We start from the raw sequence: 42,759 nt of genomic DNA on the forward strand, positions 1-42,759 counted from the left end.
ACCGGCCTGGAGTTCGCCTACAGCCAGGCACCGCAGGCCATGAAGGGCGTGGTGATGAGCTTCTGGAACCTGACCACCACCATCGGCAACCTGTGGGTGCTGCTGTCCAACGCGGCCGTGCGCAACGAGGTGGTCACCCACAAGATTGCCAGCACGGGCTTGAGCGAGGCGGCGTTCCTGATGTTCTTCTTCGCCGGCTTCGCCTTCATTGCGGCGTTCGCCTTCGGTTGGTATGCGCGACGCTATCGTATGGTCGACAACTACCGCAGCGCCTGAGCCTGACCTGACATGACCCCCGTCAATCTCCTGTTGATCGCCCTCACCGCCGTGCTGTCCTGGATGGCGTTCAACAACCGCAAGCTGGCTGACCGCCTGATCCTGTGGCCGCCGGCGGTGGACCGCCACCGCCAGTACGACCGCCTGGTGACCTACGGCTTCATCCATGCCGACTGGCCGCACCTGATCTTCAACATGTTCACCCTGTTCTTCTTCGGGGGATACATCGAGAGCGTGATGGTGCAGCTGACCGGCAGCTTCCTGACCTATCCGGCGTTCTACCTGGGGGCATTGCTGGTGTCGATCCTGCCCAGCTACCTGAAGAACCAGAAGAATCCGAACTACCTCAGCCTGGGCGCGTCGGGTGCGGTGTCGGCGGTGCTGTTCGCCTACATCCTGCTCAACCCGTGGAAGATCATCCTGGTGTTCTTCATTCCGGCACCGGCGATCGTGTATGCCGCGTTCTACGTCGGCTACAGCATCTGGATGGACAAGCGCGGCGGCGATCGCATCAACCACAGTGCGCACCTGGCGGGCGCGGCGTTCGGCATCATCTTCATGCTGGCCATGCAGCCGGCCATCTTCAGCCACTTCCTGCGCGAACTGTCCAACCCCACCTTCAGCCTGGGCGGCTGAAGCGTGCCGGGGGTCGGATCCGATGGATCCGACCCCGGTTCACCCGGTTTCAGGCCTGGGTCGTCTGGCCGTAGGTATCCAGCAGCCGCGAGTACACTTCGTCGCCGATGCGCTGGAAGTCCTGCTCTTCGGTCTGCCCTTCCACAGCCAGCTGCAGGAGGCCTTCCAGCAGGGCGCGGTCGGTATCGGATGGGGACGGGTTGGGGTGCATGACGGGCCTCCACGGCAGAGTACGGGGACATCGTTCGCAAGGGCCGTGCCAGCGTGGCCGTACCCCTGCGAAGGGGTTAGCGGCCGCCCGTGCTCCAGCTTGAGGGCAGAAACTGACGCAACCCGGCACTCCTTGCCCCTGTTCAGGCTTCACGCGATCATGGCGCCCGGCTGCGCACCATCCACGCAGTCGCCGCAGGAGACAGTCCCATGGCTTCGGTCACACCCCCCGGTCTGGCCTACGAGGTCGCGCATGACCAGGCCAACCATCGCTTCACCGCCCGTGTGCGCGGGCATGTGGCGGTGCTGGACTACCAGCTCAAGCGCAAGCGCATGGTGATTACCCACACCGAGGTGCCCGAGCCGATTGCCGGCCGCGGTGTTGCCGGTGAGTTGACGCGGGTAGCGCTACGCTTCGCCCGCGAGCACAAGTACAAAGTGGTGCCGGCCTGCGCGTATGCCGAGGCATTCCTGCAACGGCACGAGGAGTTCCACGACCTGCTGGTGGGCTGACGCTGGCGGGCCACGCTTCAGCCACCGCGGGCGATGATGTACGAACATGAACAGGGGATCCCGATGAAGAACGGAAACAACCGGCCGTTGCGCGCAAGCGTGCTGGCCGGGGCAATGGGCGTGCTGTTGCTGGCCGGTTGCCAGCGTGGCGACGATGCGGCACCGGCCACCGATACCGCACCCAGCGCGGATGCCGCCGCGCCGGCCACGGCCGAGGCGCCTGCCGCCGAAGCGCCGCTGGACCTGCGCGATGTGATCGAGAACAACGAGCGCGAGGTGGTGGGAATCAGCTACCCGGCCGGCATCGATCGCTATCCGGGCCTGGCCCGCGCGCTGCAGGACTACGCGACCTCGGCACGCAGCGATCTGCAGCAGGCGCTCGATGGCCTGGGCAATGACAAGCCAACCATGCCTTACGAGCTGTCGCTGAGCTTCGAGAAGGTGCTGGAGACCCCGCAGCTGGTGGTGGTCAGTGCCGATGGCAGCCGCTACACCGGTGGCGCCCACGGAGAGCCGCTGGTGGCCCGCTTTGTGTGGTTGCCGCAGCAGCAGCAGATGCTGAGCGCCGACAAGCTGGTGGCCGACAGCAAAGGCTGGAAGGCGGTCAGTGATTTCGTGGCCGACCAGTTGCGCGAACGCGTGGCCACGCGCCTGAGCGGCGAAGACATGGAACCGGCCGAACTGCAGGAATCGCTGCGCAATGCCTCGCGCATGATTGCCGAAGGCACCGGGCCGCAGGCCGACAATTTCAGCCAGTTCCAGCCGTTGACCGATGACAAGGGCCAGATCACCGCCCTGCGTTTCGTGTTCCCGCCCTACCAGGTGGGGCCGTATTCGGATGGCACGCAGACCGCCGATGTGCCGGCGGCCGTGCTGTTGCCGCACGTGGCCAAGGACTACGTGGAGCTGTTCGCCCGCGGTTGACCGCCCAGCAGGAGGTGTCGTGGATACAGGGTTGCAGGAGCGGGTGGCCGGCCTGCTCCACGAAGCCGGGGTCCGCATCGGCGGCACCCAGCCACAGGACATCCAGGTGCATGACCCGCGCTTCTTCGCGCGGGTCATGGGCCAGGGCTCGCTCGGCCTGGGCGAAAGCTACATGGACGGCGCATGGGACGCCAACGTGCTGGATGAATTCCTGGTGCAGCTGATGCAGGCGCACCTGGATGAGCGCGTGCACGGCTGGCGCGAAGTGGCCGATGCCTTGAAGGCGCGTCTGTTCAACCTGCAGGCCGGGCAGGGCAGTTACGAAGTGGGGCGCCGCCATTACGACCTGGGCAATGATCTTTACCAGGCCATGCTGGGCCAGTACATGGTCTACAGCTGTGGTTACTGGCGCAACGCGGTGGACCTGGATGCGGCGCAGGAGGCCAAGCTGGACCTGGTCTGCCGCAAGCTGGGCCTGCGCCCCGGCCAGCGCGTGCTGGACATCGGCTGTGGTTGGGGCGAAGCACTGAAGTTTGCCGCCGAACGTTACGGCGTCAGCGGCGTGGGCGTGACCATTTCCCAGGAGCAGGCCGCGTTTGCCCGCGAGCGCTGTGCCGGATTGCCGATCGAGATCCGCCTGCAGGATTACCGCGAACTGGACGAACCGTTCGATGCGATCTTTTCGATCGGCATGTTCGAACACGTGGGCGACAAGAACTACGGCAGTTTCTTCGAGGTGGCACGGCGCTGCCTGTCGCCCCGCGGCTTGCTGTTGCTGCACACCATCGGCAGCAACATCTCCCGCCATCGCACCGACCCGTGGATCGCCCGCTACATCTTCCCCAACTCGATGCTGCCCTCGGCGGCGCAGATCAGCCGCGCCTTCGAAGGGCGGTTCGTGCTGGAGGACTGGCACAACTTCGGTACCGACTACGACCTGACCCTGCAGGCGTGGCGACGCAACGTGGAAGCGGCCTGGCCGACGCTGGACGCGCAACGCTACGACGAACGCTTCCGCCGCATGTGGCGGTTCTACCTGGCCGGATCGATGGCGACCTTCCGCTGCCGGCATGCGCAGCTGTGGCAGCTGGTGCTGTCGCCCAATGGCGTGCCGGGCGGGTATGTGGCGCCGCGTTGAAGGCTGGCGTGGGGTCAGAGCCCTTTCCTGCGGAAAGGGATCCGACCCCGGCCAACAAAAAACCGCCCGGTCTCCCGGGCGGTTTTCGTTTCACGCTACCGCACTGGCGATCAGTTGCTGGCGCCGGTCAGGCCACGCTTTTCCAGCAGCGGTTCGATCTGCGGCTCGTGGCCGGCGAAATCGCGGAACAGCTGCATGGCATCCACGCTGCCGCCCTTGGACAGCAGGGTGGCACGGAAGTGGTCGCCGTTCTTGCGGCTCAGGCCGCCGTTGTCGCGGAACCACTTCTGGGTGTTGGCGTCCAGCACTTCCGACCAGATGTAGGCGTAGTAGCCGGCCGAGTAGCCGCCCATGATGTGGCTGAAGTACGGGGTCTTGTAGCGCGGCGGCACCGGCGCGTAGTAGATGCCGTCCTTTTCCAGGGCCGCACGCTCGAAGGCCATCACGTCCTTGGCAGCCGGCACCTGGTCGGCGCCGATCTGGTGCCAGCGCTGGTCCAGCATCGCCGCACCCAGGTACTCGGTGGTGGCAAAGCCCTGGTTGAACTTGGCGGCAGCCAGCACCTTGTCCAGCAGGGCCTGCGGCATGGCCGAACCGTTCTGGTAGTGCTTGGCGTAGTTCTTCAGGATGGCCGGGTTGTCCGACCACATCTCGTTCACCTGCGAGGGGAACTCGACGAAGTCACGCGGCACCGAGGTGCCCGAGAAGTACGGGTACTTCACGTTGGAGAACATGCCGTGCAGGGCGTGGCCGAACTCGTGGAAGGTGGTGGTCACTTCGTCCCAGGTCAGCAGGGTCGGCTGGCCGGCCGGCGGCTTGGGAATGTTCAGGTGGTTGGCCACCACCGGCTTGAAGCCGGTCAGCTTGGACTGCGACACGTAGGAGTTCATCCACGCACCGCCACGCTTGGACGCGCGCGCGTACGGGTCGAAGATGAAGATCGCCAGCTGGCTGCCATCGGCATCGAACACGTCGTAGACGGTCACGTCATCGTGGTAGACCGGCAGGTCGGTGCGCTGCTTGAAGGTCAGGCCGAATTCCTGATTGGCGGCGAAGAACACGCCGTTTTCCAGCACGTTCTTCATTTCGAAGTACGGCTTCAGCTGCGACTCGTCGAAGTTGTACTTGGCCTGGCGCACCTTCTCGCTGTAGAAGGCCCAGTCCCACGGTTCCAGGGCGAAGGTCGGCTTGCCGGCGGCCTTCTGTTCCTTGTCGATCATTGCCTGCAGGTCGGCGGCTTCGCGCTTGGCGTTGGCCACCGCGGCCGGGGCCAGCTTGCCCAGCATGGCGTTGACTGCTTCGGGGGTCTTGGCGGTCTGGTTGGTCAGGTTGTAGGCGGCGAAGTTGGCAAAGCCCATCAGCTTGGCCTTGTCGGCACGCAGCTGCATGATGCGCGAGACCAGCGCGGTGTTGTCGAACTCGCCACCGCGGCTGCCACGGCTGACCGACGCTTCGTAGATCTTCTGGCGCAGGGCGCGGTTGGCCAGGTTGGTCAGCGGCGGCTGGCCGGTGGTGTTGAGCAGGGTGATCACGTACTTGCCGTCCAGGCCACGGGCCTTGGCGGCTTCAGCGGCGGCGGCGATCTGTTCCTGCGACAGCCCGTCCAGTTCCTTCACGTCGTTGACGGTGATCGCCGACGCGTTCACTTCCGACTGCACGTTCTGGCTGAACTTGGTGCCCAGGTTGGCCAGCTCGGCGTTCATCTTCTTCAGCGTGGCCTTGTCGGCCTCGGACAGCTTGGCGCCGGCGCGCACGTAGTTGTCGTAGTACTTCTCGACCAGGCGCACGCCTTCGGCATCCAGGCCCAGCTGGGTGCGGGTGTCATACAGTGCCTGGATGCGGGCGAACAGCTTGCCGTTCAGCGCGATCGCATCGCTGTGCGCGGCGAATTTCGCCGAGTAGTCGGCCTGCAGCTTCTTGCGTGCGTCGTTGGTGTCGGCGCCGACCAGGCTGAAGAACACGGTGGTCGCACGGTCCAGCACGTCGCCGCTCTTTTCCAGGGCGATGATGGTGTTGTCGAAGGTCGGCTTGGCCTTGTTGTTGGCGATGGCCTCCACTTCCTTCAGCTGCTGCGCCATGCCGGCGTCGAAGGCCGGGGCGAAGTCGCTGTCCTTGATCTTGTCGAACTGCGGGAAGTGCAGCGGCAGCGGGCTGTCGGCGAAGAACGGGTTGGCCTGCTGGGCGTTGGCGGCAGCCGCCGGGGTGGCAGCGCTGGCCGAATAGGCGGGCAGGGCAAGGCCGAGGGTCATGGCCACGGCAAGGGCAAGGCGGGTGGTCAAGGCGGAACTCCGGTAAGACAGACAAGGGCCCGAGCGTAACCTGCGCAGTGGGCCGGGCACTTGTGTCGAAAGGCATGGACGCCACCGGCGCGGGCTGGGTCAGTGCGATTACCATGGGGGTTTCCTGCCCGGAACGCTGCCATGGCCACCGCCTTCGATTTCACCTTCGTCGACCTGGACGGCCAGCCGCAGGCCCTGGCCCAGTACGCCGGTCGCCCGCTGCTGCTGGTGAACGTGGCCAGCCGCTGCGGCTTCACCCCGCAGTACACCGGGCTTGAAAAGCTGTGGCAGGACTACCGCGAACGCGGCCTGCTGGTGATCGGCTTCCCGTGCAACCAGTTCGGCGCGCAGGAGCCGGGCGATGCGGCGCAGATCCGCCAGTTCTGTTCGCTCGATTACCCGGTCAGCTTCCCGCTGTCGCAGAAGATCGAGGTCAATGGCGATGGCGCCGATCCGCTGTGGGCGTGGCTGTCGCAGCAGAAGCGCGGGCTGCTGGGCAGCGCCCGCATCAAGTGGAATTTCAGCAAGTTCCTGGTCGATCGCCAGGGCAGCGTGGTGGACCGCTTTGCGCCCACCACCAAGCCCGAGCAGTTGCGCGGGGCGATCGACGCGGTGCTGTGACTGCCCACGCCCGGCGCCGCGCGCGATCGACCCCGCTCAGTTCCCCGCAGCGGTCGCCTGCGATGGGCGATTGCGCACTTCTTCTGGCAGTGCCTCGATGATTTCCTCGAGGATGCCCGGCAGGCTGGCTTCGCTGTAGCCGCGATGGGCATGGGCCACCTGTCCATCGCGGCCGATGATGAACATGTGCGGCACGGCGGTGATGCCGTACTGTTCGGCCAGCGCGCCACGCGGATCGTGCAGGTAGTCCAGCTTCGGCCAGTCGCGATGGCGCACCAGACGGTTCACGTCGTTGCGCGGCTCGCCCCAGTTGATTGCGTAGACCTTCATCGCGTCTTCGCCGACGACCTTCTGCAGGTGCGCCAGAATCGGCAGTTCCTTGCGGCAGGGGCCGCACCAGGACGCCCAGAAGGTGACGATGACCACCTTGCCGCGCTGGTCGGCCAGGTTCACCGGCGTGCCCTGGCGGTCATTGCCCAGGGCCTGCGGCGGCAGTTCGCCGGGGGCGGGCGATGCGGCCAGGGCCGGAACGGCCATGACCGAAAGCACGCCTGCCAACACCCACGCCCGCATCCCCTGCGGATACCGCTTGATCGTCATCCCTGTTTCCCTGGTCGGGCCGGCGGCCCGTGCAGCGCAGACGATGCCGCCATGGCGGCATCCACGCAAGGGGGACTTACTTTTCGACGAAGGCGCGCTCGAACACGTAGTGGCCCGGCTGGCCGATGCGCGGCGAGACCTGGAAGCCGCGTGCATCCAGCACCGCGCGCAGATCGGCCAGCATCTGCGGGCTGCCGCAGATCATCGCGCGGTCGTTTTCCGGGTTCAGTTCCGGCAGGCCCAGGGTGCGCTGCATCTCGCCGCTTTCCATCAGCGAGGTCAGGCGGCCCTGGTTGGCGAACGGTTCGCGGGTGACCGCCGGGTAGTACAGCAGCTTGTCGCCGATCATTTCGCCCAGGAACTCGTGCTCACGCAGTTCCTTTTCGAAATAGTCGCGGTAGGCCAAGTCCTTTTCGTAGCGCACGCCGTGGCACAGGATCACCTTGTCGAAGCGCTCGTAGGTTTCCGGATCCTTGATGACCGACAGCCACGGCGCCATGCCGGTGCCGGTACCCAGCAGGTACAGGTTCTTGCCGGGGTGCAGGTCGCTGATCAGCAGGGTGCCGGTGGGCTTCTTGCCGACCAGCACCTTGTCGCCCGGCTTGATGTGCTGCAGGCGCGAGGTCAGCGGGCCGTCCTGCACCTTGATGCTGAAGAACTCCAGATGCTCTTCCCAGTTGGCGCTGGCAATGGAATACGCGCGCAGCAGCGGCCGCGCCTCGGTTTCCAGGCCGATCATCACGAACTGGCCGTTCTCGAAACGGAAACCGCTGTCGCGGGTCAGGGTGAAGCTGAAGTAGGCATCGGTCCAGTGGCGGACCTCAAGCACCGTTTCGGCGCCGAAAGCAGAAGACATGGGGGTAGTCGGGGCATGGTTTCGTCCCCTCCATTCTACCCCAAATGAGAGAAGTTCTCATTGCCCGGAACGAGAGGCGTTCTCAGCGGGCCCCGGAGTTCAGCGATAGCCTGCCGCCTGCAGTTCGAACAGCTCGGCATAGCGCCCGCCCTGGGCCATCAGTTCGGCATGGGTGCCACTGGCCTCCAGCCGCCCTTCGGCCAGCACCAGGATGCGATCGGCCATGCGCACCGAGGAAAAACGGTGCGAAATGAGCACGGCGGTGCGTTGCTCGGCCAGTTCACGGAAGCGCTGGAACACCTCGAATTCGGCGCGGGCATCGAGGGCCGCGGTGGGTTCGTCCAGGATCATCACCTGCGCATCGCGCATCCACGCGCGGGCGATGGCGATCTTCTGCCACTGACCGCCGGACAGGTCCACGCCCTGTTTGAAGCGCCGCCCGATCAACTGCGCGTAGCCGCCGGGCAGGGCCTCGATCACTTCCTCGGCCATGCCACGCCGTGCCGCATCGGCAATGCGCGCCTGGTCGGCCATCGCCTCCACCTGGCCCACGCCGATGTTCTCGCCGGCGGTCAGGTTGTAGCGCACGAAGTCCTGGAAGATCACGCCCAGGTTCGCCCGCAGGTCGTCCAGGTCGTAGTCGCGCAGGTCGCGGCCGTCCAGCAGGATGCGCCCTTCGTCGGGCTCGTACAGGCGTGCCAGCAGCTTCACCAGGGTGGTCTTGCCGGCGCCGTTCTCGCCCACCAGGGCCAGCACTTCGCCCGCATGCAGCTGGAAATCCAGGTGGCGCACCGCCCATTGCTCGGCATCGGGGTAGCGGAAGCCTACGTTCTCGAACACGAAGCCCTGCGTGATCGGGCGCGGTACGGCCACCGCGTTGTCGCGCGAATGGATTTCCGGCTGGATCTGGAAGAACGAATACAGATCGTCCAGGTACAGCGCCTGGCTGGCCACCTGCGAAAAACCGATCAGCAGGCCTTCCAGCAGCTGGCGCAGGCGCAGGAAACTGCCGGCCAGGAAGGTCAGGTCGCCAATGCTGAAATCGCCGCGCACCGTGCGCCAGGCGATGTACGCGTAGGCGGTGTAGTAGCCCAGCGTGCCCAGCGCCGCCAGCAGCGTGCCCCAGAACGCGCGGCGCCGCGCCAGCGAGCGGTTGGCCAGGAACAGTGCCGCCGACAGCCGCCGGTACCGCTCCACCAGGAAGCGGTGCAGGTTGAAGATCTTCACTTCCTTGGCTGTTTCCACGCTCGCGCCCAGCTGGCGCAGGTAGTCCAGCTGGCGGCGCTCGGGCGTCCATTGGAAGTTGAGGCTGTAGCCGGCCGCATTGAAGTGCGATTCGCCGATGAAGGCTGGCACCAGCGCCAGCGCCAGCAGCACGATCAGCCACGGCGCGTAGACCAGCAGGCCGACGGCCAGGCTGACCACGGTGATCGCATCCTGCACCTGGCCGAACAACTGGCTCATCAGGTTCATGCGGCCCATGGTCTGGCGACGGGCGCGGTCCAGTTTGTCCTGCAGGTCCGGGTCCTCGAAGTCCTCCAGGTCGAGCGTGGCCGCGTGTTCCATCAGCCGCACGCTGGTGGCGTTGGCGAACAGTTCCGACAGCAGCGCATCGGCATAGCTCACCAGCCGCCCCAGCAGGTCCGAGGCGATGGCCAGGCCGAACTCAAGTGCCAACAGCCCCAGCAGTGGATTCAGCAATCCGCTGGACAGCGCTTCGCCCAGCGACGGAAAGCCGGCGCCGTGCTGGCTCAGGTGCAGGGCGGTGTCGATGATCAGCTTGCCCACGTAGAGCATCGCCACCGGCAGCAGCGCACGGATCACGCGCAGGCCGAGGCTGGCCAGGGTCAATGCCGGGCTGGTCTGCCACACCTGGCGCAGGAAGGGCGGCAGGTTGCGCATGGCTTTGAAGCGCTGGCGCAGGCTGGGTTTCTTTTCGGTGGCAGCAGGCATGCCGCCATTGTGCGCGCGCACCGCGTGCAGATGGGGTCAGATCCCTTTGCAGCGCAAAGGGCTCTGACCCCTCGACCCATTACCCCTCGACCCATCGTGTCGACCAAGGTCGACACCTACCAACAGCAGCGGGACATCTGTCGACGGCGGGGCGGGTCAGGTCGCAGGGGCGTGAGCCGCATGGATGCGGCGACCGAGCTTACATGGACGTACTTGCAGCGTCCCCTGCGACCTGACCCACCCCGCCATCCCACAGAGCCCCAGCTGTTGACGTTGCCCTTAGCTCTGGCCGTTGCCTCTGCGGGTGCCGGGCGCAGCCCGGCCAGGCAAGCCCGTTACGGCAGCGGCGGCAGCAGGCCGGCGCCCAGCCGGTTCCAGGCATTGATCACCGCAATGCCCATGCTCAGGTCACTGATGCCCTTTTCATCGAAGTGCGGGGCCAGCGCATCGAACGCCGCCTGCGACGGTGCGCCGTCGGTCAGCCGGGTCAGCGCCTCGGCCCAGCCCAGCGCCGCGCGTTCGCGGGCATCGAAGAAGCGGCTTTCATGCCAGGCGGGCAGGGTGTCCAGCTTGCGCGGCTCGATGCCGCCCTTGCGCAGTGCGGTGCCGTGCATGTCCATGCAGTAACCACAGCCGTTGAGCTGGGACACGCGCAGGAACACCAGTTCCATCAACGTCGGGTCGATCGAGCTGTCATGCACCGCCTTGCTGGTGGCCAGCAGGCCCTTGAAGGCCTCGGCGGCCAGGCGGGTGTAGGGAACGCGGGGTGAGGTGTGGTCGGACATTTTCGGCTCCACGGCAGCCACGATGGCCGCCTTTCACTACCAGGACGCCGTCGCGCCCGCCGTCGTGACAACCGCCGACAGTTTTTCTGGATTCAGCACGCTGAAGACCTCGGCGATGCGCCCGTCCACCACCTGCACCGTGGTGACCGAATGCAGCCGCGGGCCATCGAAGCGCAGGATCGCCGGTTCGCCGTTCACATAGCCCAGCTGCGCGGTGTGGCCCAGGCCGCGCTGGGCAATGGCCCAGAACAGGCGGCCGATGCGCTCGGCGCCCAGCAGCGGCCGAATTGCGGCGGTCACCACGCCGCCGCCATCGGACACCAGGCGTGCGTTGGCGTGCAGCAGGGCCTGCACGGCCTGGCTGTCGCCCTGCTGGGTGGCGTGCATGAAGCGCGCCAGCAGTTCCCGGTGCTGCTGCCCATCGGCGTTGAAACGGGTGCGCCCGGCCTGCAGCCGTTGCCGCGCGCGATGCACCAGCTGGCGGCAGTTGGCCTGGCTCTGGCCGATCAGCCCGGCGATCTCGGCATAGTCGTGGTCGAACACTTCCTTCAGCAGGAAGGCCGCGCGTTCCTCCGGTCCCAGCTGTTCCAGCAGGGTCAGGAAGGCCACCGAGACATCGTCGGCCAGCGCATGCCGCTGCGCCGGGCCGGGGGCCGGGTCGGGCTCCAGGCTGATCGCCAGCGGTTCGGCCAGCCACGGGCCCACGTAGTGCGCGCGCTCGCGCCGGGCGGCGCGCAGGCGGTCCAGGCCCAGCCGGGTGGTGGCGGTGACCAGCCAGGCCTCGGGATCGCGCACGCTGGCCGGGTCGGCGCCGGACCAGCGCAGCCAGGCGTCCTGCACCACGTCTTCGGCATCGGCACGGCTGCCCAGCAGGCGGTAGGCCAGCGCCATCAGGCGTGGGCGGTGGGTCTGGAAGGTCGATTCAGCGTTCATGTTGGCAAGGACGCCAGAGAGGGAGGGGGCGTGACAGAGGGGCGGGATCAGCGCCCTTTCCGCCGGAAAGGGATCTGACCCCTGCGAATCTACGCGCAGTCGGCGGAGGGGGTAAAATGGGCGGATTACCCCCGCCAGCCTTGAGCAAGCGAGCAAGCCGTGACATCGATCAAGCAGGAAGACCTCATCCAGTCCATCGCCGACGCGCTGCAGTACATCTCGTACTACCACCCGGTCGACTACATCAAGAACCTCGCCGCCGCCTACGAGCGCGAAGAGTCGCCGGCCGCGAAGGAAGCGATGGCCCAGATCCTGATCAATTCGCGGATGTGCGCCGAAGGCCACCGTCCGATCTGCCAGGACACCGGCATCGTCACCGTGTTCCTGGAAATCGGCATGGACGTGCGTTGGGACGACGCCACCATGGGCGTGGAAGACATGGCCAATGAAGGCGTGCGCCGCGCCTACCTGCATCCGGACAACAAGCTGCGCGCCTCGGTGCTGGCCGATCCTGCCGGCAAGCGCATCAACACCAAGGACAACACCCCGGGCGTGGTGAACGTGAAGGTGGTGCCGGGCAACACGGTCGACGTCATCGTCGCCGCCAAGGGCGGTGGTTCGGAAGCCAAGACCAAGTTCGCCATGCTCAACCCGTCCGATTCCATCGTCGACTGGGTGCTGAAGACCGTGCCGACCATGGGCGCCGGCTGGTGCCCGCCGGGCATGCTCGGCATCGGCATCGGTGGCACCGCCGAAAAGGCGATGCTGCTGGCCAAGGAAGCGCTGATGGAGCCGATCGACATCACCGAGCTGCAGGCCCGTGGTGCGTCCAACCGCATCGAAGAGCTGCGCCTGGAACTGTACGAAAAGGTCAATGCGCTGGGCATCGGCGCGCAGGGCCTGGGTGGCCTGACCACCGTGCTGGACATCAAGATCAACGACTACCCGACCCACGCGGCCAACCTGCCGGTGGCGATGATCCCGAACTGCGCGGCCACCCGCCATGCGCACTTCACCCTGGATGGCAGCGGCCCGGTGATGCTGGATCCGCCGTCGCTGGAAGACTGGCCGAAGCTGACCTACGACGCGTCCAAGGGCACCCGCGTGGACCTGGACACGATCACCCCGGAAGATGTGGCCAACTGGAAGCCGGGCCAGACCCTGCTGCTCAACGGCAAGCTGCTGACCGGCCGCGACGCTGCGCACAAGCGCATGGTCGACATGCTCAACAAGGGCGAGGAACTGCCGGTCGATCTGAAGGGCCGTTTCATCTACTACGTCGGCCCGGTCGATCCGGTGCGCGACGAAGTGGTGGGCCCGGCCGGCCCGACCACCGCCACGCGCATGGACAAGTTCACCGAACAGGTGCTGGCGCAGACCGGTCTGCTGGGCATGGTCGGCAAGGCCGAGCGCGGCCCGGCCGCCATCGAGGCAATCAAGAAGCACAAGTCGGCCTACCTGATGGCGGTCGGCGGTTCGGCCTACCTGGTGTCCAAGGCGATCAAGGCGGCCAAGGTGGTCGGCTTCGCCGATCTGGGCATGGAAGCGATCTATGAATTCACCGTGCAGGACATGCCGGTGACCGTGGCGGTCGATTCCACCGGCGAATCGGTGCACAAGACCGGCCCGCGCGAATGGCAGGCCCGCATCGGCAAGATTCCGGTGGTGGTGGAGTAATCCGCAACGGAAGCACGGAGAACGGCGCCGCAGGGCGCCGTTTCTCGTTTGACGCCACGGAAAGGTCGGCATTGCTAGGCTGGGCGGGTGTTTTTCCGGTGTATTGAACAGGGAACGTCCAATGTCCTTCATCCGTTGCATTGCCTTGCTTTGTGTTCTTTCGCTCGCCGCCTGCAGCAGTGGTGGTGATCTGTACGACGGTGTGCCCGGTAACAATGCCAGCGCACAGTGCGTGGTGGCTTGCCAGCAGTATCAGCGTGCGTGCCTGGCGCGTTCGGATTCCGACCGCCGCTCGACCTGCGATGCGCAGGCGGCCAGCAAGTGCGATCGCATTGCCGATGACGAACTGCGGCGCTCCTGCCTGTCGCAGGCGCAGGCGTGCATGGACCAGTCGCCGTTGATCAGCTGCAGCCAGAACGCCGACAGCTGCATGGCGTCGTGCGGCGGCGGTTGAGCCAGGCTCCAGCACGGTCGTGCCCTTGGGCGTGCGCGCCACGGGCCCGCGACGGGTAGAGTCGACTGTCAGTCGACTATCGCGCGCAGCGCGGGATTTCCGGGCCCGCGACGGGTAGAGTCGACTGTCAGTCGACTATCGCGCGCAGCGCGGGATTTCCGGGGCCAAGGCGAAGAGCAGTCGACTGACAGTCGACTCTACCGAGCGTGCACGGTCGCCGGATCGGCCGTGCATCATCGCGCGATTGCCCGCTGCTACAGCAGCTCCAGCAGGGTTTCCGGCGGCCGGCACAGGCGCGTGCCCTTGGCCGTGCGCACCACGGGCCGATTGATCAGGCGCGGGTGTTCGGCCATGGCGGCCAACAGCGCGGCGTCATCCGCGCCGGCCAGGCCCAGTTCGGCGAACTGCGCCTCCTTGCTGCGCACCAGGTCACCGGCGGTCAGGCCGGATTCGGCCAGCACCGCACGCAGCGTCGCGATGTCAGGCGGGGTGCCCAGGTAATCCACCACCACCGGTTCAATGCCGGCCTCGCGGATCAAGGCCAGCGCCCCGCGCGAATTGCTGCACGCGGGGTTGTGCCAGATCGTCACCGTCATCAGAACCACTCCAGCAGCGACACGCCCACGCCCACGTAGGTGGCCTTGTGGTTGTAGTCGATCAGGCTTTCGCCATAGCCGTCGAAGATCTGCACGTGGCCGCGCAGCAGGTTGCTGATCGGGAAGCCGTAATCAAGCTGCAGTGCACCGTGCGAGCGGTCGCCGGTACGCAGCGAATGGCGCGCCATCAGCGAGACTTCGTGACCGTTGCGGTTCCAGATGAGGGTGGCATCGCCACGGCCCATGTAGTCTTCGATGTCCGGGTTGTTGTCGTCGCTGCGCGATTCCGGAATGCGGTACCAGGGCCGCAGTACCAGCGCCCAGTTCTCGCGGTCCAGGCCGACGTTGAGCATCACCCGGTTCCAGCTGCGCGACAGCGGGTCGGCGCGGCCGTTGGACTGGTGGTTCAGGCTGATGCCGGTCATGCGCCCGCGCCAGCCGCCGATCGAATAGCCGTTGCGGAACACCATCATCACTTCCGGCTCGTAATTCGTTTCGCGGAAGGGACGCGAGTTCTCGGCGTTGTAGGCCTGCCAGCGCGAGCTCTGGGTGTAGCCGGCCCAGATGTCGCCGTTGTCGCCGAACAGGTTCTCGGCGATCTTGGTCTTGAAACTGATCTGGAACTTCAGCTCGGTGCTGTCCAGCACCTGCGGCGTGGTCACGCTGTTGACCGGGTTCGGCGACTGCGGCATCTGGTTCTTGTCGCTGGTCCAGAACGCGGGCAGCAGGTACACCGGCTTGTAGGCGCGCAGCTGGAACGGGCCCAGCTTGGAGTCTTCGGCCAGTTCCCAGCGGCTGTCCAGCAGCGAGCCGCGGCCGGCGTTGGCCAGCGCGCTGTCGTCGGGGGCGGGACGGAAAATGTCCCCCACGCGGGCGCGCAGATTCTCTTCGCCCTGGCTCAGGCGTGCGGCGCGGCGCTGTTCGCGCAGGGCCTGTGCTGCCTGCTGGGCGGCGGCATCGGCAGCGGCGGTGGCCTCGGCACTGCGGCCGAACAGCCGGTCGTAGCAGGCCAGGCGGGCGGCATCGGTGTCGATGGCGGCGCAGCCGGCCGGTGTGGTGGTGGCGGTCGGCACGATCTCCTGCGCGGCCACGGGGGCGGCGGCCAGGGCCAGCGCCAGCGGAGCAAGGCGGGGGAGCAGAGCGGGGAGGGTCATTGCAGCAGGCCCTTCAAAATGAATACGGTGGATGCACAGTGTGGCGGCTGCCCGCACCTGCGGCCAGCCCCTTCGGTTTATGCCCGGCACCGGCGTGCGTGGGGTGTGAAGACGGGGGCGTCAAAAGAACCAGGCAAACGCGAACAGCCCAAGCATGGCGATCACCAGCGCCAGCTTCAGGGCCAGGCCGAGCAGGATGCCCAGCCACGTGGCCAGTCCCACCTTGGTGGAGCGGCCCAGTTCACGGCTGTGCCAGTACTCGCCCAGCAGGGCGCCGACCAGCGGACCAGCGAACAAGCCGATGGGCATGAAGAACAGCCCCACGATGCTGCCCACGAAGGTGCCCCACAACGCCTTGCGGCTGGCGCCCACCCGTTGCGCACCGACCACGGTGGCCAGCACGTCGACCAGCAGCGACAGCACGGTCAGCACGGCCAGGATGACCAGCGTCGGCCAGCCCACATGGGCGAAGCCGTCAGCCCAGGCCGCCAGCAACAGGCCCAGGAAGACCAGCGGTACACCGGGCAGGGCCGGCAGCACGATGCCGGCCAGTCCAATCAGGACAGAAATGACCGCTAGCAGATACAAGATGAATGAGAGGTCCATGCTGTTCCGTATGGTGGGCTTTTTGGGGTTGACAGTGAAGGATTTTGCCAGTTGCTTTTTCGTTTTGGTCGGGTTAAGTTGCAGTCGCTGAGCTTGGCAAGGTCACCGTGGATCGTGGCCTGATGAAGCAAGATCTTTCCGATCCGCTGCATCGTTGCACCTCGCTTCCCCCTTGCTTGTCAGCCGCCCAACCAGGCGTATCCAACAACAAGAGAGAGTCACCAGGGAGTGAGTGAGATGTCTGATCGCGAGACCGGTACCGTAAAGTGGTTCAACGATGCGAAGGGCTTCGGCTTCATCAGCCGTGAAAACGGCGAAGATGTGTTCGTGCACTTCCGTGCCATCCAGACCCAGGGCTTCAAGAGCCTGAAGGAAGGCCAGAAGGTCACCTTCACCGTCGTGCAGGGCCAGAAGGGCCTGCAGGCCGATGCCGTGCAGCCGGTCTGACCGGAACGCATCGCGTTGAACGAAAAAGGCCCGCGCAAGCGGGCCTTTTTCTTTGTCACGGGCCAGGCGCAGGTCAGCGCAGGATGACCCGGCCGTTGACCACGCGCACGTAGGTGTTTTCGCGGATACCGGCCAGGTCGCGCTGGTTGACCACGACGGTGCGCCCATCATCCATGCGCACGGTGATGTCGTAGGTATCGCTGGTCACGTTCTTCTGGATCTGGTTGCCGGCCAGTGCACCACCGACCGCGCCTGCGGCGGCGGCGATGTTCTTGTTGCCGCGGCTGCCACCGGTGTGGTCGGAAATCTCATGGCCGGCCACGGCGCCGACCAGGCCGCCCAGGATGGCGCCGGTGGCGGCTGGGGCGGTGCGGCCGGAGGCCACGGTGTTGATGCGGGTGACGATGCCGCAGTCCGCGCAACGGCCCTGGTTGTAACCGGAGTTGTTGCCGTAGCCGCCGTTGTTGTAGCCATTGTTGTAACCGCCGCCGCCGTAGCCGGGCGAGGTGGCGCAGCCAGCCAGCGCAAGGGTGGCGATGGTGGCGGCAGCGATGAGCTGGATCTTCATGGGGCGTCTCCTGGCCGTGAAGGCGGGTGCGGGTGGTACTGCGTCATGCAGCAGGGTGGCTGGAATCGTCCGCTTTCACACGTGAACGAGGTGCCAACCGCGACGACCCATTCCGGCTGGAAGATGAATCAGCGGAAATCCTGATGGCATGCGCGGCAGTCGTCCTGCAGGGCCTGCGCCAACTGACCCAATGCGGCGCAGTCGGCGGGCGGCGCGGCCAGCGCGTCGTTGAGCGTGCCGCGGTACGCACTGGCATGGGCCTGGAAGCGCCGGTCGTGCTGCAGTTGCGGGAACGCCAGGTCCAGATCGTTGGACAGCAGGCGCAACGCCTGCAGGCGCGGCATGCTGTCGGCCAGGCTGCAGCGGTTCTGCTGCTGGGCCTGCTGCAACAGCTGCGACTGCCGCTGCATGACCTGCATCAGGCTGTCGGGAAACGGATCGCGACGGGCCTGCAGGGCGCGGCCCACCATCACCGTGGCCACCAGGCCTATGAGCAGGCCCAGGGCCAGCACGAACAGATAGCGGTAGGCCGTGGTGTGGCCGGGGGAGGGGCTGGCAGTCATGCGGGCACTCCGGGCATGCAACGGTGGGTTCGGTTCCGGCGCGCTGCGGCGAGCGTCGCCTGCACGTTAAAATAGCCGGATGAACGAACAGGTCAAAGAACGCTTCGCCGGCATTGAACGGCTGTATGGCGTGGGTGCGCTTGAGCGCCTGCAGGGCAGCCGCGTGGCGGTGGTGGGCATGGGCGGGGTCGGCTCCTGGGTGGTCGAAGCGCTGGCGCGTTCGGCAGTGGGGCACCTGACCCTGATCGATGCCGACGATATCTGCGTGTCCAATACCAACCGCCAGTTGCCGGCCATGGAAGGCAACTATGGGCGCAACAAGTCGGTGGCGATGGCCGAGCGCTGCCGTGCCATCAATCCGCAGATCGACGTGGATGCGGTGGAGGCGTTCCTGACCACCGGCAACATGGCCGAACTGCTGGACCGCGGCTTCGATCTGGTCATCGACGCCTGCGACAGCTTCCGGGTGAAGGTGGAAACCATTGCCTGGTGCCGCCGCCGCAAGCTGCCGCTGCTGACGGTGGGCGCAGCCGGTGGCCGCACCGACCCCACCCTGGTGCGCATCCGCGATGTCTCGCGCACCGAGCATGACGCCATGCTGGCGCTGATCCGCAAGAAGCTGCGCAGCGAGTTCAACTTCCCCAAGAACGCCAAGCGCTACTTCGGCGTGCCGGCGGTGTATTCGCTGGAAAACGTGAAGTACCCGCAGGCCGATGGCAGCGTCTGCGGCCTGCGCCCGAACCTGGGCGCCGATGCGGCGTTGAAGCTGGATTGCGGCGCCGGCCTGGGCGCGGCCACCCACATTACGGGCGCCTTCGCGTTCGCGGCAGTCGGCAAGGCGCTGGAGATGCTGCTGGAGCCGAAGAAGGCGAAGGCCGCAGCAGACGCTGCCTAGCGCCAGAAGCGCCGGGCCATGCCCGGCGGCGGGTCACACCGCGGGCAGGTTGAACAATCGCCGGGCGTTGTCGGCGGTCGCCTGGGCCACTGCATCCACCTCCAGCCCGCGCAGCGCGGCTACGTGGCGGGCAATCACCGCCAACCGCGCCGGCTCGTTGCGCTGCCCGCGAATGCCGGCATCGGGCTGGTCGGGCGCATCGGTTTCCAGCAGCAGCTGTTCCAGCGGCATCTCCCGCACCAGCCGGTGCAGGCGCTGCGCGCGCTCATGGGTCAGCGGCCCGCCCAGCCCCAGCAGAAAGCCCTGCTTGTGCAGCTGCACGGCCTGTTCGGGGCTGCCGGAAAAGCTGTGCACCACCCCGCGCAGCCCACCGATGCGGCGGATCGCGGCGATCACCGCATCCACCGCCTTGCGCGCGTGCACGATCACCGGCAGGTCGAACTCCCGCGCCAGCTGCAGCTGGCCGACGAAATAGTCCTGCTGGGCCTGCACATCCAGATCGCCCACGAAGTAATCCAGGCCGCATTCGCCGATCGCACACGGGCGCTCGCGCTCGATCCAGTCGCGCAGTTGCAGCAGGTGCTCGGGGCGGTGCTGGGCCAGGAACATCGGGTGCAGGCCGTACGCCGGGTACAGCCCGGGCGCCTGCTGGCAGACCTCGCGCAGCTTGGGCCAGCTGGCCGCCGTGACCGCTGGCACGACCTGGGCGCGCACACCGGCGGCCTGCGCGCGTGCGATCACCGCATCGCGGTCGGGGTCGAATTCGCTGGCGTCCAGGTGGCAATGGCTGTCGATCAGCACGCTCAGCCCTGCTGCAACGGCGGTGGCACGGCCGCGCCGCGCTGCTTCCAGTTGGCCAGCAGCAGCGTGCCCAGGCCCAGCAGCAGTTCGTCCACGAACGGAATCGGGTCCGGGATGAAGAAGGTAATGGCGAACAGACCGGCGGTCAGCTTGAACAGGGTGGGGTAGCGCAGCCGGCGGGCCCATTGCAGAACCGGCAGCAGCATCGGGTTGGCCATGACTGGGATCCAGGTGGGGAATGTGCAAACGCTACCACGGGCACAGCATTTCCAGAGGCTGAATGGGTTACGACAGCGAGCAGGAAATGTGGAGATTCCGTTCAGGCGGACCATGCTGCAATCTGTCCCAAGAACGTTGCGGATCGTCCGCAGGGAGCAGGTCATGAAAAGCACAACTACAACGGTCCTGGTCGCAGCAGGCGCACTGCTGGTGGGTGGTATCGCCACCGCCGCCTTCATGAAGAGCGGCGCGTCGGCCGACGTGGCCGGTTCGGCCCAGCCGTCGGCGGAATCGCGCCTGGCCGATGGCAGCGTGGCCGATGACGGTGCGCGCACCGATACGCTCGACCCGAGCGCGCCGCGCGGCCTGGAGTATGCCGATGTGCTGAAGGTCGATCCGATCACTGAAAAGCAGAAGGCCTACGCCACGGTCATCGGCACCGATGCGGTGCGCGAGACCTCCACCACCCAGACCCCGCACGAAGTCTGCCAGGACGTGGTGGTGCAGGAGCGCCTGCCCGAGCGTGATGGCAACGTCGGTGGCACTGTGGTCGGCGCCGTGGTCGGCGGCCTTCTGGGCAACCAGGTCGGCGGCGGCAACGGCAAGAAGGCCGCTACGGCCGCCGGTGCCGTGGCCGGTGGCTTCATCGGCAACCAGGTGGACAAGCGCCACGTGGGCGGCCGCGTGGTGAACCGCACCGAGCGCCAGTGCCACACCGAAACGGCCACCTCTGAATCCAGTCGCGTGACCGGTTACAACGTGACCTACCGCAATGAAGACGGCACCACCGGCACCATGCGCATGGCCAGCAAGCCGGGCAACCGCATTGCCATGGGCACCAACGACGTAGTGAAGGGTTACAACGTGACCTATCGCTACGACGGTGCCGAAAAGACCGTGCGCATGGACAACAAGCCGGCCAGCGATCGCCTGCCGGTGGTCGATGGCCAGCTGGTCACCCAGACCGCAGCGGCGGGCGATACGGCCGCCAATCGCCAGTAACGCACGCAGCGCCGTGGGTATCGGACAGGCCGGCATTTGCCGGCCTGTTTCGTTTCCGACGCTGGATTCCGGGCCGGTATCGACGATGATGTCCGCCCATGGTCTGGCAGAGGAACCGGCATGAGCATCTTCGATCTGCGCATCGAAACCGAGCGGCTGATCCTGCGTCCGCCGCAGGCGCAGGATCTGCAGCCCTACCTGGCCTTCTGCGCCGATGAAGAGGTGATGCGCAGCCTGGGCGGGGTGCAGCCGCCCTCGGTGGCCTGGCGCAGCTTCTGCAGCCTGGCCGGTGCCTGGCAGTTGTTCGGGTATTCGATGTTCAGCGTGATCGAGAAAGCCAGCGGCGAATGGGTCGGCCGCATGGGCCCGTGGCAGCCGCTGGCTGGCCCGGTCCGGAGGTCGGCTGGAGCATCCGCCGCGCCAGTTGGGGCCGGGGCTATGCGCCGGAAGCAGCGGTGGCGGCCATCGACTGGGCCTTCGCCACGCAGGACTGGCAGGAGGTGATCCATACCATTGCCGAGGACAACGAAAAATCCAGGGCCGTGGCGCGCAAGCTGGGCAGCCAGCTGCTGCGCATGGGCCAATTGCCGCCGCCCTACCAGGGCCCGCCACTGCAGATCTGGGGGCAGTCGCGGCTGCAGTGGCAGCAGCGCCCGCGCTGATGGTGTGACCGCCTGAGCGGCGATGCTGCATCCGCGCTTGGCAGCGCTGGCGGCAGTTGCCAGACTGCACCCAGCCGGCCGTCGGCCGGGATTCGCTGGAGCAGGCAATGGTGGAAGAACGCGTTCCGTTGACGGTGCATGGCATGTCGGTTTCCGGCAACTGCCACAAGGTGCGGTTGCTGCTGGAGCAGCTGGGCAGCCGCTACCGCTGGGTGGAGGTGGACAGCGCCCACGGCCAGACCCACACGCCGGAGTTCCTGGCGCTCAATCCCAATGCCAAAGTGCCGTTGATCGTGCGCGATGACGGCCGCGTGCTGACTGAATCCAACGCGATCCTGTTCTGGCTGGCCGAAGGCACGCCGTACCTGCCGACCGATGGCTGGGAGCGCGCGCAGGCCCTGAGCTGGATGTTCTTCGAGCAGTACACCCATGAGCCCTGCATCGCGGTGGCACGCTTCATCCGTGGCTGGACCGCGGAAGATTCGCCGCGCCGTGCCGAGCTGCCGCGGCTGCACGAACGCGCGCAGCATGCGCTGGCGGTGATGGAGCAGCATCTGCGGCAGGCCCCGTGGTTCACCGGCAGCCATTACGGCATTGCCGATATTGCGCTGTTTGCCTACACCCATGTGGCCGAAGACGGTGGCATCCGCGTGCAGCCGTTCCCGGAAGTGCGCGGCTGGCTGCAGCGGGTGCGTGAACAGCCGCGCTTTGTACCCATGCCGGCGGTCACCGCCGAGGTGCAGGCACGCCTGGACGCACACGCGTAAGCAGGGTCGCGTGCCCGGCACGGTAGCGCCGGGCCATGCCCGGCGGAATGCAGCAACGACACGGAGGGTGTTCGATGTTCGCAGTCGTTCCAGATCCGATTCCCGCACGCATGCGCGCGCTCAACCGCGCCGAGGTGTGCGACGTCAATTTCCTTGAAGCCGTGCGTGGCTGGCGCGGCGTTGCGCGACCGCGACCGGCGCCGGATGCGCCGATCATGGCAGGCAGCGGCTTGAGTGCCGCCGCGTTCGGTGAACTGTTCGATTCACAACTGGCCAGCCGCCAGCTGGACCTGATGGCGCGCGTGCTGCGCGTGCAGAACAAGGTCTTCTACACCATCGGTTCGTCCGGGCATGAGGGCAATGCGCTGCTGGCGCGGGCCTGCCGGCACACCGATCCGGCCTTCCTGCATTACCGGTCCGGGGCGTTCATGGTCGAGCGTTCGCGGCATGTGCCCGGCCTGGATCCCTTGCGTGACGCGGCACTGTCCTTCGCCGCCAGCGCCGAAGACCCGGCCAGCGGCGGGCGACACAAGGTCTGGGGCAGTCGGCCGCTGTGGGTGCTGCCGCAGACCTCCACCATCGCCTCGCACCTGCCGAAGGCGGTCGGCACGGCGCTGGCCATCGAAAGCGGCAAGCGGCTGGGCCAGCCCCTGCCTATTCCCACCGACAGTCTGGTGCTGTGTTCCTTCGGTGATGCCTCGGCCAACCACGCCACCGCGCAGACCGCGTTCAATACCGCCATGTGGGCGGCCTACCAGAAACTGCCGGTACCGGTGCTGTTCGTCTGCGAGGACAACGGCCTGGGCATTTCGGTGAAGACACCGGAAGGCTGGATTGCCGAACGGTTCAGCCGCCAGCCCGGGCTGGACTACTTCTTTGCCGATGGCCTGGACTTGGCCGCTGGTCACAGCCAGGTGCAGGCGGCGGTGGAGCACTGCCGGCGCACGCGGCGGCCGACCTTCCTGCACCTGCGCACGACGCGGCTGATGGGCCACGCCGGCACCGATTTCGAAGTGGAATGGCGTGCGCTGGCCGACCTGTGTGCGGCCGAAGCGCAGGACCCGCTGCTGCGCTCGGCGCAGATTGCGCTGGAATCGGGCTGGATGAGTGCCGCGCAGATCGAGCAGGCCTACGAAGACCTGCGCGCGCGCTGCCTGGCAGCGGCCCAGCAGGCCGATACGCGGCCCAAGCTGCAATCGCTGGACGAGGTGCTGGCCCCGCTGGCGCCGTACTCGCCGGCGGCGGTGAAGGCCGAAGCCGAGCGGGTGCTGGCGCCGGAGCTGCGCGAGTCGATGTACGGCGGCGCACAGCACCTGCCCGAGCTGCAGCCGCCACGGCACCTGGCGGTGCAGATCAACCAGGCGCTGCAGGAGCTGCTGGGCAAGTACCCACAGGCGCTGCTGTTCGGCGAGGACGTGGCGCAGAAGGGCGGTGTCTACACGGTCACCCGCGATCTGCTGCGCCGCTTCGGGCCGCGCCGGGTGTTCAACACGCTGCTGGATGAAACCATGATCCTGGGCATGGCCCAGGGGCTGGCCAACCTGGGCCTGCTGCCGATCCCGGAAATCCAGTACCTGGCCTACCTGCACAACGCCATCGACCAGCTGCGCGGTGAAGCCTGTTCGCTGCAGTTCTTCTCCAACGACCAGTTCCGCAACCCGATGCTGGTGCGGGTGGCCGGACTGGGCTACCAGAAGGGCTTTGGCGGCCACTTCCACAACGACAACTCCATTACCGCCCTGCGTGACATCCCCGGGCTGGTGGTCGGCTGCCCCTCGCGTGGCGACGATGCGGCGATGATGCTGCGCACGCTGGCCGCGCTGGCGCGGGTGGATGGACGGGTCACCGTGTTCCTGGAGCCGATCGCGCTGTACATGACCAAGGACCTGCATGCCCCCGGTGATGGCCAGTGGCTGTTCGACTACCCGCCACCGGGCCAGGCGCTGGTGCCCGGCGAAGGCCGCGTCTACGCGCCGGAGGCGCAGGACCTGCTGGTGATCACCTACGGCAATGGCGTACCGATGGCCCTGCGCGCGGCGCGCAGCATCGAGCAGCAGCTTGGCTGGCAGGTGCGGGTGGTCGATCTGCGCTGGCTGGTGCCGCTGCCGGCGGCATTCATTGCCGCCCAGGCCGCCGATGCGCGACGGGTGCTGGTGCTGGACGAGGGCCGTCACAGTGGCGGGGTGGGCGAGGGGGTGGTGACCGCGCTGGTCGAGGCCGGCCTGGGGCACCTGCCGCTGCGCCGGGTCTGCGGTGCCGATACCTATACGCCGCTGGCGGGGGCAGCAATGTTCGGGCTTCCAAGCGACAATGCAGTGGTTGGCGCCGCCCTGGACCTGGCGCAGGAACCCTGATGCATGTGTGGATTGGCGGGATTGTTGTTGCCGGCGGCGCAGGCCCCGGCCGAGCAGCTGCAGGCGCAGGCGCTGGCGATGGGCCAGGCGCTGCACCACCGTGGACCCGATGACGGTGGCACCTGGGTGGATGCGGCGGCCGGTATTGCCCTGGCCCACCGGCGGCTGAGCATCCTCGACCTGTCGCCGCTGGGGCACCAGCCGATGGCGTCCAGCGATGGCCGTTATGTGATCGCCTACAACGGCGAGGTCTACAACTTCGCCGCGCTGCGTGCCGAGCTGGAACCGCTGGGACACACCTTCCGCGGCCATTCCGATACCGAGGTGCTGCTGGCGGCGGTGCTGCAGTGGGGCGTGGAAGACACCCTGCAGCGCGCCAACGGCATGTTCGCCATCGCCCTGTGGGACCGCCAGCAGCAGTGCCTGTGGCTGGCCCGCGACCGGGTGGGCAAGAAGCCGCTGTACTACGGCTGGGCCGGCAACACCCTGGTGTTCGGTTCGGAACTGAAGGCGCTGTGGCAGCACCCGGAATTCGACAACGACATCGACCGTGACGCGCTGACCCTGCTGCTGCGCCTGGACTACATTCCGGCGCCGCACAGCATCCACCAGCGCTGCTTCAAGGTGATGCCCGGGCGCGTGCTGCGGCTGGATGCCGAGACCGTGGCCGCTGGCGCAGGCGCACACCGCCCCGAACAGGCGCAGCGGCCGTACTGGGATGCGCGTGCGCGCATGCAGTCGGCGCTGGCCGCGCCGTTCCAGGGCAGCATCGACGAGGCCGAAGAACAGCTCGATGGCCTGCTGCGTGACGCGGTGTCGCTGCGCATGGTGGCCGACGTGCCGGTGGGCGTGTTCCTGTCCGGCGGCACCGACTCCTCGCTGGTGGCCGCGCTGATGCAGGCGCAGAGCGCCACGCCGGTGCACAGCTTCAGCATCGGCTTCACCGGTTCGCACCATGACGAGGCGCCGCTGGCGCGGGAACTGGCCACCCACCTGGGCTGCGACCACACCGAACTGTACGTGAGCGGCGCCGATGCGCTGGCGGTGGTGCCGCAGTTGCCGGCCATGTTCGATGAACCCTTCGCCGATGCCTCGCAGGTGCCGACCGCACTGGTTGCGCGGCTGGCACGGCAGGGCGTGACCGTGGCGCTGTCCGGCGACGGTGGCGACGAACTGTTCTTTGGCTACATGCGCTACGTGCGCGCGCTGCGCAACTGGCAGATGCTGGGGCGCGTGCCCGCGCCGCTGCGGCGTTGGATGGGCGCGCGTGCGCACCAGCAGGGCGAGGCCTCGCGCACCGGCGGGCTGGCCGCGCTGCTGGCCGAAACCGGCGCGCGCGGCATCGGCGATGTGTACCGCAACCGCATTTCGCGCTGGCGCGATCCGGCAGCGGCGGTGATCGGCGCACGCGAGGCCGGCAGCTTCTACGACCTGGCCGACCCGCTGCACGGTGCCGGCACCCCGGCCGACGCGATGATGCTGGCCGACTTCGTGACTTACCTGCCTGACGATCTGCTGTGCAAGGTGGACCGCACCTCGATGGCGGTCAGCCTGGAGGCGCGGGCACCGCTGCTGGATTGGCGGGTGGCCGAGTTCGCCTGGTCGCTGCCCTTGTCCTTCAAGCGCAGCCAGGACACCAGCAAGGTGCTGCTCAAGCGCGTGCTGGGCCGCTACGTGCCGCAGGGCATGGTGCACCGGCCCAAGCGCGGCTTTGGCGCACCGGTGAGCGACTGGCTGAAGGGCGATCTGCGGCCCTGGGCCGACGATCTGCTGCAGCCGGCGCGGCTGGAACGCGAGGGCGTGCTGTCGGCGGCGGCGGTGCAGCCGCTGTGGCAGCAGTTCCTGGGCGGCCAGCGCAAGTGGCATACCCACCTGTGGAACGTGCTGATGTTCCAGGCCTGGCAGGACCATTGGCGGCAGGTGCGCGCAGGCGTCACGCGCGGCTGACCTTCACCGCGGCACATCGGGCCGGCCGCTAGGCTGGCCCTTTCCCCGCCAGGAGTGTGCCGCCATGCCTGTACCCACCATCGCCGTGTTCGTCGGCAGCCTTCGCAAGGATTCCTGCAACCGCAAGCTGGCCCGCGCGCTGCAGAAGCTGGCCGGCGATCGCGCGCGCTTCCAGTACGTGCAGATCGACGATCTGCCGCTGTACAACCAGGACTTCGATGGCAGCTACCCGGCGCAGGGCACGCGGCTGAAGGAGCAGGTGCGTGCGGCCGATGCCGTGCTGTTCGTCACCCCCGAATACAACCGCTCGGTGCCGGGCGTGCTGAAGAACGCCATTGATCTCGGCTCACGGCCGTATGGCGACAGTGCGTTCGCTGGCAAGCCGGCGGCGGTGATCGGCGCCTCCATCGGCGCCATCGGCACCGCGTTGGCGCAACAGCACCTGCGCAACATCCTGGCCTATCTGGACATGCAGGTGCTCGGCCAGCCCGAGGCCTTCATCCATTTCAAGGAGGGGCTGATCGATGCGGAAGGTGCGATCCACAACGAGGGCACGCAGACGTTCCTGCAGGGCTATGTGGACCGGTTCCTGGCGCTGATCGCGGTGCACGCCAAGGGCGGTTGACGCCCCGATCGGGGTCAGAGCCCTCTGCTGTGCAGAGGGATCCGACCCCTTGCGGCGGGCTCTGACCCCCGACCCCATGCGATAATGACGGGCTCAGGCTGGGCAGCCGCGTTGCACCGCGGCAGATACCCCCTGTTCGTCCACGGCTTATCCACAGATTTGTCCATGGTCGCCTGTGTCGGCCCATGCCTACACTGGCCCGGCCCACTTTCGCAGGAAACACCGCAGCATGTCCGCCCGTTCCGGCTTCCGTTCCAACCGCAAAGAGCGCGGCGATGGCTTTGATCGCGATCGCGACGATTCGCGCATCGACCAACTGCGCGTGCCGCCGCATTCGGTGGAAGCCGAGCAGGCGGTGCTGGGCGGCCTGATGTTGGCGCCGGAAGCCTACGACCGGGTCAACGATCAGCTGAACGAAACCGACTTCTATCGCCGCGATCACCAGATGATCTACCGGGCGATCCGCGAGCTGTCCGAGCGCGAGCGTCCGTTCGATGCGGTCACCCTGGGCGAGTGGTTCGAATCGCAGGGCCGGATGGAGCTGGTCGGCGATGGTGCCTACCTGATCGAACTGGCCAGTACCACGCCGTCGGCGGCCAACATCGTGGCCTACGCCGAGATCGTGCGCGACAAGGCGGTGCTGCGGCAGCTGATCCAGGTCGGTACCGATATCGTCAACGACGGTTTCCAGCCGGAAGGTCGCGACAGCAGTGAGCTGCTGGCGTCGGCGGAAAAAAGCGTGTTCGCCATTGCCGAACAGGGCGCGCGCGGCCGCACCGATTTCGTGGCGATGCCCGGCGCGCTGAAAGACGCGTTCGAAGAGCTGCGCAACCGCTTCGAGAACGGCGGCAACATCACCGGCCTGCCGACCGGCTACACCGATTTCGATGCGATGACCGCCGGCCTGCAGCCGACCGACCTGATCATCCTGGCCGCGCGCCCGGCCATGGGCAAGACCACCTTCGCGCTGAACATCGCCGAGTATGCGGCGATCAAATCGAAGAAGGGCGTGGCGGTGTTCTCGATGGAAATGTCCGCATCGCAGCTGGCAATGCGCCTGATTTCCTCCAATGGCCGCATCAACGCCTCGCGCCTGCGTACCGGCCAGCTGGAAGACGAGGACTGGAGCCGGGTCACCAGCGCGATCAAGATGCTGAAGGAAACCAAGATCTTCATCGACGATACGCCGGGCGTGTCGCCGGAGATCCTGCGCTCCAAGTGCCGCCGCCTGAAGCGCGAGCACGACCTGGGCCTGATCGTGATCGACTACCTGCAGCTGATGAGCGTGCCGGGCAACAGCGAAAACCGCGCGACCGAAATTTCGGAAATCTCGCGTTCGCTGAAGGGCCTGGCCAAGGAACTGAACGTGCCGGTGATCGCGTTGTCGCAGCTCAACCGCTCGCTGGAAACGCGTACCGACAAGCGCCCGGTGATGGCCGACCTGCGCGAATCGGGCGCAATCGAGCAGGACGCGGACATGATCGTGTTCATCTACCGCGACGACTACTACAACAAGGAAAATTCGCCGGACAAGGGCCTGGCCGAGATCATCATCGGCAAGCACCGTGGTGGCCCCACCGGTTCGTGCAAGCTGAAGTTCTTCGGCGAATACACCCGCTTCGACAACCTGTCCCACGATTCGGTCGGTTCGTTCGAATAACGCCTGCGGGCGTTACCGGAATTCCACGGTTTCGTCAGCCCCAGCCCGGTTTCGTCGCAAACCCTTTGCGGCCAGGTAGGGCAGGGCGCCAAGGTGATCCCAGGCGGCACGGTGCCGCCGTGGGAGACCTGTCATGAAGACGCTGTTCGCGCTGGGCGTGTGGTGCCTGCTGTTCGTGCTGTGCTGGCCGCTGGCGATCCTGGCCCTGTTGCTGTGGCCGCTGGTCTGGCTGCTGAGCCTGCCGTTCCGCCTGGTCGGCATTACCTTCTCGGCCGTGTTTGCCTTCCTGCGCGCACTGTTCATGCTGCCGGCGCGGCTGCTGGGCGGCCGGGCGGCGGCGGCATGAGGGCGCTGCTGATGCTCGGCCTGGCCCTGCTGGCAGGCCCGGCCCTGGCCGAACCGCCGCCGCCGGCGCCCACCTCGGCGTGGCTGGAGCGGCAGCAGTCGGCCGCTGCGGACGAAGCGAATGCCGCGGGGGCCACGTCCAGCAAGGCGCGCGAGCCCAAGGCGTCCTGCCGGGTGGTCAAGCAATGGAAGGTGGGTGGCACGGTGGTCAAGCACCGCGTCTGTGACGACGCGCCCAAGCCGGCCTCGCCTGCAAGGCAGGGATAACGCCGGGCGGGCGACGGGCTACGTCATCGCGGGGGCGCTGCAGGCACCATCTGCTGCTGGCCATCGCGGTAGATCATCATGATCTTCTCGCCGCGGTAGGGCAGCACGGCTTCGGGCCGCCACGGGTCGCCCTCGGGCGAGGTGACCTTGGCCATCGCCTTGCATCCGCTGTCCCTGATGCCACAGCGGCGGATGGCGACTTGCAGGGTGCCGTCGGCAGACCTGAAATCAACGCCGGGCGAGTAGAACAGGGATTCGCCCGGCATGCTGTAGCGGATCCTGATCTGGTTGGATCCCGCCGGGCTCACCTCGACGGGCTGCACCGACGCCCTGCTGTAGTCGCCTTCGAGGGGTTCGGCAGCGCAGGATGGCAGTGCCGCCAGCACGGCCAGCAGTGCTGCTGTGGTGCGGGCACCGCGGCCGAGGGGCATCCATTGCATGGCATCGTCGTCCGTGAGTGTGCGCCCCGATCATCGTGGCCGCGGCGGGCAGGCGTCAAGGCGCAGGCGCCGCAGTGGTGATGGCCGGTCTCCCGCTCTAGACTGGGCGCCCCGACAACATGGACGTTGTACATGGAAACCGCCGCCCCCTGGTTCAACGAACTGTGTACGCAGCATGGCCTGGCGGCCGAGGCCGATGCACTGTCCGCGCTGCTGCGGCCCAGCCTGGCGTTCGCGCCCGCTGCGGCGGATACGACGGCATTGGGGGCATCGCGCAAAGGCGGCGGCCCGGATGTGCCCGACGGGTTTGTCTGGCCGGTTCACTGCGGGCGCGCGCTGGACTTCCTGCTGCAGATCAATCTGGTTGATCTGCCCGGCACACCGACCGGGCTGGATCTGCCGGCCACCGGCGTGCTGTCGTTCTTCTACGATGCCCACGAGCAGCCCTGGGGCTACGCGCCCGAGCACCGCACCGGGCACCGCGTGTTCCTGTTTGACGCCGACACCCTGGTAGCGCGTCGGCCGCCGCCCGATGAGGCACTCGCGCTGGTGCCGTCGGCGTTGGCCTTTGAGCCCGGCCTGCGCCTGCCGCACCGGGAATCGGCCGAGGGCGCCGCCATTGGCGCGTGGATGGCACAGCACGGCCTGGCGTGGGATGAAGACCGCGAAGACGCGTATTTCGAGCTGACCGATGCTGTGGCAGCCCACCATGCGGGCGCGGGCCAACCGCTGCATGCGCTGGGCGGTCCTGCGCACAACGTGCAGGGCGACATGCAGATGGAAGCGCAGCTCGTCATCCACGGCCTGTCGTGCGGTGACGGCACGGCGTACAAGGATCCGCGCAGGCCGGCGTTGGAGCGCCAGCGCGAGCAGTGGCAACTGCTGCTGCAGCTGGACTCGGCCGATGATGATGCGATGTGGGGCGACTCGGGGATGCTGTACTTCTGGATTCGCCGACAGGACCTGGCCGCGCGCGATCTGTCGCAGACCTGGGTGGCGCTGCAGAGTTGTTGAGCTGACCGTGCCGCGCGCACAAAAAACCCCGCCAAGGCGGGGTCTTTCGTTTGCAGTTCAGTGCCGACCAACGGTCGGCACCCACCATCCATACGAACGATCAGTTCGCCTTGTGGATGGCGCGCTTGCTGACCGCCATGGCCGCGTCGTGGATCACTTCCGACAGCGACGGGTGGGCGTGGCAGATGCGGGCCAGGTCATCGGCCGAACCGCTGAACTCCATGGTCAGCACACCTTCGTGCACCAGCTCGGAGACGTTGGCACCGACCAAGTGCATGCCGAGGATGCGATCGGTTTCGGCATGCGCCAGGATCTTCACGAAGCCTGCCGGCTCGATCATCGCCACGGCACGGCCGTTGGCGGCGAACGGGAAGCTGCCGGCCTTGTACGGAATGCCTTCGGCCTTCAGCTGTGCTTCGGTCTTGCCGACCCAGGCCAGTTCCGGCTCGGTGTAGATGACCCACGGAATGGTGTCGAAGTTGACGTGGCCCGGCAGGCCGGCGATCAGCTCAGCCACCGCGATGCCTTCCTCGAAGCCCTTGTGCGCCAGCATCGGGCCGCGCACGCAGTCGCCGACCGCCCACACGCCGTTGACGCCGGTGTGGCAGTGCGCGTCGACTTCGATCTGGCCGCGCTCGTTGATCTTCACGCCGGTGCCTTCGGCCAGCAGGCCCTTGGTGGCGGCGCGACGGCCGACGGCCACCAGCAGCTTGTCCACGGCCAGGGTCTTTTCGCCTTCGCTGTCGGTGTAGGTGACAACGACTTCCTTCTTCTTGCCCTTGCCGGTGATCTCGGTCTTGGAGACCTTGGCGCCCAGGCGGATATCCAGGCCCTGCTTCTTGAATTCCTTGGCAGCGGTCTTGGCCACTTCGGCGTCGGCCACGGCCAGGAACTCCGGCAGTGCTTCCAGGATGGTGACTTCAGCGCCCAGGCGCTTCCACACGCTGCCCAGTTCCAGGCCGATCACGCCGGCGCCGATCACGGCCAGGCGGTTCGGCACTTCGGTGAAGTCCAGGCCGCCGACGTTGTCGACGATGGTCTCGCCGTCGAACTTGGCGAACGGCAGTTCGATCGAATCCGAACCGGCGGCGATGATCACGTTGGTGCCCTTCAGCTCGACGATGGAACCGTCATGCTGGGTGACCTTGACCACGTTGCCCGGCTGCAGTTCGCCGAAGCCGTAATAGGCGGCGACCTTGTTGGCCTTGAACAGCATGCCGATGCCACCGGTGAACTGCTTGACGATCTTGTCCTTGCGGCCAACCATCGCTTCGACGTCGATCTTGGCGTCCTTGAAGCTGATGCCGTGGTCGCCAAAGATGTGGCCCATGTTCCAGAACTGGCGCGAGGAATCCAGCAGCGCCTTGGACGGGATGCAGCCCACGCGCAGGCAGGTGCCACCCAGGGCCGGCTTGCCGTCCTTGCCCAGCGCTGCGTCGATGCAGGCGGTCTTCAGGCCCAGCTGTGCGGCACGGATGGCCGCGTGGTAACCGGCCGGGCCGGCACCGATGACGACGACGTCGAATTGTTCAGCCATTGAATTATTCCTTGTTGCTATACCAGAACCCCTCCGCGCGGACGCGGAGGGGCGGGAGGTCTCTTACAGGCCGAACAGCATGCGGCCCGGGTTTTCCAGCTGGTTCTTGATGTCCACCAGGAACTGGACCGAGTCCTTGCCATCGATGATGCGGTGGTCGTAGGACAGCGCCAGGTACATCATCGGCGCGATCACGACCTGGCCGTTCTGGGCGATCGGACGCTCCTTGATGGCGTGCATGCCCAGGATGGCGCTCTGCGGCGGGTTGATGATCGGGGTCGACAGCAGCGAACCGAAGGTGCCGCCGTTGGTGACGGTGAAGGTGCCGCCCTGCAGTTCGTCCAGGCCCAGCTTGCCGTCACGCGCCTTCTTGGCGTAGTCGGCAATGGTCTTTTCGATGTCGGCGAAGGACATGCGCTCGACGTTGCGCAGCACCGGGGTCACCAGACCCTTCTCGGTCGACACGGCGATCGAGATGTCCGAGTAGCCGTGGTAGATGATGTCGTCGCCGTCGATGGAGGCGTTGACCAGCGGGAAGCGCTGCAGGGCGTTGGCAGCGGCCTTCACGAAGAAGCTCATGAAGCCCAGCTTGATGCCGTGGGCCTTGACGAACTCGTCCTGCAGTTCCTTGCGCGCCGCCGACACCTTGGACAGGTCGACTTCGTTGAAGGTGGTCAGCATGGCGGTGGAGTTCTTCGACTCCATCAGGCGTTCGGCAATGCGCTTGCGGATGCGGGTCATCGGCACGCGTTCTTCCGGACGTGCGCCACCGGCCTTGCCGGCGCCGCCGTTGCGGGCGAAGTTGACGATGTCTTCCTTGGTGACCGCGCCGCGACGGCCGGTGCCGTCCACGTCGGCCGGGTTCACGCCTTCGGTGATGGCGGTGAAGCGGGCGCCCGGGGGCAGGCTGTCGGCAGCCGACTTGGCAGCCGGGGCCGGGGCAGCAGCGGCGGCCGGAGCGGCAGCAGCCGGGGCAGCGGCGGCAGCCGGAGCGGCTTCAGCGGCCGGAGCCGGGGCAGCGGCCACGGCGCCTTCTTCGATGATCGCCACGACCTGGCTGGAGGTGACGGTGTCGCCTTCCTTGAACTTGATTTCCTTGATCACGCCATCGACCGGCGACGGCACTTCCAGGACGACCTTGTCGGTTTCCAGGTCAAGCAGGTTTTCGTCGCGCTTGACGGCGTCGCCCACCTTCTTGTGCCAGGTGGCGATGGTGCCGTCGGCGACGGATTCGGGCAGTACCGGGGCTTTGACTTCGGTGGCCATTGCGGGAGCTTCCTGGTTTGTCTTCTAAATAGGGGGAGGAGTTATTCAGCGACCTGGTCGTTGAACGGGTTGACCAGTGCGTCGGCGACCAGCTGCTGCTGTTCGCGGACGTGGTCAGCCATGTGGCCGGCAGCCGGCGAAGCCGAACGCGCGCGACCGGCGTAGTGCAGGCTCTGGCCATCGGCCAGGCAGAACTGCAGGTGGTGGCGGATCTGGTACCACGCACCCTGGTTCTGCGGTTCTTCCTGCGTCCACACCACGTCGGTGGCGTTGCCGTACTTCTGCAGCTCGGCGGCCAGCAGCGCACGCGGGAACGGGTACAGCTGTTCCACGCGGATGATCGCCACGTCGTCCTGGCCACGCTTGGTCTGGTCTTCCAGCAGGTCGTAGTAGACCTTGCCCGAGCACAGCACCACGCGCTTGACCTTCCTGGCGTCCGCGTTGGCGTCGCCGATCAGGTGCTGGAACTCGCCATTGGCCAGTTCGTCCAGGGTCGACACGGCCAGCTTGTGGCGCAGCAGCGACTTGGGCGACATCACCACCAGCGGCTTGCGGGTGGTCAGGTGCAGCTGGCGGCGCAGCATGTGGAAGGCCTGGGCCGGGGTGGACGGCACCACGACCAGCATGTTTTCCAGCGCGCACAGCTGCAGGAAGCGCTCCAGGCGCGCCGAGCTGTGTTCCGGGCCCTGACCTTCATAGCCGTGCGGCAGCAGCAGGGTCAGGCCGGAAATGCGGCCCCACTTGGCTTCACCGGCGGCGATGAACTGGTCGATGACCACCTGCGCGCCGTTGGCGAAGTCACCGAACTGGCCTTCCCAGATGCACAGGGTGTTGGGATCGGTGGTGGAGAAGCCGTACTCGTAGGCCATCACCGCTTCTTCGCTCAGCAGCGAATCGATGACGGTGGCCTTTTCCGGCGAATCCACCAGCTGCCGCAGCGGCAGGTAGTAGTTGTCGGTCTTCTGGTCGTGCAGGATCGCGTGGCGGTGGGTGAAGGTGCCGCGGCCCACGTCCTGGCCGACCAGGCGCAGGGCATTGCCCTCGTCCAGCAGGGTGGCGTAGGCCAGGTTCTCGGCAAAGCCCCAGTCGCCCGGAATCTCGCCGGCGGCCATCTTGCGGCGGTCGTCGTACACCTTGGCCACGCGCGAGTGCAGCTGCACTTCTTCCGGCACGGTGTTGATCAGCTTGGCCAGCTCCAGCAGCCTGGCCTTGTCGACCTTGGTCGAGATCGGGTCGGACAGCTTGCCTTCCAGCAGCTTCGGCCAATCGACGAACAGCGGGCTGGTCGGCGGGGTCTTTTCGACCTTGGCCAGCTCGGTGGTCACTTCGCCGCCGTCCAGCTTGTCGCGGTACGCATCGACCATCGCCTTGCCGGCGCCGGCGGCGATCACGCCTGCCTTTTCCAGCTGCTCGGCGTACATCTCGCGGGTGGTCGGGTGCTTGCGGATCACCTGGTACATCAGCGGCTGGGTGATCGCCGGTTCGTCGGCCTCGTTGTGGCCCCAACGGCGGTAGCACATCAGGTCGATGACCACGTCCTTGGCGAACTTCTGGCGGAACTCGAAGGCCAGCTGTGCAGCGAACACCACCGCTTCCGGGTCATCGCCGTTCACGTGCAGCACCGGGGCGGCGATCATCTTCGCCACGTCGGTGGCATAGCGCGTGGAGCGCGTGTCCTGCGGGTTGGAGGTGGTGAAACCGACCTGGTTGTTGACCACGATGTGCACGGTGCCGCCAACGGCGAAGCCGCGGGCCTGCGACATCTGGAACAGCTCCATGACCACGCCCTGGCCGGAGAAGGCCGCGTCGCCGTGGATGAGGATCGGCATGACCTGCTTGCGCGCGGTGTCCTTGCGGCGCTCCTGGCGCGAACGCACCGAGCCGGCCACGACCGGGTCAGCGATTTCCAGGTGCGACGGGTTGAATGCCAGCGCCAGGTGCACCGGGCCGCCGTCGGTGGCCACGTCGGCCGAGAAGCCCATGTGGTACTTCACGTCGCCGGCCGAAGCGTGTTCGTCGTGTTCGAACTTGCCTTCGAACTCGTCGAACAGCTTGCGCGGGTTCTTGCCCAGGGTGTTGACCAGCACGTTCAGGCGGCCGCGGTGGGCCATGCCGACGACCACGTCCTTGACGCCATCCTTGCCGGCGCTGCGGATGATGGTGTCCATCATCGGGATCAGCGAGTCGCCGCCTTCCAGCGAGAAGCGCTTCTGGCCGACGTACTTGGTGTGCAGGTAGCGTTCCAGGCCTTCGGCAGCGGTCAGGCGCTCCAGGGTGCGGCGCTGGGTGTCAGCGTCCAGCTGGTAGTTGCCACCGGCCAGTTCCAGCTTCTTGTAGATCCACTGGCGCTGATCGACCTCGGAGATGTGCATGAACTCTGCACCGATCGAACCGGTGTAGGTCGCCTTCAGGCGCGCCAGCAGGTCACGCAGCTTCATGCGCGGCTGGCCGCCCACGCCGCCGGTGCTGAACTCGCTGTTGAGATCGCCATCGGACAGGCTGTGGAAGGGCAGGCCCAGGTCCGGGGTGTTGACCGGCTTGGTCAGGCCCAGCGGGTCCAGGCGGGCATCGAGGTGGCCGCGCGAACGGTAGGCGGTGATCAGACGACCGACATTGCGCTCACGCTCGTCGCCCGCACCGCTGCCGGTGCCGGCTTTCAGCGCATCCTTGGCCGCGTCCGCAATGTGGGAGATGACGGCCGAGTGCGGAATGTCGCCTGCTTCGCGGCCCTTGAAGCCGTCGAAGTAGGTCTTCCATTTGGGATCGACACTATCCGGGGAGACCAGGTACTGCTCGTACAGGTCCTCGACATAGGAGGCGTTGCCGCCGGCGAGTTGCGAAGATTGCGCAAACTGCTTCAGTTGATTGTCCACGATGGAGGGTGTTGATTCGCTTTGTGGGGTATGGCTTCAGAAGGACCCTGCAGGAAAATGAATAGCCCTGCACGGGCGCGTTCAAACAGCCAAATTGTACCCCCATCCGCGCAGGATGGGGCAGCAACGGCGGCATCGCGCGTCCTGCGGTGTCGGTGCCAGACAGGTTTGTCCGCAGCGGCTGTCTCAGATGCCGAGCGCGCGCAGTTCGCTGCATTCGCGCGAACGGTCCCAGACGCGCTGCAATTGCTGCTCGAACGGCTGTGAACGTGCAGGCAGGGCGATCGCCGCCTCGCCGTCGAGGCGGTGGCCGATAAGACGAAAGTAGAAGTCGCCCACGTCGTTGACCAGGCAGGCCGAGGCCAGCGCGCGGTCGACCGGATCGCTCACTTCGCGGAACTGGATCACGCTGGGCAGGCGCTGGTACAGGGCCAGCAGGGGGGCGCCGGCGCTGGCAATGGCCGCGGCATCGTGCACGATCACGCGCAGCTGCTTGTCGTGGCGCGCCGTGGCGAAGCGGCGCAGGGCCGCCTGCACCGGCGGCGCATCCAGCAGCCCGGGGTCCAGCTGGCGGCTGTGCAGCCAAAGCTGGCGGCGCGCACGGTGGATGATCGCGGTGGTGATGGCGACCGCTTCGGCACGGCTGTCGATGGCGCTGGCCACGCCCAGCCGGCGGCGCATCTGCTGGTGGCCGATGCCGGCCTCTTCGAACACCTCGCCCTCGGGCAGGAAGCCCTGCCGCGCGTAGAAGTCGCGGGCGGGCAGCTGTGCGTGCAGGTGCAGGTCGGCCAGGCCGAGGCCGCGCCCGGCCTGCACCAGCGCCTCCAGCAGGGCCTCGCCGACGCCCTGGTTGCGGTGGCTGGCCAGCACGGCCATGCGGCCGATGCGGCCATCCGGGGCCAGGCGCCCGGTGCCGACCGGCTGGCCGGCGGTATCCAGGGCCAGCACATGGGCGCTGATCGGGTCCAGCGCGTCGCGCTCCAGATCCGCGGCGATGCCCTGTTCCTGCACGAAGACCCGCTGCCGCACGTCGTGGATGGCGGCGTGGGCGTCGGCGTGGCGGACCTGCTGGACCCGGATCGTGGTCATGGCTCAGTCACGACCGTCGTTGCTGTCGTCTTCGTCGTGGTCCTCGAAGTTGACGATGACCTCGATCCCGTCGTCGTGCACGGTCACGGTGTGGACATCGTCGGACACCACCTCGTCATCCAGTTCGGCGACCTGGTCGTGGCCTTCCACCACCTCGCCCAGCACGCCGTCCTCGTCTTCGTCCTCATCGGCGTAGACCTCATTCGGGTCGATCAGCTGGAACACACCGCCGACCAGCAGCTGCTGCAGCACCGCGCGGCCCTTGTCCGACAGGCCGCGATAGGCGGCCGCGTCGAGCTGCTCGGCGCCGGCCAGGCGCTGCGCATCCTTCACCGGCAGGGCGAAATCCTGGCCGCTGACATACAGGCTGGCACCGCGCTTGGCCCGGCGCCAGGCCAGCCGCGCCCACGGGTGGCGCTGCAGCAGCAGGCCCGAGGCCAGCGCCTGCACCACTTCTTCCGGTGCCGGCGCGGCCTGGTGGGCCATCACTTCGCCCGCCGCACGGTAGGTGGTGATGAAGCGGCCGAACCAGTCACCCAGCTTGTCCGGGTCGTTCATGCGGATGGCATTGAGCGCGGTGATGACCCGTGCCATCGCCACCGTGTCGATCTCGTTGGGATCGGCCGGCACCTTCAGATCGGCATCCTGGTAGCGGATGTTCTCGTCGGCATCGGCGATCAGGGTGTCCAGGTAGTCGCTGATCAGCTCGGCCGAGGACGGCGCGCGCATGCCGAAGGAGAAGGTCAGGCAGGGGTCTTCGGCCACGCCGTGGTGCGGCACGTTCGGCGGCAGGTACAGCATGTCGCCCGGTGCCAGCACCCAGTCGTGGGTGGGCTTGAACACCTGCAGCAGCTTAAGTTCCACATCGGGGCGGAAGCCCAGCGGCGGGCGCTTGCCCTTGATCGATTCGCTGGCATCGATCTGCCAGCGGCGGTGGCCGTGGGCCTGCAGCAGGAACACGTCGTACTGGTCGACATGGGCGCCGACCGAGCCGCCGGTGGCGGCGAAGCTGATCATCACATCGTCCATGCGCCAACGCGGCAGGAAGCTGAAGTGCTCGATCAGCGCGCGCACGTCCTTGTCCCACTTGTCCACGTCCTGTACCAGCAGGGTCCAGTCATGGTCGGGCAGGGCGGGGAAGACGTCTTCCTGGAACGGGCCACTGCGCACGCGCCAGCTGTCCTGGGCCTTGTCATGCTGGATCAGGCGCGCCAGCACGCCTTCTTCGCAGGCCAGCCCGGCCAGGTCTTCCGGCTGCACCGGGGTCTGGAAGTTGGCGAAGGCATTGCGGATCAGCAGCGGGCGCTTCTGCCAGAAGTCGCGCAGGAAGGTGGCCGGGGCCATGCCCAGCGGCTGGCCGGGGCGGGCGGTGACTTCAATGAGCGGAGCGGAGGACTTGCGGGCGGCCATGGGGGATTCCTTGCAGCGGAAAGCGGGAGGGGCGGCGTGGCGGGCCGCCAAGGTCTCCATTGTCCGCCGTTCGCTGGCATTGCGCACGTGTGGTGGTTTGTCGCGGGGTGTCCGGCCAACGGCGGAGCCCCTCGTGGCGGAGTCTGGGTTCACCAGCAAAAGCCGCGCTTGGCCGGGCGGGTGGGCTGCGCTGGGGACGCTGCAAGTACGTCCCTGTAAGCTTGGCCGCCGCATCCATGCGGCGGACACCCCCGCGCAGCCCACCCGCCCGGCCCCTGACAGTTTCCTGCGCGGCCCGCCACGGAAGGGAAGAAGAAGATCAAAGGCAACAGCGGGTCGCGCGCTGCGCTCGCTCGCGTAGAGTCGAGCTTGCTCGACTGAGCAGAAGCAGTCGAGCATGGCTCGACTCTACAAACAGCCCAAAACAAAGAGGGACGCGGCGAAGCCGCGTCCCTCTCAAATTCCGTCCCGACAACCCAACGCTCTTCGATCCGCAACCGGGAAACTGTCAGAGGTGGGGCGGGTTGGGTTCGCGGGACCGCAGGCGCCATGGATGGCGCCTACGAGCCCCCATGGATGGGTTCACGGCGTGTCCCGCGAACCCAACCCGCCCCGCCAAGCACGGCAGAAACCCAGAGCCGCCTTTGACGTTGCCGTTGCTGTTGCAGTTGCCTGCCGCAGGCAGCGCCCGCGGCCGCCGCCGCAAAGAAAACCCCTTAGATCTTCTTCGCCAGCACCTCGGCCAGGCCGGTGTAGCTGCCCGGGGTCATCTCCAGCAGGCGCTGCTTGGCATCGGCCGGCAGTTCCAGGCCCTGCACGAACGTGCGCATCGACTCGGCCGTGATGCCCTGGCCGCGGGTCAGTGCCTTCAGCTGCTCGTACGGGTTGGGCAGGCCGTGACGGCGCATCACCGTCTGCACGGCCTCGGCCAGCACTTCCCACGCCGCATCCAGATCGGCGTCCAGGCGCTGCGGGTTCACTTCCAGCTTGCCCAAGCCCTTGGCCAGCGAATCCAGCGCCACCTGGCTGTGGCCGAACGCGGTGCCCAGCGCACGCAGCACGGTGGAATCGGTCAGGTCACGCTGCCAGCGGCTGATCGGCAGCTTCGCGCTGAAGTGTTCGAACAGCGCATTGGCAATGCCGAAGTTGCCTTCGGCATTCTCGAAATCGATCGGGTTGACCTTGTGCGGCATCGTCGACGAGCCGACTTCGCCTTCCTTCAGGCGCTGCTTGAAGTAGCCCAGCGAGATGTAGCCCCAGATGTCACGGGCCAGGTCGATCAGGATGATGTTGGCGCGGCGCGCGGCATCGCCGATCTCGGCGACGTTGTCGTGCGGCTCGATCTGCGTGGTGTACGGGTTGAACACCAGGCCCAGCCCGGTCACGAAGCGCTCGGCGAAGGCCGGCCAGTCCACGTCCGGGTAGCTGGCCACGTGCGCGTTGTAGTTGCCGACCGCACCATTGATCTTGCCGGTCAGCTCGACCGCAGCGATCTGCTTGCGCTGGCGCTCCAGGCGTGCGACGACGTTGGCCAGTTCCTTGCCCAGGGTGGTCGGCGAAGCGGTCTGGCCGTGGGTGCGCGACAGCATCGGCTGGCCGGCCTGGGCGTGGGCCAGGCTGCGCAGGCTGGCGGCGATGCCGTCCAGGGTCGGCAGCAGCACATCGCGGCGGGCCTGTTCCAGCATCAGGCCGTAGCTGAGGTTGTTGATGTCCTCGCTGGTGCAGGCGAAATGCACGAATTCCAGCGCCGGGGCCAGCTCGGCATCGTCCTTCAGCTGTTCCTTGATGAAGTACTCCACCGCCTTGACGTCATGGTTGGTGGTGCGCTCGATCTCCTTCACGCGCGCGGCCTGGGCCGGGCTGAAGCCGGCGGCCAGCCCACGCAGGCGGGCGATGGCGCCCTCGGAGAACGGCGCCAGTTCGACGATGCCCGGCTCGGCGGCCAGCGCCAGCAGCCATTCCACCTCGACCACGATACGGGCCTTGATCAGGCCATATTCGGAGAAGATCGGGCGCAGGGCGTCGACCTTGCCGGCATAACGGCCATCGAGCGGGGACAGGGCGAGCAGGGCGGAATCGGACATGTCGGCAGGGCTGGGGCAGGCGGCGGGGGCCATATTCTACGACGTGGGGCCGTTGCATGCTCGGTAGCGCCGGGCCATGCCCGGCAGATGGCGGCCGCGCTGCGCGCTCGCCGGGCACGGCCCGGCGCTACCCGTGTAAACGGCCCTGCGGACGGAACGATCTGGCCCGTCCTCGTCATCCCCTGCCGCGGACAAGGGAGTATCGTTGTCGCAGCCGCCAGCCCGGGAAGCGACACCCTGCCAGCCGCCGCTTCCCTTTCCCCAACTGAAGTAGTGCGGAGTCGATGCAATGAGCAAAGCTGCAAGCAAGGGTGGAACCACCGGGTTCCGGATCGAACATGACAGCATGGGCGAGCTGCAGGTGCCTGCCGATGCCCTGTGGGGCGCGCAGACCCAGCGCGCGGTGCAGAATTTCCCGGTCTCGGGCCAGCGCATGCCGCGCGGTTTCATCCGGGCGCTGGGCCTGGTCAAGGGCGCCGCCGCCGGCGTCAATGCCGAACTGGGCCACCTGCCCAAGGGCGTGGCCAAGGCCATCCAGTCGGCCGCGGCCGAGGTCGCCCGTGGTGACTGGGACGCGCATTTCCCGATCGATGTCTACCAGACCGGTTCGGGCACCTCCTCGAACATGAATGCCAACGAGGTCATCGCCACCCTGGCCAACCGTGGCGGCAAGGCCGGCAAGGCCAGCGTGCACCCCAATGACCACGTCAACCAGGGGCAGAGCTCCAACGACGTGATTCCCACCGCGCTGCGGGTGTCTGCCGTACTGGCCGCGCAGGAGCACCTGCTGCCGGCGCTGGCGCACCTGCGCAAGGTGATCGATCGCAAGGGCCGCAGCCTGCGCAAGGTGGTCAAGACCGGCCGCACCCATCTGATGGATGCCATGCCGCTGACCTTCGAGCAGGAGTTCGGTGCGTGGTCGGCGCAGCTGGCCTCGGCCCAGGCGCGCATCGACGACAGTCTCAAGCGCCTGCGCCGGCTGCCGCTGGGCGGCACCGCCATCGGCACCGGCATCAATGCCGATCCGCGCTTTGGCGCGCAGGTGGCCAAGGCCTTGAAGCAGCAGACCGGGGCGAAGTTCGACAGCGCCGACAACAAGTTCGAAGGACTGGCCGCGCAGGATGATGCGGTGGAACTGTCCGGTCAGCTCAATGCGCTGGCGGTGGCCCTGATCAAGATCGCCAACGACCTGCGCTGGATGAACGCCGGTCCGCTGGCCGGGCTGGGCGAGATCGAACTGCCGGCGCTGCAGCCGGGCAGCTCGATCATGCCGGGCAAAGTCAATCCGGTCATTCCCGAAGCAACGGTGATGGCCTGCGCGCAGGTGATCGGCCACCACACCGCGATCACCGTGGCCGGGCAGACCGGTAATTTCCAGCTCAACGTGACCCTGCCGCTGATCGCGGTGAACCTGCTCGATGGCATCGGCCTGCTGGCCAATGTGTCCACCCTGCTGGCCGACAGTGCCATCGCCGGTCTGAAGGTGCGCCAGGACCGCGTGGCCGAAGCGCTGGCCCGCAACCCGATCCTGGTGACGGCGTTGAACCCGATCATCGGCTATGAGAAGGCCGCGGCGATTGCCAAGCGCGCCTACAAGGAACAGCGCCCGGTGCTGGAGGTGGCGCTGGAGGACAGCGGGCTGGCCGAGGCCGAGCTGCGCCGCCTGCTGGACCCGACCGCGCTGACCGCCGGTGGCATCCAGGCCGGTGGGGG

At 67.0% G+C, this 42,759-nt stretch carries 41 protein-coding genes and 1 pseudogene (1 of these 42 cut by a window edge); 21 read left to right on the forward strand and 21 right to left on the reverse strand.

Annotation, left to right across the window (positions count from 1 at the left end; genetic code table 11):
* Both AC06FA_RS15615 and AC06FA_RS15620 read left to right on the forward strand, forming a co-directional pair.
* Positions 1–276: the end of a POT-type proton-dependent oligopeptide transporter gene (locus AC06FA_RS15615; protein ID WP_478069111.1), read on the forward strand. It extends 1,290 nt beyond the left edge of the window; only the last 276 of its 1,566 coding nucleotides appear in the window; its start codon lies beyond the left edge, outside the window; the stop codon is at positions 274–276.
* 12 nt (positions 277–288) lie between these two features.
* On the forward strand, positions 289–912 hold the full coding sequence (locus AC06FA_RS15620; RefSeq protein ID WP_478069112.1) for a rhomboid family intramembrane serine protease: 624 nt from the start codon (positions 289–291) through the stop codon (positions 910–912).
* A gap of 49 nt (positions 913–961) precedes the next feature.
* On the opposite strand, the gene AC06FA_RS15625 is transcribed toward AC06FA_RS15620, so the two are convergent.
* Positions 962–1,123, reverse strand: a complete 162-nt coding sequence (locus AC06FA_RS15625; RefSeq protein WP_478069113.1) for a hypothetical protein — start codon at positions 1,121–1,123, stop codon at positions 962–964.
* Between the two features lie 209 nt (positions 1,124–1,332).
* Here AC06FA_RS15625 and AC06FA_RS15630 point away from each other — a divergent pair, with 209 nt between their 5' ends.
* The 3 genes from AC06FA_RS15630 to cfa are packed head-to-tail and all read left to right on the forward strand — an operon-like array spanning position 1,333 to position 3,697.
* Positions 1,333–1,635, forward strand: coding sequence for a GNAT family N-acetyltransferase (locus tag AC06FA_RS15630; RefSeq protein WP_108750076.1), 303 nt, complete (start codon positions 1,333–1,335; stop codon positions 1,633–1,635).
* A gap of 36 nt (positions 1,636–1,671) precedes the next feature.
* On the forward strand, positions 1,672–2,559 hold the full coding sequence (locus tag AC06FA_RS15635; RefSeq protein ID WP_478069143.1) for a DUF3298 and DUF4163 domain-containing protein: 888 nt from the start codon (positions 1,672–1,674) through the stop codon (positions 2,557–2,559).
* Between the two features lie 19 nt (positions 2,560–2,578).
* Positions 2,579–3,697 (forward strand): cyclopropane fatty acyl phospholipid synthase, encoded by a 1,119-nt coding sequence (cfa, locus tag AC06FA_RS15640; protein WP_478069114.1) that lies wholly within the window; start codon positions 2,579–2,581, stop codon positions 3,695–3,697.
* A 110-nt stretch (positions 3,698–3,807) separates the two neighbouring features.
* Here cfa and AC06FA_RS15645 read toward each other — a convergent pair whose 3' ends face one another.
* Positions 3,808–5,976, reverse strand: coding sequence for a M3 family metallopeptidase (locus AC06FA_RS15645; RefSeq protein ID WP_478069115.1), 2,169 nt, complete (start codon positions 5,974–5,976; stop codon positions 3,808–3,810).
* A gap of 141 nt (positions 5,977–6,117) precedes the next feature.
* On the opposite strand from AC06FA_RS15645, the gene AC06FA_RS15650 reads away from it, so the two are divergent.
* Positions 6,118–6,597, forward strand: coding sequence for a glutathione peroxidase (locus AC06FA_RS15650; protein WP_478069116.1), 480 nt, complete (start codon positions 6,118–6,120; stop codon positions 6,595–6,597).
* Between the two features lie 36 nt (positions 6,598–6,633).
* On the opposite strand, the gene AC06FA_RS15655 is transcribed toward AC06FA_RS15650, so the two are convergent.
* The 5 genes from AC06FA_RS15655 to AC06FA_RS15675 form a co-directional block, all read right to left on the reverse strand.
* A complete protein-coding gene (locus AC06FA_RS15655; protein ID WP_478069117.1) occupies positions 6,634–7,134 on the reverse strand; it encodes a TlpA family protein disulfide reductase in 501 nt (166 codons plus the stop codon).
* 139 nt (positions 7,135–7,273) lie between these two features.
* The gene (locus AC06FA_RS15660; RefSeq protein WP_108753581.1) at positions 7,274–8,053 is read right to left on the reverse strand and encodes a ferredoxin--NADP reductase; all 780 of its coding nucleotides are present in this window, start codon (positions 8,051–8,053) and stop codon (positions 7,274–7,276) included.
* Between the two features lie 99 nt (positions 8,054–8,152).
* A complete protein-coding gene (locus tag AC06FA_RS15665; RefSeq protein WP_478069118.1) occupies positions 8,153–10,006 on the reverse strand; it encodes an ABC transporter ATP-binding protein in 1,854 nt (617 codons plus the stop codon).
* 335 nt (positions 10,007–10,341) lie between these two features.
* Positions 10,342–10,791, reverse strand: coding sequence for a carboxymuconolactone decarboxylase family protein (locus tag AC06FA_RS15670; protein WP_478069119.1), 450 nt, complete (start codon positions 10,789–10,791; stop codon positions 10,342–10,344).
* Between the two features lie 36 nt (positions 10,792–10,827).
* The gene (locus AC06FA_RS15675; RefSeq protein ID WP_478069120.1) at positions 10,828–11,724 is read right to left on the reverse strand and encodes an RNA polymerase sigma-70 factor; all 897 of its coding nucleotides are present in this window, start codon (positions 11,722–11,724) and stop codon (positions 10,828–10,830) included.
* A gap of 159 nt (positions 11,725–11,883) precedes the next feature.
* Between AC06FA_RS15675 and AC06FA_RS15680 the strand changes: the two genes are divergently transcribed.
* Positions 11,884–13,401 carry a fumarate hydratase gene (locus tag AC06FA_RS15680; RefSeq protein ID WP_108753578.1) on the forward strand — a complete coding sequence of 506 codons (1,518 nt, stop codon included), beginning with the start codon at positions 11,884–11,886 and terminating at the stop codon, positions 13,399–13,401.
* A gap of 121 nt (positions 13,402–13,522) precedes the next feature.
* Positions 13,523–13,855 carry a hypothetical protein gene (locus AC06FA_RS15685; protein WP_478069121.1) on the forward strand — a complete coding sequence of 111 codons (333 nt, stop codon included), beginning with the start codon at positions 13,523–13,525 and terminating at the stop codon, positions 13,853–13,855.
* A gap of 254 nt (positions 13,856–14,109) precedes the next feature.
* On the opposite strand, the gene arsC is transcribed toward AC06FA_RS15685, so the two are convergent.
* The 3 genes from arsC to AC06FA_RS15700 form a co-directional block, all read right to left on the reverse strand.
* Positions 14,110–14,451 (reverse strand): arsenate reductase (glutaredoxin), encoded by a 342-nt coding sequence (arsC, locus tag AC06FA_RS15690; protein ID WP_478069122.1) that lies wholly within the window; start codon positions 14,449–14,451, stop codon positions 14,110–14,112.
* Entirely contained in the window at positions 14,451–15,605 is a 1,155-nt protein-coding gene (locus AC06FA_RS15695) for a phospholipase A (RefSeq protein ID WP_478069123.1), read from the reverse strand. Before AC06FA_RS15695 ends, arsC begins: the two co-directional genes overlap by 1 nt.
* 120 nt (positions 15,606–15,725) lie before the next feature.
* A complete protein-coding gene (locus AC06FA_RS15700; protein WP_478069124.1) occupies positions 15,726–16,211 on the reverse strand; it encodes a DUF456 domain-containing protein in 486 nt (161 codons plus the stop codon).
* Between the two features lie 237 nt (positions 16,212–16,448).
* On the opposite strand from AC06FA_RS15700, the gene AC06FA_RS15705 reads away from it, so the two are divergent.
* Positions 16,449–16,658 (forward strand): cold-shock protein, encoded by a 210-nt coding sequence (locus AC06FA_RS15705; protein ID WP_108765608.1) that lies wholly within the window; start codon positions 16,449–16,451, stop codon positions 16,656–16,658.
* Positions 16,659–16,731: 73 nt separating this feature from the next.
* Here the strand turns inward: AC06FA_RS15705 and AC06FA_RS15710 are convergent, their stop codons facing one another.
* Together AC06FA_RS15710 and AC06FA_RS15715 are read right to left on the reverse strand one after the other, a co-directional pair.
* Complete coding sequence (locus AC06FA_RS15710; protein ID WP_108750065.1) at positions 16,732–17,226, reverse strand: glycine zipper 2TM domain-containing protein; 495 nt, start codon at positions 17,224–17,226, stop codon at positions 16,732–16,734.
* 128 nt (positions 17,227–17,354) lie between these two features.
* Positions 17,355–17,789 (reverse strand): hypothetical protein, encoded by a 435-nt coding sequence (locus AC06FA_RS15715; protein WP_478069125.1) that lies wholly within the window; start codon positions 17,787–17,789, stop codon positions 17,355–17,357.
* Positions 17,790–17,868: 79 nt separating this feature from the next.
* On the opposite strand from AC06FA_RS15715, the gene AC06FA_RS15720 reads away from it, so the two are divergent.
* Positions 17,869–18,684: a tRNA threonylcarbamoyladenosine dehydratase gene (locus AC06FA_RS15720; protein ID WP_478069126.1), complete on the forward strand. Its 816-nt coding sequence runs from the start codon at positions 17,869–17,871 to the stop codon at positions 18,682–18,684.
* A 33-nt stretch (positions 18,685–18,717) separates the two neighbouring features.
* On the opposite strand, the gene AC06FA_RS15725 is transcribed toward AC06FA_RS15720, so the two are convergent.
* Positions 18,718–19,491, reverse strand: a complete 774-nt coding sequence (locus AC06FA_RS15725; protein WP_478069144.1) for a TatD family hydrolase — start codon at positions 19,489–19,491, stop codon at positions 18,718–18,720.
* On the reverse strand, positions 19,488–19,703 hold the full coding sequence (locus tag AC06FA_RS15730) for a DUF6116 family protein (protein WP_108750061.1): 216 nt from the start codon (positions 19,701–19,703) through the stop codon (positions 19,488–19,490). Before AC06FA_RS15730 ends, AC06FA_RS15725 begins: the two co-directional genes overlap by 4 nt.
* Positions 19,704–19,866: 163 nt before the next feature.
* Here AC06FA_RS15730 and AC06FA_RS15735 point away from each other — a divergent pair, with 163 nt between their 5' ends.
* The 9 genes and pseudogenes from AC06FA_RS15735 to AC06FA_RS15775 all read left to right on the forward strand — a co-directional run bounded on the left by AC06FA_RS15735 (position 19,867) and on the right by AC06FA_RS15775 (position 29,333).
* Positions 19,867–20,706 carry a glycine zipper 2TM domain-containing protein gene (locus AC06FA_RS15735; protein ID WP_478069127.1) on the forward strand — a complete coding sequence of 280 codons (840 nt, stop codon included), beginning with the start codon at positions 19,867–19,869 and terminating at the stop codon, positions 20,704–20,706.
* Between the two features lie 120 nt (positions 20,707–20,826).
* A pseudogene (locus tag AC06FA_RS15740) lies at positions 20,827–21,368 on the forward strand (GNAT family N-acetyltransferase).
* A 107-nt stretch (positions 21,369–21,475) separates the two neighbouring features.
* Positions 21,476–22,135 carry a glutathione S-transferase family protein gene (locus tag AC06FA_RS15745; RefSeq protein ID WP_478069128.1) on the forward strand — a complete coding sequence of 220 codons (660 nt, stop codon included), beginning with the start codon at positions 21,476–21,478 and terminating at the stop codon, positions 22,133–22,135.
* Between the two features lie 74 nt (positions 22,136–22,209).
* The gene (locus AC06FA_RS15750; protein ID WP_478069129.1) at positions 22,210–24,489 is read left to right on the forward strand and encodes a thiamine pyrophosphate-dependent enzyme; all 2,280 of its coding nucleotides are present in this window, start codon (positions 22,210–22,212) and stop codon (positions 24,487–24,489) included.
* 3 nt (positions 24,490–24,492) lie between these two features.
* Positions 24,493–26,436: an asparagine synthase (glutamine-hydrolyzing) gene (gene asnB, locus AC06FA_RS15755; RefSeq protein ID WP_478069130.1), complete on the forward strand. Its 1,944-nt coding sequence runs from the start codon at positions 24,493–24,495 to the stop codon at positions 26,434–26,436.
* A gap of 64 nt (positions 26,437–26,500) precedes the next feature.
* On the forward strand, positions 26,501–27,061 hold the full coding sequence (locus AC06FA_RS15760) for an NADPH-dependent FMN reductase (protein ID WP_478069131.1): 561 nt from the start codon (positions 26,501–26,503) through the stop codon (positions 27,059–27,061).
* A 229-nt stretch (positions 27,062–27,290) separates the two neighbouring features.
* Positions 27,291–28,721: a replicative DNA helicase gene (locus tag AC06FA_RS15765; RefSeq protein ID WP_312708541.1), complete on the forward strand. Its 1,431-nt coding sequence runs from the start codon at positions 27,291–27,293 to the stop codon at positions 28,719–28,721.
* 133 nt (positions 28,722–28,854) lie between these two features.
* A complete protein-coding gene (locus AC06FA_RS15770; protein ID WP_312708539.1) occupies positions 28,855–29,067 on the forward strand; it encodes a hypothetical protein in 213 nt (70 codons plus the stop codon).
* Positions 29,064–29,333: a hypothetical protein gene (locus tag AC06FA_RS15775; protein WP_478069132.1), complete on the forward strand. Its 270-nt coding sequence runs from the start codon at positions 29,064–29,066 to the stop codon at positions 29,331–29,333. The genes AC06FA_RS15770 and AC06FA_RS15775 overlap by 4 nt, the downstream gene beginning before the upstream one ends.
* Before the next feature lie 23 nt (positions 29,334–29,356).
* Here AC06FA_RS15775 and AC06FA_RS15780 read toward each other — a convergent pair whose 3' ends face one another.
* Positions 29,357–29,773: a hypothetical protein gene (locus AC06FA_RS15780; RefSeq protein WP_478069133.1), complete on the reverse strand. Its 417-nt coding sequence runs from the start codon at positions 29,771–29,773 to the stop codon at positions 29,357–29,359.
* 132 nt (positions 29,774–29,905) lie between these two features.
* Here AC06FA_RS15780 and AC06FA_RS15785 point away from each other — a divergent pair, with 132 nt between their 5' ends.
* On the forward strand, positions 29,906–30,787 hold the full coding sequence (locus AC06FA_RS15785) for a YwqG family protein (RefSeq protein WP_478069134.1): 882 nt from the start codon (positions 29,906–29,908) through the stop codon (positions 30,785–30,787).
* 100 nt (positions 30,788–30,887) lie between these two features.
* Here AC06FA_RS15785 and lpdA read toward each other — a convergent pair whose 3' ends face one another.
* The 6 genes from lpdA to purB all read right to left on the reverse strand — a co-directional run bounded on the left by lpdA (position 30,888) and on the right by purB (position 41,046).
* Positions 30,888–32,324, reverse strand: coding sequence for a dihydrolipoyl dehydrogenase (gene lpdA / locus AC06FA_RS15790; RefSeq protein ID WP_478069135.1), 1,437 nt, complete (start codon positions 32,322–32,324; stop codon positions 30,888–30,890).
* 63 nt (positions 32,325–32,387) lie between these two features.
* Positions 32,388–33,590, reverse strand: coding sequence for a dihydrolipoyllysine-residue succinyltransferase (sucB, locus tag AC06FA_RS15795; protein ID WP_108750050.1), 1,203 nt, complete (start codon positions 33,588–33,590; stop codon positions 32,388–32,390).
* 41 nt (positions 33,591–33,631) lie between these two features.
* Positions 33,632–36,463, reverse strand: coding sequence for a 2-oxoglutarate dehydrogenase E1 component (locus AC06FA_RS15800; RefSeq protein ID WP_478069136.1), 2,832 nt, complete (start codon positions 36,461–36,463; stop codon positions 33,632–33,634).
* Between the two features lie 186 nt (positions 36,464–36,649).
* Positions 36,650–37,552: a GNAT family N-acetyltransferase gene (locus AC06FA_RS15805; protein WP_478069137.1), complete on the reverse strand. Its 903-nt coding sequence runs from the start codon at positions 37,550–37,552 to the stop codon at positions 36,650–36,652.
* A 3-nt stretch (positions 37,553–37,555) separates the two neighbouring features.
* Positions 37,556–38,962 (reverse strand): ribosomal protein uL16 3-hydroxylase, encoded by a 1,407-nt coding sequence (locus AC06FA_RS15810; protein WP_478069138.1) that lies wholly within the window; start codon positions 38,960–38,962, stop codon positions 37,556–37,558.
* A gap of 716 nt (positions 38,963–39,678) precedes the next feature.
* The gene (purB, locus tag AC06FA_RS15815) at positions 39,679–41,046 is read right to left on the reverse strand and encodes an adenylosuccinate lyase (protein ID WP_478069139.1); all 1,368 of its coding nucleotides are present in this window, start codon (positions 41,044–41,046) and stop codon (positions 39,679–39,681) included.
* Positions 41,047–41,335: 289 nt separating this feature from the next.
* On the opposite strand from purB, the gene AC06FA_RS15820 reads away from it, so the two are divergent.
* A partial coding sequence (locus AC06FA_RS15820) for a class II fumarate hydratase (RefSeq protein WP_478069140.1) occupies positions 41,336–42,759 on the forward strand: 1,424 nt, incomplete at its 3' end.

This window comes from Stenotrophomonas sp. Steno-C17, from assembly GCF_056393165.1.

Excerpts from the sequence above, each read along its gene's own strand:
- AC06FA_RS15715 (WP_478069125.1), bottom strand. The coding sequence starts at position 17,789 with ATGACTGCCAGCCCCTCCCCCGGCCACACCACGGCCTACCGCTATCTG.
- AC06FA_RS15665 (WP_478069118.1), bottom strand. The coding sequence starts at position 10,006 with ATGCCTGCTGCCACCGAAAAGAAACCCAGCCTGCGCCAGCGCTTCAAA.
- AC06FA_RS15710 (WP_108750065.1), bottom strand. The coding sequence starts at position 17,226 with ATGAAGATCCAGCTCATCGCTGCCGCCACCATCGCCACCCTTGCGCTG.
- sucB (WP_108750050.1), bottom strand. The coding sequence starts at position 33,590 with ATGGCCACCGAAGTCAAAGCCCCGGTACTGCCCGAATCCGTCGCCGAC.
- AC06FA_RS15785 (WP_478069134.1), top strand. The coding sequence starts at position 29,906 with ATGGAAACCGCCGCCCCCTGGTTCAACGAACTGTGTACGCAGCATGGC.
- AC06FA_RS15670 (WP_478069119.1), bottom strand. The coding sequence starts at position 10,791 with ATGTCCGACCACACCTCACCCCGCGTTCCCTACACCCGCCTGGCCGCC.
- AC06FA_RS15635 (WP_478069143.1), top strand. The coding sequence starts at position 1,672 with ATGTACGAACATGAACAGGGGATCCCGATGAAGAACGGAAACAACCGG.
- AC06FA_RS15700 (WP_478069124.1), bottom strand. The coding sequence starts at position 16,211 with ATGGACCTCTCATTCATCTTGTATCTGCTAGCGGTCATTTCTGTCCTG.
- AC06FA_RS15805 (WP_478069137.1), bottom strand. The coding sequence starts at position 37,552 with ATGACCACGATCCGGGTCCAGCAGGTCCGCCACGCCGACGCCCACGCC.
- AC06FA_RS15650 (WP_478069116.1), top strand. The coding sequence starts at position 6,118 with ATGGCCACCGCCTTCGATTTCACCTTCGTCGACCTGGACGGCCAGCCG.
- AC06FA_RS15750 (WP_478069129.1), top strand. The coding sequence starts at position 22,210 with ATGTTCGCAGTCGTTCCAGATCCGATTCCCGCACGCATGCGCGCGCTC.
- AC06FA_RS15735 (WP_478069127.1), top strand. The coding sequence starts at position 19,867 with ATGAAAAGCACAACTACAACGGTCCTGGTCGCAGCAGGCGCACTGCTG.
- purB (WP_478069139.1), bottom strand. The coding sequence starts at position 41,046 with ATGTCCGATTCCGCCCTGCTCGCCCTGTCCCCGCTCGATGGCCGTTAT.
- AC06FA_RS15695 (WP_478069123.1), bottom strand. The coding sequence starts at position 15,605 with ATGACCCTCCCCGCTCTGCTCCCCCGCCTTGCTCCGCTGGCGCTGGCC.
- arsC (WP_478069122.1), bottom strand. The coding sequence starts at position 14,451 with ATGACGGTGACGATCTGGCACAACCCCGCGTGCAGCAATTCGCGCGGG.
- AC06FA_RS15770 (WP_312708539.1), top strand. The coding sequence starts at position 28,855 with ATGAAGACGCTGTTCGCGCTGGGCGTGTGGTGCCTGCTGTTCGTGCTG.
- AC06FA_RS15620 (WP_478069112.1), top strand. The coding sequence starts at position 289 with ATGACCCCCGTCAATCTCCTGTTGATCGCCCTCACCGCCGTGCTGTCC.
- AC06FA_RS15655 (WP_478069117.1), bottom strand. The coding sequence starts at position 7,134 with ATGGCCGTTCCGGCCCTGGCCGCATCGCCCGCCCCCGGCGAACTGCCG.
- AC06FA_RS15685 (WP_478069121.1), top strand. The coding sequence starts at position 13,523 with ATGTCCTTCATCCGTTGCATTGCCTTGCTTTGTGTTCTTTCGCTCGCC.
- AC06FA_RS15675 (WP_478069120.1), bottom strand. The coding sequence starts at position 11,724 with ATGAACGCTGAATCGACCTTCCAGACCCACCGCCCACGCCTGATGGCG.
- AC06FA_RS15630 (WP_108750076.1), top strand. The coding sequence starts at position 1,333 with ATGGCTTCGGTCACACCCCCCGGTCTGGCCTACGAGGTCGCGCATGAC.
- AC06FA_RS15760 (WP_478069131.1), top strand. The coding sequence starts at position 26,501 with ATGCCTGTACCCACCATCGCCGTGTTCGTCGGCAGCCTTCGCAAGGAT.
- lpdA (WP_478069135.1), bottom strand. The coding sequence starts at position 32,324 with ATGGCTGAACAATTCGACGTCGTCGTCATCGGTGCCGGCCCGGCCGGT.
- AC06FA_RS15745 (WP_478069128.1), top strand. The coding sequence starts at position 21,476 with ATGGTGGAAGAACGCGTTCCGTTGACGGTGCATGGCATGTCGGTTTCC.
- AC06FA_RS15625 (WP_478069113.1), bottom strand. The coding sequence starts at position 1,123 with ATGCACCCCAACCCGTCCCCATCCGATACCGACCGCGCCCTGCTGGAA.
- asnB (WP_478069130.1), top strand. The coding sequence starts at position 24,493 with ATGTGTGGATTGGCGGGATTGTTGTTGCCGGCGGCGCAGGCCCCGGCC.
- AC06FA_RS15765 (WP_312708541.1), top strand. The coding sequence starts at position 27,291 with ATGTCCGCCCGTTCCGGCTTCCGTTCCAACCGCAAAGAGCGCGGCGAT.
- AC06FA_RS15705 (WP_108765608.1), top strand. The coding sequence starts at position 16,449 with ATGTCTGATCGCGAGACCGGTACCGTAAAGTGGTTCAACGATGCGAAG.
- AC06FA_RS15730 (WP_108750061.1), bottom strand. The coding sequence starts at position 19,703 with ATGGCCAACCCGATGCTGCTGCCGGTTCTGCAATGGGCCCGCCGGCTG.
- AC06FA_RS15775 (WP_478069132.1), top strand. The coding sequence starts at position 29,064 with ATGAGGGCGCTGCTGATGCTCGGCCTGGCCCTGCTGGCAGGCCCGGCC.
- AC06FA_RS15810 (WP_478069138.1), bottom strand. The coding sequence starts at position 38,962 with ATGGCCGCCCGCAAGTCCTCCGCTCCGCTCATTGAAGTCACCGCCCGC.
- AC06FA_RS15780 (WP_478069133.1), bottom strand. The coding sequence starts at position 29,773 with ATGCAATGGATGCCCCTCGGCCGCGGTGCCCGCACCACAGCAGCACTG.
- AC06FA_RS15720 (WP_478069126.1), top strand. The coding sequence starts at position 17,869 with ATGAACGAACAGGTCAAAGAACGCTTCGCCGGCATTGAACGGCTGTAT.
- AC06FA_RS15660 (WP_108753581.1), bottom strand. The coding sequence starts at position 8,053 with ATGTCTTCTGCTTTCGGCGCCGAAACGGTGCTTGAGGTCCGCCACTGG.